The sequence below is a fragment of the Proteiniphilum sp. X52 genome, from assembly GCF_003712195.1.
Taxonomy (GTDB): Bacteria; Bacteroidota; Bacteroidia; order Bacteroidales; family Dysgonomonadaceae; genus Proteiniphilum.
Window position 1 is genome coordinate 460787 of the sequence record NZ_RDSD01000001.1, and the last position, 57671, is coordinate 518457.

Annotated in this window: 50 protein-coding genes, 1 tRNA gene and 8 pseudogenes (1 of these 59 cut by a window edge); 23 read left to right on the forward strand and 36 right to left on the reverse strand. The window is 44.3% G+C overall.

Annotation, left to right across the window (positions count from 1 at the left end):
- The 6 genes from D7D25_RS01685 to D7D25_RS01710 all read left to right on the forward strand — a co-directional run.
- Nucleotides 1-7, forward strand: the 3' end of a protein-coding gene (locus tag D7D25_RS01685) for a gliding motility lipoprotein GldH (RefSeq protein WP_158602508.1). Its footprint begins 485 nt before the window's first position; 7 of the gene's 492 nt are visible here — the last part of the coding sequence; its start codon lies off the left edge, out of view; the stop codon is at nt 5-7.
- A 21-nt stretch (nt 8-28) separates the two neighbouring features.
- The gene (locus D7D25_RS01690; RefSeq protein ID WP_122967219.1) at nt 29-793 is read left to right on the forward strand and encodes a Rossmann-like and DUF2520 domain-containing protein; all 765 of its coding nucleotides are present in this window, start codon (nt 29-31) and stop codon (nt 791-793) included.
- Between the two features lie 228 nt (nt 794-1021).
- The gene (locus tag D7D25_RS01695; RefSeq protein WP_019539551.1) at nt 1022-1252 is read left to right on the forward strand and encodes a ferredoxin family protein; all 231 of its coding nucleotides are present in this window, start codon (nt 1022-1024) and stop codon (nt 1250-1252) included.
- A 37-nt stretch (nt 1253-1289) separates the two neighbouring features.
- A complete protein-coding gene (locus D7D25_RS01700; RefSeq protein ID WP_122967220.1) occupies nt 1290-2372 on the forward strand; it encodes a 3-methyl-2-oxobutanoate dehydrogenase subunit VorB in 1083 nt (360 codons plus the stop codon).
- Nucleotides 2373-2768: 396 nt separating this feature from the next.
- A complete protein-coding gene (locus tag D7D25_RS01705; RefSeq protein ID WP_122967221.1) occupies nt 2769-3530 on the forward strand; it encodes a thiamine pyrophosphate-dependent enzyme in 762 nt (253 codons plus the stop codon).
- A 17-nt stretch (nt 3531-3547) separates the two neighbouring features.
- The gene (locus tag D7D25_RS01710; RefSeq protein WP_122967222.1) at nt 3548-4102 is read left to right on the forward strand and encodes a 2-oxoacid:acceptor oxidoreductase family protein; all 555 of its coding nucleotides are present in this window, start codon (nt 3548-3550) and stop codon (nt 4100-4102) included.
- 584 nt (nt 4103-4686) lie between these two features.
- On the opposite strand, the pseudogene D7D25_RS18385 reads toward D7D25_RS01710, so the two are convergent.
- Nucleotides 4687-5943, reverse strand: a pseudogene (locus tag D7D25_RS18385) (DEAD/DEAH box helicase); the annotation flags it as partial.
- Between the two features lie 133 nt (nt 5944-6076).
- Here D7D25_RS18385 and D7D25_RS01720 point away from each other — a divergent pair.
- Both D7D25_RS01720 and D7D25_RS01725 read left to right on the forward strand, forming a co-directional pair.
- Nucleotides 6077-6161: transfer RNA gene (locus tag D7D25_RS01720), tRNA-Ser, on the forward strand.
- A gap of 274 nt (nt 6162-6435) precedes the next feature.
- Nucleotides 6436-7387: pseudogene (locus D7D25_RS01725) on the forward strand (phage integrase SAM-like domain-containing protein); the annotation flags it as partial.
- Here D7D25_RS01725 and D7D25_RS01730 read toward each other — a convergent pair.
- Together D7D25_RS01730 and D7D25_RS01735 are read right to left on the reverse strand one after the other, a co-directional pair.
- Nucleotides 7302-7622: pseudogene (locus tag D7D25_RS01730) on the reverse strand (integrase core domain-containing protein); the annotation flags it as partial. The pseudogenes D7D25_RS01725 and D7D25_RS01730 overlap by 86 nt on opposite strands.
- Nucleotides 7623-7762: 140 nt before the next feature.
- On the reverse strand, nt 7763-10021 hold the full coding sequence (locus tag D7D25_RS01735) for an excinuclease ABC subunit UvrA (RefSeq protein WP_122967224.1): 2259 nt from the start codon (nt 10019-10021) through the stop codon (nt 7763-7765).
- Nucleotides 10022-10166: 145 nt separating this feature from the next.
- Between D7D25_RS01735 and D7D25_RS01740 the strand changes: the two genes are divergently transcribed.
- The gene (locus tag D7D25_RS01740; protein ID WP_122967225.1) at nt 10167-10520 is read left to right on the forward strand and encodes a helix-turn-helix domain-containing protein; all 354 of its coding nucleotides are present in this window, start codon (nt 10167-10169) and stop codon (nt 10518-10520) included.
- Nucleotides 10521-10560: 40 nt separating this feature from the next.
- Here D7D25_RS01740 and D7D25_RS01745 read toward each other — a convergent pair whose 3' ends face one another.
- Nucleotides 10561-10893 carry a DUF3795 domain-containing protein gene (locus D7D25_RS01745; RefSeq protein WP_122967226.1) on the reverse strand — a complete coding sequence of 111 codons (333 nt, stop codon included), beginning with the start codon at nt 10891-10893 and terminating at the stop codon, nt 10561-10563.
- Between the two features lie 599 nt (nt 10894-11492).
- Here D7D25_RS01745 and D7D25_RS01750 point away from each other — a divergent pair.
- Both D7D25_RS01750 and D7D25_RS18390 read left to right on the forward strand, forming a co-directional pair.
- Nucleotides 11493-12095 (forward strand): annotated as a pseudogene (locus tag D7D25_RS01750) (site-specific integrase); the annotation flags it as partial.
- Between the two features lie 41 nt (nt 12096-12136).
- Complete coding sequence (locus D7D25_RS18390) at nt 12137-12265, forward strand: hypothetical protein (protein WP_255417133.1); 129 nt, start codon at nt 12137-12139, stop codon at nt 12263-12265.
- Between the two features lie 359 nt (nt 12266-12624).
- On the opposite strand, the gene D7D25_RS01755 is transcribed toward D7D25_RS18390, so the two are convergent.
- The 14 genes and pseudogenes from D7D25_RS01755 to D7D25_RS17915 form a co-directional block, all read right to left on the reverse strand.
- Nucleotides 12625-13239 (reverse strand): 3'-5' exonuclease, encoded by a 615-nt coding sequence (locus D7D25_RS01755; protein WP_122967227.1) that lies wholly within the window; start codon nt 13237-13239, stop codon nt 12625-12627.
- Nucleotides 13240-13385: 146 nt separating this feature from the next.
- On the reverse strand, nt 13386-14138 hold the full coding sequence (gene istB, locus D7D25_RS01760; RefSeq protein ID WP_122967228.1) for an IS21-like element helper ATPase IstB: 753 nt from the start codon (nt 14136-14138) through the stop codon (nt 13386-13388).
- Entirely contained in the window at nt 14135-15265 is a 1131-nt protein-coding gene (locus D7D25_RS01765; protein ID WP_158602509.1) for a DDE-type integrase/transposase/recombinase, read from the reverse strand. The genes istB and D7D25_RS01765 overlap by 4 nt, the downstream gene beginning before the upstream one ends.
- Before the next feature lie 840 nt (nt 15266-16105).
- Nucleotides 16106-16690: a TetR/AcrR family transcriptional regulator gene (locus tag D7D25_RS01770; protein WP_122967230.1), complete on the reverse strand. Its 585-nt coding sequence runs from the start codon at nt 16688-16690 to the stop codon at nt 16106-16108.
- Nucleotides 16691-17094: 404 nt separating this feature from the next.
- A pseudogene (locus D7D25_RS18395) lies at nt 17095-17334 on the reverse strand (hypothetical protein); the annotation flags it as partial.
- Between the two features lie 250 nt (nt 17335-17584).
- Nucleotides 17585-17793 (reverse strand): annotated as a pseudogene (locus D7D25_RS18720) (chloramphenicol acetyltransferase); the annotation flags it as partial.
- Nucleotides 17790-18134 carry a hypothetical protein gene (locus D7D25_RS01785; protein ID WP_255417134.1) on the reverse strand — a complete coding sequence of 115 codons (345 nt, stop codon included), beginning with the start codon at nt 18132-18134 and terminating at the stop codon, nt 17790-17792. The gene D7D25_RS01785 and the pseudogene D7D25_RS18720, both read right to left, overlap by 4 nt.
- A 214-nt stretch (nt 18135-18348) precedes the next feature.
- Nucleotides 18349-18536: pseudogene (locus D7D25_RS18405) on the reverse strand (site-specific integrase); the annotation flags it as partial.
- A 55-nt stretch (nt 18537-18591) separates the two neighbouring features.
- Entirely contained in the window at nt 18592-19125 is a 534-nt protein-coding gene (locus D7D25_RS01795; RefSeq protein WP_158602510.1) for a DUF421 domain-containing protein, read from the reverse strand.
- Entirely contained in the window at nt 19122-20642 is a 1521-nt protein-coding gene (locus tag D7D25_RS01800) for an FAD-dependent oxidoreductase (protein ID WP_122967232.1), read from the reverse strand. Before D7D25_RS01800 ends, D7D25_RS01795 begins: the two co-directional genes overlap by 4 nt.
- Before the next feature lie 40 nt (nt 20643-20682).
- Nucleotides 20683-21858 (reverse strand): hypothetical protein, encoded by a 1176-nt coding sequence (locus D7D25_RS01805; protein WP_185140197.1) that lies wholly within the window; start codon nt 21856-21858, stop codon nt 20683-20685.
- Nucleotides 21855-22979, reverse strand: a complete 1125-nt coding sequence (gene glf / locus D7D25_RS01810; RefSeq protein WP_122967233.1) for a UDP-galactopyranose mutase — start codon at nt 22977-22979, stop codon at nt 21855-21857. The genes D7D25_RS01805 and glf overlap by 4 nt, the downstream gene beginning before the upstream one ends.
- On the reverse strand, nt 22976-24127 hold the full coding sequence (locus D7D25_RS01815) for a glycosyltransferase (protein ID WP_122967234.1): 1152 nt from the start codon (nt 24125-24127) through the stop codon (nt 22976-22978). The genes glf and D7D25_RS01815 overlap by 4 nt, the downstream gene beginning before the upstream one ends.
- Nucleotides 24128-24380: 253 nt before the next feature.
- Nucleotides 24381-24554, reverse strand: coding sequence for a hypothetical protein (locus tag D7D25_RS17915; protein WP_158602511.1), 174 nt, complete (start codon nt 24552-24554; stop codon nt 24381-24383).
- Between the two features lie 730 nt (nt 24555-25284).
- Here D7D25_RS17915 and D7D25_RS01820 point away from each other — a divergent pair.
- Entirely contained in the window at nt 25285-25557 is a 273-nt protein-coding gene (locus tag D7D25_RS01820) for a DUF6496 domain-containing protein (protein ID WP_122967364.1), read from the forward strand.
- A 274-nt stretch (nt 25558-25831) separates the two neighbouring features.
- Here D7D25_RS01820 and D7D25_RS01825 read toward each other — a convergent pair whose 3' ends face one another.
- The 13 genes from D7D25_RS01825 to D7D25_RS01885 all read right to left on the reverse strand — a co-directional run bounded on the left by D7D25_RS01825 (nt 25832) and on the right by D7D25_RS01885 (nt 39502).
- Nucleotides 25832-26671 carry a prenyltransferase gene (locus tag D7D25_RS01825; protein WP_122967365.1) on the reverse strand — a complete coding sequence of 280 codons (840 nt, stop codon included), beginning with the start codon at nt 26669-26671 and terminating at the stop codon, nt 25832-25834.
- 141 nt (nt 26672-26812) lie between these two features.
- Nucleotides 26813-27403, reverse strand: a complete 591-nt coding sequence (locus D7D25_RS01830) for a GNAT family N-acetyltransferase (protein WP_122967235.1) — start codon at nt 27401-27403, stop codon at nt 26813-26815.
- A 14-nt stretch (nt 27404-27417) separates the two neighbouring features.
- Nucleotides 27418-28032 carry a DNA alkylation repair protein gene (locus tag D7D25_RS01835; protein ID WP_122967236.1) on the reverse strand — a complete coding sequence of 205 codons (615 nt, stop codon included), beginning with the start codon at nt 28030-28032 and terminating at the stop codon, nt 27418-27420.
- A gap of 19 nt (nt 28033-28051) precedes the next feature.
- The gene (locus D7D25_RS01840) at nt 28052-28690 is read right to left on the reverse strand and encodes a GyrI-like domain-containing protein (protein ID WP_122967237.1); all 639 of its coding nucleotides are present in this window, start codon (nt 28688-28690) and stop codon (nt 28052-28054) included.
- Nucleotides 28691-28711: 21 nt separating this feature from the next.
- Entirely contained in the window at nt 28712-29251 is a 540-nt protein-coding gene (locus D7D25_RS01845; RefSeq protein ID WP_122967238.1) for a ClbS/DfsB family four-helix bundle protein, read from the reverse strand.
- 268 nt (nt 29252-29519) lie between these two features.
- The gene (locus tag D7D25_RS01850) at nt 29520-29804 is read right to left on the reverse strand and encodes a hypothetical protein (protein WP_122967239.1); all 285 of its coding nucleotides are present in this window, start codon (nt 29802-29804) and stop codon (nt 29520-29522) included.
- Nucleotides 29805-29881: 77 nt separating this feature from the next.
- Nucleotides 29882-30451, reverse strand: a complete 570-nt coding sequence (locus D7D25_RS01855; protein ID WP_122967240.1) for a ferritin-like domain-containing protein — start codon at nt 30449-30451, stop codon at nt 29882-29884.
- 69 nt (nt 30452-30520) lie between these two features.
- Nucleotides 30521-31189: an SRPBCC family protein gene (locus tag D7D25_RS01860; RefSeq protein ID WP_158602512.1), complete on the reverse strand. Its 669-nt coding sequence runs from the start codon at nt 31187-31189 to the stop codon at nt 30521-30523.
- A gap of 125 nt (nt 31190-31314) precedes the next feature.
- Nucleotides 31315-33843 (reverse strand): outer membrane beta-barrel family protein, encoded by a 2529-nt coding sequence (locus D7D25_RS01865; protein WP_122967242.1) that lies wholly within the window; start codon nt 33841-33843, stop codon nt 31315-31317.
- A gap of 119 nt (nt 33844-33962) precedes the next feature.
- On the reverse strand, nt 33963-35564 hold the full coding sequence (locus D7D25_RS01870) for an ATP-binding cassette domain-containing protein (RefSeq protein ID WP_122967243.1): 1602 nt from the start codon (nt 35562-35564) through the stop codon (nt 33963-33965).
- Between the two features lie 145 nt (nt 35565-35709).
- Complete coding sequence (locus D7D25_RS01875) at nt 35710-37347, reverse strand: ATP-binding cassette domain-containing protein (protein WP_122967244.1); 1638 nt, start codon at nt 37345-37347, stop codon at nt 35710-35712.
- A gap of 259 nt (nt 37348-37606) precedes the next feature.
- Nucleotides 37607-38812, reverse strand: a complete 1206-nt coding sequence (locus D7D25_RS01880; protein WP_122967245.1) for an FAD-binding oxidoreductase — start codon at nt 38810-38812, stop codon at nt 37607-37609.
- 45 nt (nt 38813-38857) lie between these two features.
- Nucleotides 38858-39502, reverse strand: coding sequence for a response regulator transcription factor (locus tag D7D25_RS01885; RefSeq protein ID WP_122967246.1), 645 nt, complete (start codon nt 39500-39502; stop codon nt 38858-38860).
- A gap of 159 nt (nt 39503-39661) precedes the next feature.
- Between D7D25_RS01885 and arfB the strand changes: the two genes are divergently transcribed.
- The 6 genes from arfB (at nt 39662) to D7D25_RS18410 (ending at nt 48657) form a co-directional block, all read left to right on the forward strand.
- Nucleotides 39662-40075, forward strand: coding sequence for an alternative ribosome rescue aminoacyl-tRNA hydrolase ArfB (arfB, locus tag D7D25_RS01890; RefSeq protein WP_255417135.1), 414 nt, complete (start codon nt 39662-39664; stop codon nt 40073-40075).
- Between the two features lie 349 nt (nt 40076-40424).
- On the forward strand, nt 40425-41720 hold the full coding sequence (locus D7D25_RS01900) for an O-acetylhomoserine aminocarboxypropyltransferase/cysteine synthase family protein (RefSeq protein ID WP_122967249.1): 1296 nt from the start codon (nt 40425-40427) through the stop codon (nt 41718-41720).
- Nucleotides 41721-42051: 331 nt separating this feature from the next.
- Nucleotides 42052-45249 (forward strand): SusC/RagA family TonB-linked outer membrane protein, encoded by a 3198-nt coding sequence (locus D7D25_RS01905; protein ID WP_122967250.1) that lies wholly within the window; start codon nt 42052-42054, stop codon nt 45247-45249.
- A gap of 276 nt (nt 45250-45525) precedes the next feature.
- Entirely contained in the window at nt 45526-47055 is a 1530-nt protein-coding gene (locus D7D25_RS01910; RefSeq protein WP_122967251.1) for a SusD/RagB family nutrient-binding outer membrane lipoprotein, read from the forward strand.
- 145 nt (nt 47056-47200) lie between these two features.
- Nucleotides 47201-48427, forward strand: coding sequence for a TlpA disulfide reductase family protein (locus D7D25_RS01915; RefSeq protein WP_122967366.1), 1227 nt, complete (start codon nt 47201-47203; stop codon nt 48425-48427).
- Between the two features lie 95 nt (nt 48428-48522).
- Nucleotides 48523-48657 (forward strand): hypothetical protein, encoded by a 135-nt coding sequence (locus D7D25_RS18410; protein WP_255417136.1) that lies wholly within the window; start codon nt 48523-48525, stop codon nt 48655-48657.
- 17 nt (nt 48658-48674) lie between these two features.
- Here the strand turns inward: D7D25_RS18410 and D7D25_RS01925 are convergent, their stop codons facing one another.
- Nucleotides 48675-48962 carry an AAA family ATPase gene (locus D7D25_RS01925; protein ID WP_122967252.1) on the reverse strand — a complete coding sequence of 96 codons (288 nt, stop codon included), beginning with the start codon at nt 48960-48962 and terminating at the stop codon, nt 48675-48677.
- A gap of 357 nt (nt 48963-49319) precedes the next feature.
- Between D7D25_RS01925 and D7D25_RS01930 the strand changes: the two genes are divergently transcribed.
- The 4 genes and pseudogenes from D7D25_RS01930 to D7D25_RS01945 all read left to right on the forward strand — a co-directional run bounded on the left by D7D25_RS01930 (nt 49320) and on the right by D7D25_RS01945 (nt 51281).
- The gene (locus D7D25_RS01930) at nt 49320-49517 is read left to right on the forward strand and encodes a CsbD family protein (protein WP_122967367.1); all 198 of its coding nucleotides are present in this window, start codon (nt 49320-49322) and stop codon (nt 49515-49517) included.
- 76 nt (nt 49518-49593) lie between these two features.
- Nucleotides 49594-49788, forward strand: a pseudogene (locus tag D7D25_RS01935) (arsenical-resistance protein); the annotation flags it as partial.
- 110 nt (nt 49789-49898) lie between these two features.
- Complete coding sequence (locus D7D25_RS01940; protein WP_158602513.1) at nt 49899-50957, forward strand: winged helix DNA-binding domain-containing protein; 1059 nt, start codon at nt 49899-49901, stop codon at nt 50955-50957.
- 129 nt (nt 50958-51086) lie between these two features.
- Entirely contained in the window at nt 51087-51281 is a 195-nt protein-coding gene (locus tag D7D25_RS01945; protein WP_122967254.1) for a hypothetical protein, read from the forward strand.
- Nucleotides 51282-51353: 72 nt separating this feature from the next.
- On the opposite strand, the gene D7D25_RS01950 is transcribed toward D7D25_RS01945, so the two are convergent.
- Nucleotides 51354-51977 carry a YiiX/YebB-like N1pC/P60 family cysteine hydrolase gene (locus D7D25_RS01950; protein ID WP_122967255.1) on the reverse strand — a complete coding sequence of 208 codons (624 nt, stop codon included), beginning with the start codon at nt 51975-51977 and terminating at the stop codon, nt 51354-51356.
- Between the two features lie 213 nt (nt 51978-52190).
- Between D7D25_RS01950 and dinB the strand changes: the two genes are divergently transcribed.
- Nucleotides 52191-53276: a DNA polymerase IV gene (gene dinB, locus D7D25_RS01955; RefSeq protein ID WP_122967256.1), complete on the forward strand. Its 1086-nt coding sequence runs from the start codon at nt 52191-52193 to the stop codon at nt 53274-53276.
- 185 nt (nt 53277-53461) lie between these two features.
- Here dinB and D7D25_RS01960 read toward each other — a convergent pair whose 3' ends face one another.
- The 3 genes from D7D25_RS01960 to hisS form a co-directional block, all read right to left on the reverse strand.
- Entirely contained in the window at nt 53462-54004 is a 543-nt protein-coding gene (locus tag D7D25_RS01960) for a 1-acyl-sn-glycerol-3-phosphate acyltransferase (protein ID WP_122967257.1), read from the reverse strand.
- Between the two features lie 125 nt (nt 54005-54129).
- The gene (locus D7D25_RS01965; protein WP_122967258.1) at nt 54130-56049 is read right to left on the reverse strand and encodes an ABC-F family ATP-binding cassette domain-containing protein; all 1920 of its coding nucleotides are present in this window, start codon (nt 56047-56049) and stop codon (nt 54130-54132) included.
- A gap of 139 nt (nt 56050-56188) precedes the next feature.
- A complete protein-coding gene (gene hisS, locus D7D25_RS01970; protein ID WP_122967259.1) occupies nt 56189-57562 on the reverse strand; it encodes a histidine--tRNA ligase in 1374 nt (457 codons plus the stop codon).
- Nucleotides 57563-57671 lie beyond the last annotated feature (109 nt).

Genomic DNA, 57671 nt, shown 5'->3' on the forward strand with positions numbered 1-57671 from the left:
AAGTTGATAATATTTTATCGGAAGTGTCATGAAAGTCGTTTTTATCGGATCGGGAAATGTGGCTACCCATATGGCTTTGGCACTGAAAGAAGCGGGCAATGCGATTGTACAGGTGTATAGCCGTACGTTGGAGAATGCGAAATTGCTTGCCGATAGGGTGGGAGCTGAACCGGTTGACAATCTCAAGGATCTCAATCGCGCTGCCGACTTTTATATCTTTTCTGTAAAAGATGATGTGTTGCCGCGGATCGTAACCCAGATGCCGTCGACCACAGGCATATGGGCACATACGGCAGGTAGCGTTCCCGTTTCGGTGCTTTCCCCGCACACAAAGAGGGGAGCCCTTTACCCGTTACAGACATTCAGCAGGGAGAGAGAGGTGGATTTTCAGGATATCCCGCTCTTTATAGAGGGAGAAAGTGGTGAAACCGCAACGCTGTTGAAAGAACTGGCGGAAATGATATCGGCAAACGTCCGTTTCCTTTCCGGAGATAAGCGGCGTATCCTCCACCTCGCTGCCGTTTTTGCCTGTAATTTTGCCAATCATATGTATACGCTTGCCTCGGAAATAATGAGTGAGGAGGAAATTCCGTTTTATCTGCTCAATCCGTTGATTAACGAAACAGCTGCCAAAGTGATACTCATGGAGCCTAAGGCCGCCCAGACCGGACCAGCCGTGCGGTCCGATGAGAAAGTGATGCAAAAACATCTGGAGTTGTTAAATGATCCCCTGAAGAGAGAAATTTATTCCCTTGTAAGCAGGAGTATCCATATAGTTTCTGGAAATCGATGAGCGAATGCGACTCAGAATGTCAGATGAGATCCATTACCATACGTGCTGGATTGAAATTCGTTTATATTATCCATTCCCCCATAGTGGCCGATATTCAATCTTTTGAAGTTTAAAATAATGAAAACTATTTGGCGTTTGGTGCTTAAGGTGAAAAATTAACATAGAAAAATTGAGTTCTTGAAAAACAACTGTTACTTTTGTGACAGAGAATTAAAACCACATCTAATAATGGGTAAAGTCAAGGGTTATGTGGAGGTGAATACCGATCGTTGCAAGGGGTGTAATCTCTGCGTTGTATCATGTCCTACCGACACGTTGGATTTACAGCCGCGCGAAGTGAACGATCGCGGTTATCACTATGCATATATGAAGAATCCCGACGAATGTATCGGATGCGCGAATTGTGGATTTGTATGTCCGGAAGGATGCATAACGGTCTATCGGAAGAAGGTGGTATGATCGCTTTCCGAAAGAGAATGGTAACAAAACTAATATTATGTCAGAAGAAATTTCTTTGATGAAGGGAAACGAAGCGATAGCCCATGCAGCTATCCGCTATGGGGTGGATGGTTATTTCGGTTATCCCATCACTCCTCAGTCGGAAATAATTGAGACACTCATGGAAGCCGCTCCCTGGAAAACGACAGGGATGGTGGTATTGCAGGCCGAAAGCGAGGTGGCTGCCATCAATATGGTCTATGGAGGTGCTGCCTGCGGTAAATACGCTATGACCAGCTCTTCCAGCCCTGGTGTCAGTCTCAAGCAGGAAGGAATCTCTTATATGGCGGGAGCAGAATTGCCTTGCCTGATTGTGAACGTGCAACGGGGCGGCCCCGGTTTGGGGACGATCCAGCCATCACAGGCCGACTATTTTCAGACGGTAAAAGGGGGTGGGCATGGAGATTACAAGTTGATCACCCTTGCCCCCAACTCCGTGCAGGAGATGGCCGATTTCGTGGCGCTCGGTTTTGACCTGGCTTTCAAGTACCGCAATCCGGCTATGATACTGACCGATGGTATGATCGGGCAAATGATGGAAAAGGTAAGACTTCCCGCGTTCCGGCCTAGACGAACTGATGACGAGGTCAGGGCGCAATGTCCGTGGGCAACCCTCGGAAAAACACCGGACAGGGAACCCAATATCATCACATCCCTTGAACTCGATTCGGCACTGATGGAGAAGAATAACGAGCGATTCCAAGCAAAATACCGTCTCGTGGAAGAGAATGAAGTCCTTTATCAAGAGGTGAAATGCGGCGATGCCGACTACCTGTTGGTCGCTTTCGGATCCGCGGCACGTATCTGTTTAAAGACGATTGAAATGGCGCGGGATGAAGGAATTAGGGTGGGACTTCTCAGACCCATCACTTTGTGGCCCTTCCCCGATAAGATATTGCATCGCTATGCGGATAAGGTGAAGGGAATCCTTACGGTGGAACTCAATGCCGGACAGATGGTGGAGGATGTGCGCCTTGCGGTGAACGGGAAAATACCCGTGGAACACTACGGACGATTGGGAGGAATCGTGCCCACCCCCGATAGTGTGCTTGATGCGTTGAAAGAAAAAGTGGTCAAATAGATAAATCGCAAAAAATGGATCCCAAAATAAGAAATATATTCATGGTGTTGTTCATGCTTGCATTTCTGGCGACAATAATAGTCTATTTCTCTTCTAATCAGGATGTGAGACTCACTTGGTATTTCGGGGGAGCGGCCATACTGTTTTATCTTATATATAGATTCAGTAAAAAGTGAAGAGTGAAGAGTGAAGAGTGAAGAATTAAGAATGAAGAATGAAGAGTGAAGAGTGAAGAATGAAGAATGAAGAGTTAATTGCTATAATTCATTCTTCTTCATTTCTCCAGTTCTCCAGTTCTCCAGTTCTCCACTTCTCAGTTCCCAGTTCCCAGTTCCCAGTTCTCAGTTCCCAGTTCCCAGTTCTAAATTCTCAGTTTCAAGTTCTAAAAAAAACAATATGAATGCAAGCGACATAGTAAGTCCCGAAAATCTGGTTTATATAAAGCCGGAGTTGATGAACGACAATCATATGCATTACTGCCCGGGGTGTTCCCACGGGGTAGTGCATAAAGTGGTGGCAGAGGTGATCAAAGAATTGGGCTTGCAGGAAAAGACCATTGGTATCGCGCCGGTGGGATGTGCTGTTTTTGCCTATAAATACCTCGATATCGACTGGCAGGAGGCGGCCCATGGACGAGCGCCCGCCTTGGCAACGGCCGTCAAACGGTTGTTACCCGACAGAATGGTATTTACTTATCAGGGCGATGGTGACCTCGCCGCTATCGGTACTGCGGAAACCATCCATGCGGCCAATCGTGGAGAGAATATAACCATCATCTTTATTAATAATGGTATCTACGGAATGACAGGAGGACAAATGGCTCCCACCACCCTGGGCAACATGGTGACCTCTACCAGTCCCGACGGACGTGATGTGCAAACTATGGGAGGCCCCCTGAAGATACTCGATATGCTGGCGCTCCTTGATGGCGTTTGTCTTGCTACCCGCGTGAGTGTTCATACTGCTGCAGCTGTGAAAAAAACGAGACGGATGATCAAGCTTGCGTTTGAAAATTCAATGGCAGGGAAAGGAACCTCTATCGTGGAAGTGGTTTCTACCTGTAATGCCGGGTGGAAAATGACCCCGGCTGCGGCGAACGACTGGATGGTGGAAAATATGTTTCCGGTATTTCCTATTGGCGATTTGAAAAACATCTAAAGCAATAACAAGATAGAATGTTACAGGAGATAGTCATTTCAGGTTTTGGAGGGCAGGGTGTGCTCTCTATGGGGAAGATTCTCGCCTATTCGGGAATCATGGAGGATAAAGAAGTATCATGGTTTCCGGCATACGGGCCGGAGCAACGGGGCGGTACCGCCAATGTTACTGTCATTATTTCCGATGAACCCATCAGCTCGCCTGTGGTAAACAAGTATGATATCGCGATTGTACTGAACCAGCCTTCGCTCGAAAAATTTGAGGATAAGGTGAAACCGGGTGGAGCGTTGATCTATGACGGCTACGGTATCCACAAAAAAGTGGAACGAAATGATATTAACGTATTCCGTATAAACGCGATGGACGAGTCCATGAGAATGAACAATACCAAAGTGTTCAATATGATCGTGTTGGGAGGGTTACTCAAAATATCACCCATGGTGGATGTTGAAAATGTGATGGAAGGGCTGAAAAAATCTCTCCCGGAACGGCATCATAAACTTTTGCCCATGAACGAAGAGGCCATCCTTCGTGGGATGGAGATCATCCAACTGGAGCAGAAAGCGGTCTGATCAGTATTATTCCAATCTGGAGCCGTGCTGGTTTTGTCAGCCCGGCTTCATTATTTCTTGCCAAACGGCCACCAACTCCACCTTTTTGATTTCTTTCCATCAGTAGCCTGTTCCGGCTCCACATCAGCTTTTTGGGGTGTCCCCACTCGTTTTGTATCTGAGAATTTCCTCCCAGATGGACTTTTTCTGGAAGTATCTGTGGCCGGAGAATCGGAATTCCGTGGTGGCCTTTGTTTACGGGATCTTTCTGAGTTACTTTGTCCCCGGGACGATCCCTGTTCTCTTTCTCCGGATACCCCCTGTTGTTGCGGAGTTCCTTCCCTTTTAGGTCCATGCTGTTTCTGGCGTGCCCCTTGTTTTTGTGATGCTTGTCCTTGTCTCAGGTTTTTCCCGGCGCGAGGAGCCTCGTTTTGCGGTGGAGTGCCTCCGGGATGTGATACTTCGTTTTCCCGGGTTTGTCTCTCCGGGCGAGACGCTCCCTCCTCTTTCCGGACATTCCGATCCGGACGGGATCTGTTGCTTCTTCCTGATCCCCTGTAATTTTCAGGTTTTTCCGCATTTCCGGGATCTCCTGATTTCTCCGGTTTTCCTCCCGCCAATTTTCCGCCTTTCCTACCCGATTCTTTCCCTTTTCTTCCACCTCCTTTGGATGAACGAGAGGATATGCCACCTCTTCTGTTGTCACGGACAGGGTTATATTCCGGTGTCTCGCCTAATTCCGACGGTACAGGAATGCGGTAGATTCTTTTCCCCAGAAATTCTTCGATCTTGGAGAAACGATATTGCTCATCAGGTGATACAAAGGTGATGGCCATACCCGAATCGCCGGCGCGGGCCGTACGGCCGATGCGGTGTACGTAATCTTCCGCGTCGTAAGGTACATCAAAGTTGATTACCAGGGTGATATCATCAATGTCGATGCCACGGGCAACAATATCAGTGGCCACCAGGATATTCACCCGTTCATTCTTGAACTCATGCATCACATGGTTGCGCTGAGACTGATCCAGATCGGAGTGCATCTCTCCTGCCGACAATCCCATGTGTGTTAATATCTTGGCGATCTCTTTCACTTTCTGTTTAGAACCGGAAAAGAGAATTACCTTATTGGGCGCTTTCTCTTTGAAGAGATACTTGACAATATTGATCTTCTGCGCCTCATGGCAGATGTAGGCCGATTGCAGGATTGTTTCAGGCGGACGCGAAATGGCAATGGTGATGTCTGCCGGATCGCGCAGGATGCTCTTTGCCAGTTGCTGTATCTTGGGCGGCATGGTCGCCGAGAACATGATGGTCTGCCGTTCTTTGGGAAGCAGCTTTTCAATCTTCATGATATCATCATGGAATCCCATGTCCAGCATCCGGTCCGCCTCATCCAGGATAAAGTATTTCACCCCCGAAAAATCGATATTATATAGATTGATATGCGACAGAAGCCTTCCCGGCGTGGCGATTACCACATCAGCGCCGCTCATCAATCCTCTTTTTTGTATATCCCATGCTTCTCCGTCGTTACCACCATACACAGCGACCGAGGAGAAAGGCGTGAAATAGGAAAAACCCTCCATCTGTTGGTCAATCTGCTGGGCCAGTTCTCGTGTCGGAGCCATCACGATGGCATTGATCTTCCCTTCATCGTGCGCGTCGGTCTGCAGGTTATTCAGCAAAGGCAGCAGAAAAGCCGCGGTCTTCCCTGTGCCGGTCTGGGCGCAGGCGATTACATCCTTTTTCTCAAGGATCACGGGAATGGCCCGCTCCTGTATGGGGGTAGTCTCTCTGAAGTTCATTGCCTGCAGGCCTTCCTGCAGGGTGTCGCAAAGGGGTAGTTCGGTAAATAACATGACTCATTGATAGTTTACACAAAGATACAATGAATAATTGATTTTTTCGGAATCAGTGAAAAATAATGTGACACAGCTGTTTTTTCTTTCCAAAAATAGTTATACCTTTGCACTCGCTTTTGAGCAAAACCAAGGAGAGATGGCAGAGTGGTCGATTGCGGCGGTCTTGAAAACCGTTGAAGTGAGAGCTTCCGGGGGTTCGAATCCCTCTCTCTCCGCTGAAACCGGCAGACCACGCCGGACAGTAACTGGACAAAAGCCTACAAGTCAATGATTTGTAGGCTTTTTTGTTTGTATTTTGTCCAGCATAAAAGACACCAAAAAGACCTCAAAAGACACAAATCTGTGCCTAAATCGTTACCGATTCCATACCGGACAAAAACGGTAACGATTTGTCCAAAAATGACCTCTTGCTGTCCAAATTTGTACAGCCTGTATATATCTCACAATTAATACATTAAAAGTAATTTTGTAACAATGAAAAGTGAGATTATGAAAAGTACATTCAAAGTCCTTTTCTACCTGAAAAAAAGGTCGGAAAAGCGTAATGGAGAGGTGTCGATTATGACAAGAATTACCGTTGATGGAAAAATTTGCCAGTTCAGTACGAAACAAAGCATCCTTCCCGAGAACTGGAATGTGAAAGCTGGAAAAGCCACAGGAAAGTCTGCCGGACAAATCAACAAGCTACTGGACGACATCGAAGCTTCCCTCAACCAAATCTACCAGGAGCAACAGCGGCGAGACAACTACGTTACTGCCGAAAAGGTAAAGAATGAGTTCCTGGGCCATTCAGAGAATCATGCGACATTACTGGATTTGTTTGGGAAGCACAACAACGATGTGAAACAACTCATCGGTATATCCAAATCCGCATCTACCCACCAAAAGTATGAAGTAACCCGGAAGCACCTTGAGAATTTTATAAGATACAAGTGCAATCTGTCGGATATTGCACTGCAAGAGATAAACCTAATGTTTATCACCGATTTTGAAGTGTATCTTAAAACGATCTGCAAATGCAATTCCAACACCACAGCCAAATTTATGCAGTTTTTTAAGCGCATCGTTCTGATTGCCCGAAATAACGGAATTATTATTGGAGATCCTTTTGCGAATTACAAAATCCGGCTGCAAAAAGTGGGTAGAGGCTATCTTACGGAAGATGAAATCAAAAAAAATACTAGAACTCAACCTTGTATCCGAAAGGTTGGAACATGTTCGTGATTTATTTATTTTTTCTTGTTTTTGTGGTTTGGCTTACATAGATGTGGCAGGTCTTAGAAAGGAGCATATCCGCAAATCGTTTGACGGCAACCTTTGGATTATGACCAAACGGGTGAAGACAGGCACAGATGTCAATGTTCCGTTATTGGATATTCCCAAAATGATCCTGGACAAGTATAAAAACAAGCTCCCAAATGGGGAAATCCTTCCAATAATCTGTCTAACCATGTCTGCATTGGAGTTTTACCATAGCAATGTTTACCGGTATGAGGTCTTTCATTGTTATAGTATTCCAACCAGACATCCACATCGGTTTGAAGTTCTTCCAGATTGTTATAAATCTTTTTACGGAATGCCGTGGCATAGAACTCATCCTGCATAGTCCTGTGGAACCGTTCGCAAATACCATTGGTTTGGGGACTCTTGGCTTTGGTCTTACTGTGTTCTATGTCTTAAAGTATTGATATAATTGGAGGAACATCACGGATAATATCAGATATTTCTTGTTCTTTCTCCTGAATTACAGAAGTTAGCTCTTCCGATATCTGATATATCCGATCCATCATTATTGTTATGCTTATATTTTGTTTTATCAGCGATGTAAATACATATCCAAGTGCTTGCCTGTTAGCGATATTCTGTCTGTAATTATATCTTTGGGATAACCTTCGAATATAATTTCTCCACCAGCTTTACCTGCACCAAGCCCCATGTCTATAATCCAATCTGCCTGACTGATAATATCCATGTTATGTTCGATGATAATAACCGTGTTTTTATCATCGACTAACTTTTCGAAAAGTTTAAGAAGTCTTGATATATCCGAACCATGAAGTCCTGTTGTCGGTTCATCAAAAACATATATATTCCCTTTATTCCCTAATTCGGTTGCAAGTTTCAGACGTTGGCGTTCTCCGCCTGAAAATGTGTTTAATGATTGCCCTAATGTCAGGTAATCCAATCCAACTTCACAAAGCCTGTCAAGTGGCTGTGTTATTTTCCACTCACTAAAAAAGACATTTGCTTCATTAATGGTCATTGCCATGATATCCGTAATGCTTTTTTCTTTCAGTTTGTATTGCAATACTTCCGGTTTAAATCCACTACCGTTGCAATGCTCGCAACGTACTTCCACTGCATCTAAAAAAGCGAGATCTGTCGAAATAATACCCAAACCTTTACATTCTGGACAAGCTCCATCCGAATTATTACTGAATAGCGATTGCTTAACTCTGTTCTCTTTCGCAAACAACATCCTTATTACATCCAATATGCCTGTGTATGTTGCAATGTTTGACCTTTTACTGCCACGTATGGCACTCTGGTCTATTACAACTATATCTTTATATTGATTGGTCAATGACTTGACAAGCGAACTTTTACCTGAACCTGCGACCCCTGTAATGACTGTTAGTATCTCTTTTGGGATTTGTACCGAGATATTTTTCAAATTGTGAAGAGAACTATTCTTCACAAAAAGATAATCCGATGCTTTTCTGTATTTGTCTTTGAGATAATTCTTACGATTGAGATAATACCCTGTTGGCGTTTCTGCTTTTTTCAAGTCTTCAAAATTACCTTCATAAACAATATTACCCCCATCGTTACCTGCTCCGATTCCCATATCAACAATATGGTCGGCAATGGCTATCACATCCGGATCATGTTCTATAATCAGGACTGTATTACCTTTGTCCCGTAATTCGATTAACAGTTTATTCAATCGTTCTACATCGTTCGGGTGTAATCCGACACTTGGCTCATCGAATATATAAGTGAGATCGGTCAAACTACTTCCTAAATGCCTGACGAGCTTAATTCGTTGCGATTCTCCACCCGACAATGAAGATGTTTCCCTGCTTAAAGTCAAATAACCTAAACCAATAGCCATTAAGTTTTCAAGATTCTCAATAATAGCACTCAATAGTGGTGTTACAGAACTATTGGCTAATGTTCTAATAAATTCAAGAAGATCATCGACCTGCATGTTACAACAATCTGCGATATTCTTTTCTTCTATTTTGCAGGTCAATACCTTTGGATTCAGCCGACTTCCGTTACATTCTGGACAAATACCTTGCTTTACGACTTCTCTGTATCGGGATGCGTTCTTCCCTCCAATTTCTTTCGACTCTTTTTTAAAGAAGCTACGTTCAAAACGTGGTAAAATTCCTTCATATATACCTGTTTTCGGAAATCGGGGATCAGCCTTCGTTAGCTTCAATCCATTTGCATAAACAAGATTATACCATTCTTCTTCTGTATAATCCTTTATCTTCTTATCGTTGTCAAACAGACCTGAATATACATAACGCGTCCAACGCCATCCACCGACTTCAAATGTTGGAAACCTTATTGCTCCTTCATTTAATGACTTTTCCTTATCTATCAATTCATTCAAATCGACGATGCTCGTTTTACCCAAACCCTCGCAACAAGAACACATCCCTTGAGGATTGTTAAATGAGAAAACAGTGGAATGACCGACAAATGGTTTCCCTATACGAGAAAACAATAACCTTAAAAGCGAATATATATCGGTGATTGTTCCAACAGTTGAACGGGCATTTCCTTCTATCTTTTTTTGATTGACAATAATTGCCACAGCTAAGTTTTCTAAACTATCGACATCGGGTTTCCCATATTGCTGTAACCGATGACGAATAAAGCTATCATAAGTTTCATTCAAGAGCCTTTGCGATTCAGCAGCAATCGTATCAAACACCAATGAAGTCTTCCCTGAGCCAGATACTCCGGTAAATACGGTTATCTTCTTTTTGGGTATCCTGACTGAAACATCTTTCAGGTTATTTTCTCGTGCACCCTTGACTATGATTTCATTTTTACTCATATTATGAACTTTATTTTTGTAAAGGTAGCACGTTCTAATCTCTTGAACAATAAGGGATAAATCTTTCACCCCATGATAAATTTATCCCTATTTGACTAATAAATGATTATCTTTGTAATAGAATAAATAACAAAGAAGGAATTTTATGTATGTAAAGAAAAATCCGATGGATTATTCCGATTGTTCAGTACGTATTGCAATCGATATTTTATCCTCAAGTTGGAATGCGTGGCTGATATCGGAAATAGATAAAGGAGTTGCAAGACCATGCGACTTACAACGCAGTATAAGTGTTGCCCCCAAACGTGTATTGACAAAGCAATTAGGGGAATTAGAAAAGATGGGGATATTGAAAAAGAAAATATATCCGGTACTGCCGATGAAGGTAGAATATTATCTGACTGAAGCAGGTAAAGAGTTGATCCCAATCATTGACCAGTTATGGCAATGGGGTGATAAATACAAAGAAGGTTTTCTTAAAAGAACTGAAAGTAAATGATTTATAATCTATTCGATGTTTTTAAATTTCAGATATTATTCTAAGATAGAAGATTTTCTTTTGCACTGGGATTATGCTGAAAGATAGCCCCAACAATTTGGCAATTATTCAATTCTTTACAATCTCCACAGGTATTAAATCCTTTTTCATCTACACATTTACGAATTTCACATAGATTGCTGCAAAATACAGTTTTTGCTCCGTCAAAACGGCATCCCATACAATTAATATGCTCTGCTGTTATTTCCGTATTGTTCAATTCACTCCATTTTTGAGCAGTTTTTTCTCTTAGCTCATTGTCATTTGTGACAGTAGCTATGCGGGCATCGCAACTTTCGCAATCTAATCCGCAACATGCAATTAATTGTTTCATCAATTTTTATTTATTATGCATGAAGATACTCAATCTTTCTGTTTATCCAAAGTCTAACTGCTTTGTTTAGTGCAAGGTGCAAGTATCTATATATAGATAAGCTTGCACCTTGCACTAGCTCTAAAATATTAATAATCAAAACTCTTTTATATAAAGAAAGAATGAGTAACTTTGAACCTGAGTTTTATGGCGACAACAGCAGACTAAGAGAAGTCAGGAGCAACACTTTTTTGAGCGCTCCTAATCGTACCCCATAGACCTTAAAATAGAAATAAAATATTGAACTTCAATAGGGTGGAGGTGCTGGTTCATCGACCTCTCTCCGCTGGGAGGTCTGGACAAAACCAGACAACAAACGGACAAAAACCTACAAGTCAATAACTTGTAGGTTTTTTTGTTTCTACTATGCCCATCATAAAGGACACGAAAAAGCACCAAAAAGACACAGTTTTGTGCCTAAATCGTTACCGATTCCGTTCCGGACAAAATAGGTGACGATTTGTCCGAATTTGACCTCTCGCTGTCCAAATTTGTACAGTCTGTATATATCTCACAATTAATAGATTAAAGGTAATTTTGTAACATTAAAAAGTGAGGTTATGAAGAGTACATTCAAAGTCCTTTTTTACTTGAAAAAAGGCGCAGAAAAGCGAAATGGAGAGATAATTATTATGGCAAGAGTTACCGTTGACGGGAAAGTCTGCCACTTCAGTACGAAACAAAGCATTCATCCCGACAACTGGAACGTAAAAGCCGGAAAAGCCACCGGTAAGTCATCCGTACAAATCAATAAGCTACTGGATGATATCAAGGCATCCCTGAATCAAATCTACCACGAACAGCAACGGCGTGATAACAATGGGCTTATTTAGGGCGACCCTTTTGCAAATTATAAAATCCGCTTACAAAGGGTTGACTGTGGCTATCTTACAGAAGATGAAATCAAAAAAAACCTTGAACTCGACTTGGTTTCCGAAAGACTGGAACACGTCTGGGATTTATTTATCTTTTCCTGCTTTTGCGGTTTGGCATACATCGATGTAGCCGGACTTAAAAAGGAACATATCCGTAAATCATTTGACGGAAATCTATGGATTATGACGAAACGGGTGAAGACCGGAACGAATGTCAATGTTCCGTTGCTGGACATTCCGAAGATGATTTTGGATAAATATAAAGACCGGTTACCTCATGGTAAAATTCCGTCAATTCCGAAGGCAAAACCAATGAAGCGACCAAAAAGGTGGATGAACCTTTGAAAAAAGGCCAGACCCAGCTTACCGAAAAACAGGTAGAGAAGCAGGAAAAAAATGAAGCCAAAGAAAATAAGCAGTCAGGAACTCCAAAGAAATCAAGGAGATACAAAATGTAATAATTCGTATCTTTGCCACAGAAAGTTCCATTATGAATAGATTTTATCCTATCGTAATTGAGATTTTTTTGTGGTTAGCACCCGGTGGGAACGCTGGGTGCTGTTTTAATAATGTATTGACGTATGGAAACTGATAATAAATTTATAGCGTACTTCGATTTTCTGGGGTACAAAAGTTTTATAATGAATAACTCCACAGAAGAGGTCAAAAGACGGCGGGGACATATTTTCAGAGATACTGAAAATGCTATTGGAAAAGGTAAATTGATAGAAGCTCCATATGGCTATATTGCCGATATAAATAGGTCAAAAATAAATAACAATTTACGTTACTTTCAGCCGAAGATAAAATTCTATGTTTATTCCCTATGTTTTTCGGAAATTCCGTTTTTTATAATAGGCGAGATTTCGTCTGTATGAGTTATTACTAATTGGTGCATTGCTCTCGTACATGAAATATATAACATACTTCTATCAATGTCATTTTTGTAGTTTGACTTATTTACAAAAGGGATTATTACACTATCAAATTCAAGCCCTTTCGATAAATACGCATTTGTCAAAATAACGCCATTGGAGAATGTTGTACAGTTTGAATCAAGTAAATAAATATCCACATTTTGTTTTTTAAATTTTTCAGATAAGAAAAATAGCTCTGTATCATTCTTGCAAATTATTGCTAGTGAGCTGTATTTTTTATTATCACAAAAACCTCTTGCTCTTTTAATTATTTCTTCAATTTCATCATTAGAATTATTAAATGATTGGATTACAGGTAACTCTCCATGCCTTTCAATGGCGATGAGGTCTTTATTATAGAATATTTTTTGAGCGAAATTTACGATTTCATAAGTTGAACGATAGCTGTTATTTAAGCAAACTAAATCGGCATAAGGGAAGATTTTAAGCATTCCAGTTATGTCGTTCTTTGTATAAGGGTTTAATGATTGATTGAAGTCGCCCAAAAACGTCATTTTGCAGTTAGTTGTTTTAGAGTGTAATTAGCAAATTTACAATGTACAAAAAATGGCAATGTTGAGTGTACAACTTTTGGCAATATCCAATGTACAGGTTTAACATTACATTAACTATCTCTTTTTTATTGTATTCAACTGTTTTTTTATTCTTTCTCAAGGAAAGTTTTCCGGTTGTCCATACGGTAACCGTTTCCCTCGAACCTGATCACCTCGCAACGATATAGCAGTCGATCCAGGATGGCTGTGGCTAACACTTCATCATCCAGTGTCTCCGCCCACTGGCTGGGTGACTTGTTAGTGGTGATGATGATCGAGCACTGCTCATGCAGGTGATTGATCAGATTGAACAGAGCCACCGCTTCACTCTTTTGCACCGGGAACATCATGATGTCATCTATGGCAATCAGGTGTGCCTTGGTGTATCGCTTGTAGGTGCTCATTGCCGATGAGATGATTTCTTTCCTGTTGAGCACGCCTATCAGGTCAGCCATGGTGGTAAAATAGGCCCTATAACCTTTCTTGATGGCATCATTGACCAGTCCCCCGGCCAGGTATGTTTTGCCCGTACCGCTTGGACCCATCAGCACCAGGTTGTATAGCTGATCGACCCAGAGCAGCTCCCTGAGCTGTGTCATCTGCCTTATGCCGATGCTGCCCGAGGCCTTGTGATCGTACTCGTCAAGCTCGTGTGCACGTGGCAGACGTGCCAGTTTGGTCCTGCGCCGGTAATCATTCAGCTGTCGCTGCTCTAGCTCTTTTATAAGCATGTTCTCCAGGAAGTCCGCGTATCCCGGTGTATCTATACTCGCCTGGTGAAGCATCGGCTGCAAGTTTTTGCTCAGGTATCCCAAACGAAGTATGCCGGCATATTGCTTCATGTTTTCTATCTGCTTCATAGCTCCATGATTTGATCGTACCGGTTTATCTTGCTTCTCTCGGGGATGTATGCATCCGTGTCATACTGACTTGTTTGAACACCGTCATGCAACACGCTTACAACAGGCAAGGGCATCTTCTCCCGGCGTTTTAACTCCCGGTAATGTGATGCGGCTTCTTTCAGGTAAAGGGCGTTGTGGAGCCCATTGTCGAGGCAGTAATCAAGTGCGCTGCCAACGATCTCCTCACCATATTCGCCCATCACCTCCCTTGTCATTTTCAGATTGTCTCTCAGATAACGGGGCTTATACTTGTGTATCTCCTCTATGAACAGGTGCAAAGTGTTGTTGCCCTTCCAGATCGATAGGACTTCCTGCTTGAAGACCTCGAGCCTGGAGTTCCGATCCCGTCGATAAGTTGTGCTGCCGATTACCTTGCCTTTTTCAAGACTGACGGGGTGCTCGGCCAGAAGGATGCCTTGCCGGTTGGAAAGCGAAAGGGTGCCATCCTTGACCTTGAGTAATACCTCCGGTCCCTTCCCGTTATAGGTGCCATATGGGACCCTGTAGAAGTTCCCCTTGTAACTGATTGTGTTATCTTTTCTCACCGTGTAGGTGGGAATCTCATCCCGGGGGATTGCCGGTGAGGGGCGAAAAAAGGAGAGATGCTCCTTTTCAATCAACCACACGTCATGGGGCAGGCGCTTCGTCGTGGCATGTTTGGTGCCGTTCGCCTTGCGCTCCAACCAGCTCAGGACTTCCTCGTTGAGGCGATCCATATCGTGAAAGGTACGCGCGCGAAGAAAGTTGTTTTTCACGTATCCTACCACGTTCTCAACCCGGCCTTTGCTCTGGGGATCGGCCTTGCGGCAGAACTCAACGCTGATACCACGTTCATCCCTGTAGCGACGAAAATCATCAGCCAGGAGATAATCGCCAAGGTTCTCACTTTTCAGAAACACCGAGTCCTGATCATAGAGAAGCTTCCCGGGGATACCCTCTATATACCTGAAGGCCTGCTCGTGAGCCTGGACGGCTGTTTTCCCGGTGAAGGGAGTTGTTTGGAAAAACACATATTTGTAGCGACTGCGTGACAGGACAAGGGCAAAAAAATAAACCCTGCGCCTACTGCCGTCCAAACGTCGCATCTGTGCTGTACCGAAGTCAACCTGCGCCTGGCTGCCATATGCAAACTCTTCCAGGGCTTCCGTCTGGCGGATCTTCTCCGGTACAGGGATCTTCTCCTGACGCCGCACGTGCTGGACAAAGTTGTATACAGTCCTTTTATAATAAGCAATCTGGATTCTTCATTTCGAATAATCGTATTCTGGTCTTTTTGTATGGTTGAAACAATATTCTTCATTTTATCGCTAGAAGATTTACTCAACTCTTCTTGCAGAATATTATCGTAAATGTGTTCGGACGAATCAAACATAAACTCCATCTCTCCATGTTTTATTCGATATTGCCTTTTTAGGCTTATTCTTCCTTGAATTTCTCCCACCGGTGCATTGTATTTTGCTTGCCCTAATCCATAATCATAAAACATATTGCTAATCGGAGTTCTCCAATCATATATGAGATTAATGTTATTTTCAAAATTATGAAATGGACGAATGCCAATGTAGATATTTATAGAATCCGATTTACCGTTTTCCCAAAAATCAATTCTACCAAAATACGGAGAATCAACTAATCTTTGGAGTTCCTTTAGTTTTGTGACTTTGTTTTCACCACTTTCTGCGGTAAGAGCCATAAACTGATGCATTGTTTCCTTTTCTCCTCGATTTTCTCTTATATATTCTTTTTGTTCTATTAATTCAGATGCTTTTAGATGCGCTAATTGTTTAATCTTACTTATTGAATTTTGAATTTGCTTAATTATTTCTTCAAGATATTTAATTTCCTGTTTTTTTGTTTCATTGAATATTTTCATATTTTTATCGTTTTGTTAAATGAATATTCATTCATTAATTAGTCAAAAAAAATTAAGGCTTTAATCCTTTTAATACTTGGTTTAATGCCGTATTTATTACTTCTTGGTTCAAAACAAATGCTTTTGAAGATTCTTTTTGTTCATCAAATTTTAATAACTGATATAAAGGGGCGAAAGCTAAAGACCAGTATATTTCGAATGACACGAAAAATAACTCTTTTCTTTTTATTGACAAGTTAATCCAATTACCCAATAGATTACCATATTGGTCATTTAGGGAGTTGGTTATTGTATTATATATAGGTGAATATCTGACTTTTTCAACAAATTGAACTTCCAGTGGAAACTTTTTATAGTAGTTATATCTATTTTTCCACTGTAGTCTTAAACCTTCATCGAAATGCATATTCGGATTGAAGTTTTCTAAACTGGAGTCTAAGATTCTAAAACCAAGCTCCATAGAAAGCTTATACATAAAATCATCTTTATTCTTATAATATATATATATTGTTCCCGGTGAAATCTTGGCAGCTTTTGCTAATTTATTAATACCAAATCCTTCAAGTCCTTCGGCAACTACCATTTCTATGGCTTTCTGCTTTAATAAAAGCTCTTTTTGTTCGTCTTTCTGTCTCATGCTGCAAAGATAGAAAATATAAATGAATACCCATTCATTTTATGTCATTTTTTACGAATAAGTAAAAAATTAGTGCGAGGTGCAAGCTATATCTATATAGACTTGCACCTCGCACTAATGATAATAAGTTAATTTACAAACGGTTTTGTATCTCAAAAATATGTTGTACCTTTGAACCCAAGATATATGCAGACAAGCAGAGGTCAAAAGTGGACAAACTGGTCTCTGAAATTTGTGCCTATTTCGTTACCGGTAATAAATTTGGAAAAATAAAGCATTGACTTTTAGATACATGGAGACAAGGTTCATCGACTCTCTCTCTCCGCAATAAAGGGTGTAAATCAAGAAGTTATGCGATTTACACCCTTTGTTGCACCCAAATCTTTTTACTGGTTGAAATATAAATAATTTATGTTTTCACAGACTTCCTTTTTCAGGCTCTTCAGAAGCAGGGTGTATTGCTCCTGTGGAAGATGAAGCACCAGTTCAAGAATGGCAGTTTCAAGAACTGTTATATCATTATGGTCCAAATAGAACTGAGCAATGAATTTCTGCTTGTCAAAAGAAAAATCATTGTTTGCAAGCCAGTCTTTGTATATTCTTTTTTCAAGGAATGCTGTTACATGGCAGTTACATGAAATCAATGCAATAACTTCAAGAGAAAAATCAAATACATTGTTTATTAATAGATTATGAAATGATTTATTCTTTAGAAGTTTCTGATGAGCAATATTTCCATATCACAGTTACATGGTGGTTACATGAAATCATGCCCAATAAGGTATGTATTTGACATACCTACGGTTCTTATTCTCAGGGTCGGCTTCTTTGATTAAATTGATTGCCCCCAACAATTGCATAAGGAGCCACATCTTTCGTAACCGTAGAATTAGTGGCAATCATACAAAATTTACCGATAATCAATTTGTCACCAAGAAAATCATAATGGTATTTTACATTTTTCTCGAAATTCAGAGCATCCTCAAAATCCTCGTAATAAGTATAATCACCTACGATTATGGGATGATGTTTTTGAGAAAACATAATCTTTTTTGTCCGTTGAGCGGATATTTTTCGTTTTTATCGGGTCCCGTTCCTGTCATAATTTATTCGTTATTAAAAAATTGTCTAAATTCCAAGCCGAAATGTGTTCAATTCCCTCATTGGTGGGGATTTTATAGTCATCCATACTCACCACGTATTTATCAAAATTATCTTCAATAAGCTTCAACGAACGGTATTCTCTTTCGATGGTTTTTTCCTCAGTCAATTGAAGTGTTACTTGCAGATAAATTCGGCGTTCGCCTTTAATTGCCACAAAATCCACCTGGGTGTCTTTTATCGTTCCCACATACACTTGAAATCCGGCACGTCGCAAACTCAACTCCATGGGGTTATTGTTCCAAAAGTTGTACTTTCGTATGGAGTTAATTATTTCAATCATGGTTGAATAATTTCCGCAAATATAATTATTTTCAAACAGAGATGAAAATATACTTGGTTTTTATTCCAATTATCTTGCTATAACTGATTAAACTTACTCCTTGCACTGGCTATTATATCGCCGGCAATGTCAATGTAGGGCGTCATCGCCTTGTAATCGCCGTGCCCGTCCATTTCCTCACCACATTTGCCGGAATGCCGGGCGAAAGGGCGTTCAAAAAGCCCAATTGTTTGCCGATAGTACTGTTGCGCAAATCTTTTGTATCGCGTAGGAAATCAACACATTCTGTTAATCCTATTTCGTCGAAAAAGTAACATTCGGATTAAATGCCTTAAGATGATTTTTTACGGCTGTAAATTTCTCGTAAGTGGAATCTGTCCGGTTGTTTTGCTGGCCACATTGGCAGGCGAGGTCATAAACGTGATTTTTTTGTCCACCAGATTGGTGGCGAGACTATTCAGATTTTTTCCTTATTTTTTCTGGATCCGTTAGTCTCCTTTTTCTCATATTGAATAAAGGAGATCCTGCCGTCGCTTTCCACAAATGCTTTTTTCACATCGCTGATATTCTCCATTCCGTTTTCCCGCAGTGAATTCATTAATTCATCCTTTGTCAGCAATTCTTTGCGCATGTTTCTCAGGTTCAAATTCCCGTCTTTGATGATCAAGAGAGGCGGATGCTCGAAAATTTTTTGAAAGAAGGTGAAGCGATATGTCAATTGATTGACCCCGTGGTTGCAAAGCAGGAAAACGAGCAACATGACAATGCCGTCGCCGAGGGTGGTGAAATCTCCCAGAGCATGCGATGCGGCTTCTGTAAGCAGCAAGACGAAAACCAAGTCCATCGCCGTGAGCTCGCCGGTGGTACGGCGGGTGAGGATGCGAAGCATGAAGAGGATGAAAAAATAGAGCGCCATGCCACGAACAATGAGTTCCAGCACAGGGTATTCAGGGATAAAGACATCCTGCCAGTTGTCGGGTGAAAATTTCATTCCGGGTTGAGGGGTTTCTTCAGTTTCTTTACGGCCGGGCCGGTGAGCACTTCGCCATTGATTCCGAACCGGGAACCGTGGCAAGGACAATCCCACGATTTTTCTTCGCTGTTCCATTTGACAGTGCAGTGCAGGTGGGTGCAGTCGCTTTGCAATATATGTTCCTTGCCCGTGTCGTCCTTATATACGGCCAATGAGTATCCTTCGTAGTTGACCACTTTACCTTGTCCGTTTTCAAGGGCGGCCAGTGTCCTGATTTTGTCCACCGAAAACCGGTCAAACAGAAGATGTTTTACTACATCTGCGCCCTCTTTCACGAAATTGGTAAACGATGCGAGCGGCTTTGTGCGGGCGGGGTCGAAGAGCTTTTTGTATATACTGTCGCCTGTGGCAACGAGGTCGGACAATGTTTTGGCGGCCAGCGTCCCGAAAATCATTCCATTACCGGTGTAGCCCGTGGCACAGTACACATTGTCGGGACTACCGGGAAGATGCCCGATGTAGGGCAGTCCGTCCGCCGACTCGTAAAATTGCGATGACCATCTGTATGCTACGCGTTCGATGTCGAAATACCGGCCTACGTAATTTACCAATCTTTCAAAGCATTCGTTCGTATTTTCAATGTCGCCTGTTTTATGGTCTTCCCCTCCGGCAATCAGGTACTCCTCGCCATTGATGACGTGCGTGCGGTAGTAATGGTACGCTTCATACAAGTCGTAACCGAGCGCCTGCGGATAATTGTTATCCCTCAGTTTCAAGGCGACAACATAGCTGCGGTAGGGAGCGTTCCTGAAGTGCATGATGTTTTTGCCGGGCGGCAAATGAGTGGCATATATAACGTGGTCACACACGATATTGCCTTGTTGGGTGGATACCACAAGGTGATCCCCTTCTTTTTCCACCCCGGCGACTCGGCAACCTTCCACGAACCTCCCGCCATCCTTCACATATTCACCCATCAAGCTTTTTATATACTTTATGGGATGGAATTGCGCCTGACCCGGTATTTCCACCACTTTTGTGGAGGGTATCCCAAAAGGATTTATCCCGGTTTCATTCATTTCGATGCCTGCCTTCCGGCTTCCTTCCACCAGGTCGTCGAGGATTTTTTCCTGCTCCTCGTCCAATGAAAACAGGTAGGCCGTGCGGGGCGAATAGTCGCAATCGATATTGAATTCAACCACATTGCCGTGTATGATTTCCAGCGCTTCGCCGGCAGCCAGAGCCAGCAGTTTGGCCGCATCCAATCCAAAATCATCGATGACCTCGTCATAAGAAGCATCAAAAAAAGTATTCAGATGGGCGGTTGTGCCACTTGTAGTGCCGTGCCCCATGTTGGCGGCTTCTATTATCATACAGTCAAATCCTTTTTTCTGAAGATTCAACGCGGTGGTGACGCCTGTGATCCCGGCACCGACGATCACCACGTCAAGGTGGGTTCTATTCACGTCATTTTCGTGTCCATATACCTTGATTTCGGATTGCCAGAGGCTTTCCAATGCTCCGTCTCGTTTCATACAATGGTTTGTTTAATGGAAAAATGTTTCTTTGAAGTTGTCAACCGGATAATGGATAACCCTGAGCTGTCATAGCATGGGTAAGACCCTCCCTTTCCGCAAATAACCGGTGTTGCTGGATAACCGCGTTGATGTACCCTGGCTCTGGAATTCTGTTCTTATTCCTGTCCAGATCATACAAGCCGCAGTTGCTGTATCGATTCAAGTCATCCCAATCGGGCCTGTCAAGCACGGGATATATGCAAATCCCCCATATCGGGACCTGCTTCTCCAATGCTGTTAGGCATTCGTTTGTTATTTCCTCCATCCACGGAACGCGCCCTACGCCGAAATGCCCCGTTTCGGCTAAAAAGAGGGGACGTTCGTACCGGTCATAAACCTCTTGCAGGAGCTGGTGCAGGGGCACCCGTTTCTTTTCCGTTTCGGGCCAGGGAAGCGTGTCGGAATAAATGATCCACTGACAATTCCAGTAATAATTAAGCCCCACGATATCGAGAAAGGATTCATCGCCTCCCAGTTCCGGGCACATCTTGCCCGATATCATGTCCATTGCCTGGTACGCGTATTCGTTCACCTCATGCAGATGGCCCGGTGTGGCCGAACCGTCCCCGTGAATTTTGACCAAAGGCTCGGCCCAGATTATCCTGCAGGCCGGGATGGTTCTTTTCAGGGCTTTAACGCCGATGATTGCAGCCTTGCACAGATGATACTTCACGTCCCATCCGCTGTTTGCGGCGTAAGGAGTCGTGCCTCTGTCTTCGCCCGAGAACCACGATAAAAAGCTTATTTCATTGATGGGAATCACCATCAGATTTTGTTTTGCGTGGGCTTTGTAAAACCGGGCGAAGGCTAGGCAGAGTTTTTCGAACCGCTCGCAGAACATTGGGTGTGTGGGGAAAAGATCGTCGGGATAGCCAAAATGGATCAAGTCCCAAATTTGTTGGATGCCGTGTCTTTCCGCTGCCGAAATGCGGCTCGAAATGTTGGAGAAATCATATTCTTCCTTGGTTTTCTCCACCTCGCTCCAGCAAATCCCTTCCCGTACAACGCGGATCCCCATATCGCTCAGTAGTTGGTAATCCTGTTCCACACGGAAGTGGTGTTCGGTTTCTTTCAAAAGATTAATCCGCTCTCCCTTGCGGTTCAACTGATCGGCACATTCAAATCCTCCCATGAAAAAGGTTTTAAACGGATTACGCGTGAATGGGTCGATCATTTATTCTCCTCCTTTTCGAGTTTGTCAAAAAGGTCTAAGGCATTTTTAAACGCCTGATCCATGTTGAAGTATTTATAATTGGCCAGCCGCCCCACAAAATAAATGTCTTTCAACTTATCGGCTTCGCGTTCGTACATTTCATAAATCTCCCGGTTTTTTTTATTGGGTACCGGATAATAGGGCTCCCCTTCGTCCGTAGTGTATTCTTTCACCACCGTGGTCTTTTCGGATTTTTGATTTCCGAAATGTTTGTATTCGATAATGCGGGTGTAACCGACCTCCTTGCCGGGATAGTTAATGACCGAATTTTCCTGGAAATATTCCTGATCGATAGTTTCGGTCACAAAATTGATGGACCGGTATTCCAGTTTTTCCTGCAGGCTGTGTCTAAAGTCGAAAAAACGGTCGATAGGGCCGGTGTAAAACAATTTCTCGCAATCACTGAATTCATCCTTCACATCAAAATAGTCCGTATTCAACAGTACTTCAATACGGGGATGATCGAGCATTTTTTTGAAAAGGTGAGTGTATCCGCCTTTGGGCAGGGCCTGGTATTTATCGGTGAAATAGCGGTCTTCGAAATTGGTTCTCACCGGGATGCGCTCAAGCACGGATGCGTCCAATTCAGCGGGATACTTATCCCATTGCTTTACGGTGTAATATTTGAACATTTTTTCGTACAAGTATTCACCTATCTTGTTCAGCACGGCCTCTTCTCCGTTAGCCGGGGAATCTATTTTCACCCGGTTGGCTTCGAGCCAATCTTTCATTTGCTCTTCCGTTTGTATGTTTTCTCCAAGGAGCGTGTTCACGGTGGTTATATTCACCGGAACGGGCACCGTCTTATCGTCCACCCTGGCCAACACCTTGTGCTCCCACGGATACCATTCGGCAAAACGGTTCACGTATTCCCACACCGTTTCATCGTTTGTGTGAAATAAATGCGCCCCGTACTTTGAGACGAGAATACCGTTCCGGTCGACGTAGTCGAAGCAGTTGCCCCCGATATGGTCGCGTTTTTCTATCAACAACACCCGTTTTCCGATGGAGGCATACCTCTCGGCTATGACGGATCCGGAAATGCCGGCGCCGATTATGACGATATCTGCATGTTCTTTCATACCGAAACAGTTTTCCTCATTATATCCCTCATTTTCTCCACAGTGGTCTCCCACGAAGTGTTTTTGAGTATTTCGGCGTATTCTTCAAGCATCCTCTTGTTATCGATTTTGCTGTTGGAAATGGCCTCACAAAAATCGTCCGAAGTCTCAACCAGATTTACGCATGAGCTGTAATCCCGCACAACATCTCTTATTTTCGTCGAGATGATCGGTTTTTTTGCCGCCATGTATTCCAATGTTTTTGTCGGGCTGATGTATCTGGTGGAATCATTCAGGGCAAAGGGCATCATGGCTATGTCAAAAGCGGCCAGATAAGCCGGAAGGTCTTCATAATCTTTCATGCCTAAATAATATATGTTTTCCAACCACGGCAAATCATTTTCCTCGATTTTCACTACCGGACCTATCATCACGAAAGCCACATGAGGACTTTTGAGAGCGGTCTCCCTTAACAAATCCAGATCAATCCGTTCGTCAATCACCCCAAAATATCCTACTATCGGATTTTTTATATGGGCTAAGTCGTCAGGAAAATACAGGATGTCGCACGCTTTGGAAAAATGCGTTTCGTCGACCGAACTCTTGAAACAATGTGTGTTGGGATGGTCTTTCCTTTTAGCTTCATACAACGACTTTCCGCCTGTAAACACAATCTGTGAGGCTTTCATGAGAGCCTTCTCTTGAGCGATGAGCTCCTTGGCCGCGCCCTTAAAGAGAGAAAGCTCGTCCATGCAGTCATAAACCAACATGTCGAATTGGAATGTTTCCAGCACGGGAATAAAGGCGGCCGAATAAAACCATCCGATGGGAAATCGGGTATTCGGCATGTTTCTTTCAAGCAAGGCCGGAATTTCGTCTATTCTTTTTACTCTGGGCTGCCACACGTCTATATTGGGCGCAACCCTTTTCTTATGGAAAGTATTTTCTAAGCCGGGCTCGAAATGGATGGGCTCTTCAATTACCAGGATTTTGTAATGTCGGGATAATCGGGTTATCACATGTTGGGGGCGCTGGTAGACGAAACTCCAACGCAGGTGACAGAATACAATCACATCATAACCGGTTTCGTTCTTTTTTAAAATGGAGCGAGACGCATTTTTATCCGGATAGGTGATGTTGACACCCTGTTTGTTATTGTTAATTTTCATTTTTTATATAATCTTTTTAAAATATTGCAAAAATGCTATTCGTGTTTCACGGACAAATATCATGCAGTGGTAAACGATATAAGCAGACACCTGCTTAAGGAAAGAAAGGTTTTTAAAACGGGGGGAAGCCGATTCGGAGCAAGGCCATCTTTACACTATTCCTCTCAGCCCAAGAAAATAGTTTGAGGTAAAACCGAAGTATAGTTCTCCGCTATACTTCGGCCATGTTTGTTTGATTTTTTTACATCCGGGATTATCTTCCGCGAGAGTCGGATTTATCCGAATCCTTATTGCCCTTTGATCCTGAACGATCGTCGGAATCCTTTTTCGTGCTTTTGGAGTCGGATGATTTGTCGGCGCCTTTGCCTTGCTGTGAAGTAGAGCCTTGTTTACGGCCGTTGTCTTCGTTTGTTTTCTTTGAGTCCATAATTGTTTTTTTTTATTTTAAAACCCGATTCGTTTCGGGATACATGTATAAAACCGTTTATCTTCCCTTTTTGTTTTTGTCCTTACGCCCTGTTTAACCATTGTTATACATATATAACATTAAGATTTAAATGGGGTATGGAATCTCCCGCAGCATGCGGTCGGGCATCATGGAATGAAACCCCTGGAGATTAAAAAATACAAAATAACCCTAAAAAGAGGCCCCGAAAATTTGCCGGTGTCCTTTTTTATCCATACATTTGTTCCTAATATTCAAGAAGTCCTCTCTTCTCTGAGTCCATAATTGAGAAAATAGTTAGGTCTTCATGGCCCGGGTAACGGTTTTAGGCCGGATCCGGGCTTCTATTTTCCCATTAGGTATAATTAACGATTGTGTGTCCCAGCCCTTCCCTTTTTTAAATCGGTGTGCTTTTTCATTATCAGCAAATCCTCATAATTAAGCCGCATGATCTTTGATTTTCCCCTGCTAGTCATTTCGCTTAGTATTGGGATAACGCATGTGGAGGCTGAAAGTTATCATTGAAACTCATTCTGTTGAACTCCTTAGTCAAATCATGAACCATTAAAAAACGGGGTTTGTTTCCGATGAATCGGTACCCGCATTTTAACAAATGCGCCCCCCGAGAACCGGAACATGAGAGCACCCCAGGAACATTTTTTTTTGAGGAATGTTTATCATTATGTACACGCTTAAAAGAAAGGAGTTTATTATGGCAAAATATTCGAAAAAAGCACAGGACAAGATTGGGGAAGTCATGCGCGAGTTTAAAGAGGGCAAATTAAAGACCTCGGCTGGGAAAAAAGTAACCGACAGGGATCAGGCCATCGCCATCGGAATCTCGGAGGCGAAAGATTCGGGTTACAAAGTGCCCGAAGAAAAGGAAGGAGACTCTTCGAAAAAATCCAAGAAAGAGAACAAGAAAGAGAACAAGAAAGAATCCAAGAAAGAGAACAAGAAAGAATCCAAGAAAGAGAACAAGTAATCGGGGGGAACCGGTTTGGTTTCGGTTTAGCAACCGGTCATCAGGGTTTGCTGTGCAGTAACAACGGGATATCGGGCTGTTTTGGGGGCACACGTCCCGCTCGGGCTTGCGGGCGGTTTTGTTCTCCCCGGGAATGAAATTATTTGAATCCGCATTCTCGGCAATTCCAACTCCGTGTCAATGACAAAAAATCGACAAGTTGTATGTTGTCCTCAAAAATGGGGTGGTCGTTTTCGGCTCACCGGTAAAAGTATGTTTTTCTTTTTAAAGGTAATCAATATCTCTTGTTCAAGTTTTCTAAAATTTCATAATACCTCCTTGTCGCAAGTTCACTTGGAAATCCTTTTCTACAGAAAGAGAGCTTTGCCAACTTTGGCACAACACGCTCTACCACAATTTTTCCATCAACCGTTTTAGATTTGAGGGTTTCAAAGGCTTCAAGGAAACGACGGTCATTTTTGGCATAGTCATAAAAAGACAAGACATATACATATTGAAACAAATTGTAGTTTCTGAATGGGTATTCGACCTGCATAAATAGCGTACCAATTCCATAGTGGCACGGGCCGATTGGCTTGCGAATAATCCAATGCTCCAGCAAAAATTCAACAGCTCTATCCAGTGCAGGCTCATTGTTGAGATATTGACTAAAACGAAATGCGTCAAGTGCATTGAGCGTCGGTTGCGGATTTGAATACTCGGTTTCTTCCCCATGTCCGAAAGAAAATTTATTGCACCTCCAACCGCCATCTTGATACTGGATATCTAGGAAATGCTGAAAAGTTTTTTGAAGCCTTTTGTCCTCGGCATATCCCATGTGGCATAGCACGTTAGCGGCAATCGCTGTTTGGCAAGGATAGATACCTCCGGTCGGGTATATTCTAAATCGCCCATTCTCCTGCCATGCACTGAAAATCAAATCCGCAGCCGCTTTCAAAATAGGCTCTTGTGGTGACATTCCAAGTTCCAAAAGATAAAGCACACTATCAAAAGTGGAAAAGGGAGAGCCTTTAAGCAGTTTATTGTCTGGTGTTGCCCAAAGGTCTGCACCGTTATCATGTCGGTGAGACAGTATCGCTGCAACATCTGATAGATACTGTTTTTCTATTGCCATTTCCAAGTCCTCCTTGTAAAGAAATTTTGTCGTTGTACTGTTATTGTAGGTCATAAATAAGACAACAGACTGTCATATTTTATACGGCTTTTGAGTCTGTTCCAAAAATAACCTGTAATAGTCAAGACTTGTTCTGACAGCTTATTGTCCGATAGTACTTTTTGAGGCATTTACGCTATTTTCGTGTTTTTTGCTCCTCCACTTTTCCAAGGTGAGTTTTGTGAAGTGTTCTATGCGAAATTCATTCATCAATGGAACTAATTTGTTGTACTCTGTATGGCTGTAAGTGAATCCACATTTTTCCTGTGCCCTTTTAGACTTTTTGTTACCGTCAAAGTAACCACACCAAACGGCAGTCTTACGTAAATCCTCGAAGATATACCTAAGCAATTCGTTCACCGCTTCGGGAATTAGGCCTTTTCCCCAGAATGGTTCGCCAATCCAGAACCCGATCTCACACTCACTATCTGTCATCCTTGCACTGTGAATTTCACTTCTTACAGTCATTATTCCAATGCTACCAATGGCTTCACCTGTCTCTTTCAATACAACAGCGTAAGTCTCTGGGGTACTAAGGACAGTCGTGATGATCTTACGACTGTTTTCAATGCTAGTATGTGGTGGCCAACCAGCCATTGGACCAATATTAGGATTTTGCGCATACTTGTAAAGTGATTCGGCATCACTTTCCTGCCACGGTCTTAAAATCAGTCGGTTTGTTTGTAACTTCATATTTCTTGGTTCTTTTACTTTAATAACTTTGCCGCAAGTTTGTAGGTAAAGAGAATTCGGGGATTGGACAAGTCCCATCGCTGAACCTCATCCCGTATCAATTCCGCATGCTTCTTGCTTATATCCCTCAAAGCATTACCCACGGATTTCCTTAGATACTTGCTCTCGTGCGCCTTGTGCTTGCCGATTAACGCAATGGCAATTGACGGATTCTCGTTGAAGAACGGACGGCTTGTCCAAATCCTCAATCCTTCAGTTACGGCACGGATAACATTCGGATTGTCGTCATTCAGCCACTCTTCGATGAGCGGTAAAGACGCTTCATATCCTCCGCATTTACAAACTTCATCAAAAGCCATTGCAAGCATTTCCTGCACACGCCAATTCTTGTCTATACTGACTGTCTCTTTCAGAAAACAAAGTGCATTATTATTCTCTGTTGCCAATCTACCCAATAGCGTTGTCGCCAACATCCGGAATTGATAGGCTTCATGCCTGAACAGTTCGAGGGCAAGTTCAAAACATTGCTCCTTCGGGTATGCGGAAAGGATTTCATCAGCCCCATCAAGGATGTGGTGAAAACCATGCTCTATTTGCCGTATCTTGTTTAATAAGTTATCGATATCCATTTGTTGAGTGTAAAATTCTTCATTCTTCCATTTTTCTTGTCGGATGCCGGATCACAGTCCTCCGTTTTTCGGGAGCGACTTTCCGGGCATCACTGAGGTAGATTTCATGATGCATGCGCTTATCCGTAATGTCGAGGACGTAGCCCCGGCTCTCCATGTATTCGTGCATAAGTGCGACAGTAACCGGCTCGTCGTCATAAGAACCGACATGCATGCATTGGACGCATAATCCTTCATTATAAGTGAGAAATTCAACCTTGGAAAAATCGGTTTTCTTTTTCTTCGTTGCTTCCCGGATTGCCCACTCGAAATCCGCTTTTGTCACAAAGTCCGGAAGACGGATGACCGATATCCACTTGAAGTTTTCCTTTCGGGCATAGTCGATACCTTTTATGCCATCCTGCCACCAGAAGCCTTCGAGTGGCGGCACGACATAATCGAAATACCCTTCGATGCGATGATCGCCTTTTTTGCTCATTTTGATGGTAAACGCGATTCCATACAAAAGCCCGATCGACTGTTTGTATTCTCCCTCCTCTGCATTCGGGTCTCCCTGTCCGCGAACGGCTATGTAATTCATGCTTGGCACGGTAATGATACCGGGCTTGGTGGGGGGCATATAGAATTCCCTGTATTCTTTTTTATAGTCAAAAGCCATTGGTTTATTCCTCCATCTTATCTATTTGTCGCTTGTTTTGATATGCATCCTTATCTTCCTCTTCGCCCAGTCGTAATGGCTTGCCGTTGTCGAGACACAGTAGGCGCCGAGCGTGGAAGTGCCTGTCCAACCGAACGCCCCCTTGGCAAAGAGTTCGTCGTTGGAGAATTGCCCTATCAGCGTCATTACCTCCTTGTGACTCTCTTTTAATTTCGCCTTTGCTTCTGTCAATGGCGTGCTTTGATGCTTCTTCCAAAACTCCGCGTTCATTGCCGGGTAGGTTTTCCAGTTGTACGGTTCTGGCAGGAAGGTCTTGTGCTCGCCGTCAAGATTGGCTTTTATCCACCTCAGTAGCAGTTGATGCCACTCGTACAGATGTACCAGCACATCACGCAGGTTCCTGTCCCTGCTCCAATGCGTTTCTTTCCCGGCCGTTGCCATTTCGTCGGCAAAGGCTGCCTTCTGCCGTTCTTCGCTCATACTGTCGATGAGTTTCCACATCTTGTCGAATTGTCCGTTGGCGGATGCTGTCAAATCCGCTTTTGTCGTTGCCCGTGCCATAGTCTTTATTACTTATGTCTTTTCTTTGTTTTTCTTGATAAGGCAAATATACTGATTTGTTGCAAAAAACGCCGAAGTTTTCGGGCAAAAGCTTTCTTGCCTTCTCGAAAAAGTTCCGGTGCTTTTGAGGGCTTCTTTTTGAGTTTTTTGCCCCATCGTTTTTGATTAATCGAACGCCTCCAGACTTGAAGAAACTCACACGGCAGCAACAACGGGAGTTTGCGGGCAGTCGCCCGCCTTGGTGTGTTGGGTATGGTACCCCGTGCCATTATTGAGGTGTCAAATCGCCGAATGTGCCGACATAAGCATTTTTGTCCACATAATGCACAAAGGCGAAATGCTGTTGCACCTCGTTAATACTTTGGCATTTCTTCAGGAATGGTTGACGGCATTCTTCCCGAAATTGATTTCCCTTGCTATAAATTTTGGGGAATTCCCGGATTCCGTTACCGGGCCTGGTGCGCTCACATCGGGATTTCCGGCTGTTTTGCGGGGACACGTCCCGCACCGGCTTGCGTGCGGTTTTGTTCTCCTGGGGAATGAAGTTATTCAAGAAAAAAAAGATGTTCTTTTCAACATACGGATGGGCCGTATCGAAAGAACATCTTTTCCGGATCGAACCGAATCACTTTATTCTGCTTTTGCCTTTGGGTTTACCGACATCATTGCCACATCGGTTAAAGAGAGGTCGGTTGATTTCTCTTCGTGCAGGGTTTCTTCCAGTATCTTTGCCACCTCGTAGAGTTCGAGGGTCTTTGCCAGTTCCGCCAGACTGCCGTATGTGGCAATTTCGTAATGCTCCACTTTTTGCGAGGCGAGGATAATGGCAACGTCACGCACCATGGTGCCTTCTTCGGTGTCTTCCAGGACGCTTTCGCCTTCCTTGAGAATTCCGTCAATGGCGTCGCATTTCTTCTTGGCGGGTTTTTGTCCCATCAAGCTGAAAATTTCCTCCAGCCTTTTAATTTGTCCTTGAGTTTGAGCGTAATGCGCATTGATACCGCTTTTCAGCTCTTTTGAGGTTGCCGCGGCCTCCATTTTCTTGAGGCCTTTAAGGATTTCGTTTTCGGCGTAGTAAATGTCTTTGAATTCTTCTATCAGGAATTCTGTGAGTTTGCCCGCGTCTTCTTGACTGAATTTTGACTGGTTTTTACTTTTTGTGGTTGAAGTCTCTTTTTTGTTTTCATTTTTTGTTGCCATAATGTTTGTGGTTTAGGGGTATCCGTTGGTTCGGATACTTGATTAAATGTATGTCTGTAGGCGCCGGGGTTAAATCACCGGGAATTCTTCGGCTTCTATTACCCGTTTGAAGTTTTTGATGTCGTCGCGGATAATTTTCTCCAAAGCGGGGGTAAACAGTTTGGCTATTCCGGCTCCTAAATTGCCTGCGGGAGCTTCATAGGAAATGTTCACCTGGATTATCGTCTCCGCGTGGCCCATATCCGCAAATCTGACCAATCCGGTGTTTACCACTTGTGAGTCGGGCATACTTTTCCATTTGATGGACTCATTGGGGACATCGGAGGTGATTTCGCATTTCCATTCTACCTTGCCCAGGCCGCCGGGGATCCTGGCATTCCATACCGAATGAAGGTCACTGAGTTCGCGTACCGATTCCAGGTGTTTCATAAAAAGCGGCAGGTTTTCGAGCTTGCGCCAGTAAGCATACACTTCTTCCCGCGGCTTGCTCACGGTTACGGCAGTTTCTACAAGAACGCGCTTCGGGTGTGAGGTGGTATCCATGCCCAGCGTATGGTAGAGCGGACAATGACCTCTGACCGCCCTGAGCATCAGGGAGCCGCCTGCGAAAGCTTTCAATAGTTTGTTTCTTCCGCGAAACGCTTTTGAAAACAGCCACAGGCCTGCCCCGAAGGATAGAATCCGTTCGGTGACGCCTACGTTTTGCTGCTGATCGAGTTCAAAATTTTTAATATTCATCTTTTTCATTTAAGTACCTGGTTCGTTCCAAGATACATAAATAAAACCATTTCCCCCTTTTTTTGTTCTTGATAAGATCTCCGTTAATCATTATTAATCATAAGTAACATTTTGAGTCGATAGATTTACCTGTTGGTTCCCTCAAACAGGTCATGATTGGGGCCTTCTGCTTTTCGCTGTTGTTTGAAGTTATTGAAAGTGTAGGTTAATGTCATTGTGAACAACGGGGAGCGTGGATAGATTTTAGTAAGCGTTTCCATTCCGATGCCGGAACGTGTGTTGATATACTTTGCCGTTGAGAGAATATCCCTGACGACAAGACTGGCCGTTAATTTTTGTTTTGGAAATTGCTGTCGGGCAGCGATATTCAGATAGAAAAATCCGTCGACCCGTCCTTGGGTGCTCACCATCGGTCCCACATAATAGGCTTCCAGCCGGACGCGCGAATTCTTTGCCACATCAAAGTTATTGTTGAGGGCTAACTGCCAGTTCCAACTTTCCTCGTCATCATCTATCTTAAACTGGTTTTTTATCCTGTAGAAATAATAACTTGTGTTTGCGTCCAGGTTCCAGTACTTATTGAATTGCAGGTTCGCAGCCAACTCCATACCGGAGGAATAGTCGTTGCCGACATTTGCCATTGAGTCGAGTGTGACACTTGAATGATAGGGGACACGGAGGCGTTCTATTTTATCTTTTCGGGCACGGTGGAAGAGCGTGGCGGAAATGGTATTGCCATTCTTAAAATTATAATGATACCCTCCCTCCACAGAATTCGTGTATTCCGGTTTGATAAACGGGTTTCCCATCTGAGCGGTGTTATAGTCCACGTATACCACATACGGCTCCATGTAAAACAGTTCCGGTTGGGTGATCCTGCGTGTATAGGCTGCCCGTATCTGTGAATGGTCATTTAAAGTATAGGAAACATGTACCGACGGGAAGAGGTCGAAACGGTGGCGGCTATGACGAGCCCATTCGAAGTTGTTGCCTAGTTTGCGATAGGTGTATTCTCCCCGTAGGCCTAACCGGTATGCGAAGCGTTCACGTACATCGGATACCAATGCATAGAGTGCATGTATATCCCGGCGAAACAGGTATTTGTTGTACAGGTCGTCACGCCTGATAAAAGCATCCTGTTCTTGGTCAAACATGTCGATGGCATAATCCCCGTCTTCGGTGTAAGAGAACAACTGATAGCCCGATTCAAACTTTCCGGTTTCATTATCGAAAGGGTAAACATAATCCGCATTTACCTGGCCGGTGAACCGGTACTCATACTCCCATGCGCGATGACCATTTACCTGTTTCCCCCGCATATCCCACAGGTCGGTCTGGAAATTTTCCATTGCTCCCCCTTCGTATAATCCATACAAGGAGGCGGTCAATTTATGGCCTTCCCTTCCGGAGAAGTAATGCTCCACACCCAGGTCGCCTCGTAAATGATATTCGTACAGGTTCACGAAGTCCTTGCCATCAAACGATCCGTATGTTTTTTCTCCTGTGGTTGCGGGCTCGTAAATGTCTTCATAATGAAGCTCCCCACCTCTCCAGCGGTCCCTGTAACCTCCTGTAATACCTGCCGACCAGGTGGTGTTCTCCTTGAACCAGTCGAATGACGAAGTGAGGTAATACCATGCCGTGTGTCTTTTCCTTAAGCCGGTGGAATGGTCTGTGGTCAATAATTCGGGAGTGATGATTCTCTTTCGTTGATCGTAATCACTCAGCACAAAACGGCGTGACGCTTCGCCTGATAATTGCCACCGGAAATCTTTTTTGCGGAGTGCCACCAGAAAATCGATATTTCTCGACCAAACGGAACTTCCCATCAGGTTGACCATTCCGCTCCATCCCTGCATATCACTTTTCTTTGTGTTGATATTGATAATACCGACCGCGCCATCCGCGTCGTTTCTGGCCGAGGGAGTCGTTAACACTTCAATATTGTCGATTTGTCCGGCCGAGATTTGTTCCAGGGTGGCAGCACCGTTCAAGGAACCCGGTTTTCCGTCGATATATACTTTAAAGCCGGAACTACCCCGGAAGGTTATTTCACCTTCTGCATCTACACGAATTGAAGGAATCTGCAGCAGAATGTCCGCGGCGGTGCCTCCCGCGGCGGAGAGAAATTCCGCCGCTTCGATCACTTGTTTGTCCAGCTTATATACGACTTGCCGCTTGCGCCCCGTTACCACCACTTCAGATAGGAGTTGCCCGCTCTCTTCTAACAGGAGATCGGGTAATACGATTTTTCTTTTTTCAGTTGAAATTTCAAATCTGTGGGTTTTGAGTGGTTCATACCCGATAAAGCTCACCGCGATGAAATACCCTCCTTTGTCCTTAGGTGTAAGGCTGAAATTTCCTGAGATATCGGTAGCTGTATAATCGACAGGAGTGCTGTCGTTTGCATTATATAAAACAAGACTGGCAAATTCTACGGGCGTATTGTCCGTCTTGCTGATAATCCGGCCTCTTACCTGATAGTTTGATGAAGTTCCGTTGCTTTGCGCAAAGATATGGCTGACTGCCGGCAAGAAGAGTAATATCAGAATAACGAAAAGGGTTGATAAAAATCTATTAAGGAACCATTGCTGTAAATCCGTTGGATGACTGAACGAAAGAAGATTGGATACTACTGCCTGAAAAATTCGCATACGATATTATTCTAAGAAACTGCAAATGTAAGTAAAATTAAACTATCAAAAAATGTGATTGCGTATTTCATCATTCTGCGCCTTTACGCATCTTCCTTTTCAATCGCTATATTAGCCCGCTATGGAATTCTCACCACCTTATCAACCACTCCTTCAAAGTCTTTCAGGTGGGTGGCCATCAGTATGGTGATGTCAGGATACTCTGATTTAATATTACGGAAAATATCGATTGCGTTTTCGGCACTGATACCCGCGGTGGGTTCGTCCACGACCAGCAGTTGCGGCTCCTTGAGGAGCGCCTGTGCCAACAGTAACTTCTTCCGCTGTCCGCCGCTGAGCGTTTCGCCGTTTTCACCCAGCCAGCTTCCCAGGCCATCGGGAAGTGATGACCGCCAGCTGGAGAGATCGACTGTTTTCAACACCTGCTCAATGGCTTCATCCGGATAGCCTTCGAAATTTTCACGTAAGGTGCCGGTAAGCAGGTAGGCCTTTTGAGTGACGTAGACAGCTTCAGGCACGGGTAAATGGGTCAACTCCTTGTCACTGTTCCATGTCAATGAGCCGCCACGCCGGTACTCAGGGTAGAAAAGGCTGTTCAGCAGGGTGGTTTTCCCTTTCCCTGTTTCGCCAAAGAGTGCGATCCATTCTCCCTTTTTAATCTCTAACGACACATCGGCAGTGCGTACGGGCGTATCGGGGATTTTCGCGCTTACACCATCCAGGGTTAGATTTTCCAGGGCAGAACTTACCTGTGCCGTCTCAACGGGTTGTTCACCTTGCTTGATAATCGACTCCACATCGCCGATCTGATGCTTGACCGCACTTTTTTCCGATTTTCCCGAGAAAAGCATCTCCGATAATTCGGCCTGCGCCATGATGCCAAAGAATATCCCGATGGCGGAGGAAGCATCAATACCGTAATTTCCCGAATTCCAGAGCAGGAAAGCGGCTATATAGCTAAATCCGAGTCCGGCAATCAGTTGCAGATAGAATGAGTTGGTTTGCAGTTTATTTTCCAATCGTTCAAGTTGTCCCAATCTTTGCTCGTATTGCCCGATCACCTTCTCCTCCATATTGTATTTCGAGATCTCTATCCGCCCCCGGAAACTTTGGATAAGTTCCCGGTTGTTTTCGTCCCGATATGTTTTCAGTGACTCGTAGAGTTTTCCGTTTTTCTGGAAAAAGAGTTGGGGGACAATGAACAGGAGTATGGCGGCAGAAATCAAAAACTCTAGGGCTATGACCTGTGAGAAGAGGATAAGAAAAACAAAGTAGATGACAAGGGAAACGACCAATGCCGTGAGGGGTAAAAGCCATAAGAGGACGTAATTGAGTATCTGTTCGACACCTTGGGTGCTGTTCTCCAACAATGTCGAGTTGTTGTTGACCTGTTTTTTGAAATAGGGGAATTTGGCCACCGCCCGGAATATCCTTAATTGGATACGCTGCTGTGCGTCGAGGGTGGTTGCATGATTCTCTATCCGATCGAAATACCTTGTCGCGGTGCGTAGCAACGCCAATAGACGGATGATGGCAGAGGGGATCAGATAGGAGAAGGTGGTGCTGGCCGTGATGAATGCCACGCTACAGACGGCCAGAAACCATCCCGAGATGGCCGGGAGGGCTATAAATGCAGCCGTCCATAGGGCGAGCAGCAAGAAACCTCTTGCCCATTTACCCGCGAAGGGCTGCAATATATGTTCTACAACAAACTTGTGCATACGGTTAATTTACTTTTTCGACCATAATTGAATGAGAGATCGGGCGGCTCAGTAGTCCCATTGTCCCATCAGCTTTATCATTCACATTGGCACATTATCCACATCATTCACATTGGCACATTATTCACATTGGCATATTGGCACATTAAACCTGTTCCCCCCAGTTTAAGTTTAATGTGACGTCGGCCACAGCGTCGAACATTTTCTCGTGCGAAGCCACAATCACCAACCGTTCTTCGGCCAATTTAATAATTTGAGGAAGAATGATTTCGATGGTATCGCTATCCAAATTGGACGTGGGTTCGTCCATGATCGCTACCGGCCTGGGATGCAACATCATCCGGGCAAGCGTCACCAGTTGTCTTTCTCCACCCGAAAGTTGTTTTCCGTTATGACTCAATTCGGTTTGCCACCCATCCTCCTTTTTAGCAAGTATCTTGTCCAGGAATTCAGGATACCAAGCCTGTTTGTCCGCCTCTTTCTCAAGGAAGACGTTGTATCGCAGCGTGCCGTCGAAGATGAATGGGAACTGGTTCATATAGGACGAGTGCTGTTTTAACCACAGGTGAGACCACGCATTGTCATTGCCGTTGACTGAAACCATACCCTCCTGGGGGAACAGGCTGCCTGTGCAGATTTTCAGCAGAGTGGATTTTCCTGAACCCGAAATGCCTTTCACCAATACCAATCCTCTCACAGGCAATTGCAGGTTGATATTATTCAGCACTTTGACCGGCGAGTCGGGATAGGTGAAATGTAAACCTTTGATCTCAAAGTTATTGATATTTTCATTCAGGTCGGCCGCCGCGGGGATGACCTCCCGGTTGAGTATCGGCATCAATAGTTCTGCCGAGGCCAAGGCCTTGTTCCGGTCGTGATAGGCACTTACGAATTTCCGCAAATAGAAGAAAAAATAAGGTGTGATGGTCAGCAAAAACAATGCAGTGCCGAAATCATAACCTTTCCCGTAATGGGGACCGGGCATAATCCCGAGCAAGCTCATTCCCAGGTAAATGGCGATAGCGGCAATGGCGATTGTGACGAAAAGTTCGAGCGCTGTGGACGATAGGAATGCAACCCGCATGACACTGGTGGTCGCTTTACTCAGCTCCTTACCCTTTCCCGATAAAAAGCGGTACTGCGCTTTGAAGTTGTCCAGATTGACGATCTCCGCAATGGTTTGGAGACGGTTGTAAAACACCGCCGAATATTTCAGGAAGAGATTGGTATGTTTTCTGTGAAGCGCTTCAGCGCCTATCCCGATGACCGCCATCTGCATGGGGATGACCAGCAACGATAGCAGCAATATGATCCCTACCCATCTTTCAATCCAGAAACAGACGATCAATAACACTGTGCTGACCAAAGCCGTAGCCACAGAGTAGGGGATAAAGAAAGCGTAAAAAGGCTTCAGATCGTCGCTTATCCTTGTAACGTACAAAGCGCTTGAGGTGGAGTCCAGTTGACTGTTGTTAAGTAACAGCGGATATATTTTTTTCTTGATTTTGGAAACGATTATATTGCCGGCATTGTAGTTGCACTGCGAAGCAAAATGGGCGAAAACATACCTGCCGGTGAGAAACAGTGACGCATACAGCAGTCTATGGGGTTGCACAATCCCCTTGTCGAGCCACGCTGCGGCGAAATCCGACAAATACCAGCAAAAACCAACGAAAGAGGCCGCGCTAATCACGGTAAATACCGAGGCAGCCAAATAGGCTCCTTTTGCTTCTGCTATCCTCTTGCCCAGCCATCGTGAAGCGCTTTCCTGATGTGAACTCATTAATTATCTGTGATCTTAATTCCCCTTTTTCTGAATTGAATGGGTTTTATTATCAGCAAAGATAATTATTTCAGGCAAATAAAAGCCACAAAACAAATAAGACTGTGGGAGATTGCAGCCGGTTGCACCGGATTGGCACGTATAGCCCGGAACTTTCGTGTTGAGAATGTTAATCTCGTGATGAAAGGAATTTGCGGCCAGTGCGTCCGGTAAGCAATTCCGGTTAATAATAATTCAAACTGGCTTTTTTCATGACCTGCTAGCGTCCAAAGGCAAAATAGGGCGATAACAAATGCTTTTTCCCTTTAAGCCAGTTGGAGACCATCTGCATTCCAGTTACGGAGAAGGTGATACCGTTGCCGCCAAAACCACAGACAAAATAAGCGTTTTTGAAATCGGCGTGTTCGCCGATGTAGGGTAAGCCGTCTTTGGTCTCGCCGAAAGTGCCTGCCCAGGCGAAATCGGAATAAAATGCTTTGCCGGGAAACAATTTTTTGAACGCATTGACCAGCTTCTCCTCTTTCTTGCCGATCAGTGCATCACGTTTGGGGGGATTCCGGAATTCTTCGTCTTCACCTCCAATCAAGAAACGGCCATCATCCGAAGTACGCATGTATAAATAAGGATCGGCTGTATTCCAGATGAGTATATCTTTATATTGACGGTAGAGTTTTTCGTCCACCTCCGAAATAATGGCATAGGTGCTGAGCAGATCCACGAACTTCTCCCTGATCATGTTGGCGGCTTCGTAACCCACGCAATAGATGACCTTTTTCGCTTTGATAACCGCTCCAGTAGCAGTAGTACAGAGATTGAACCCTCTTTTGTGCTCCACACCGGTCAGTTCGGTTTTATCATAAACCTGTAGTCCTTTCTTGTGATTGTATTGCAAAAGCTCGTGTGCCAGGCAGAAAGCATCTATGCTCCCCCCCTGTTTAGAAAGAATGCCTCCGTATGTTCCGTGTATGCCATATTTTTTCAGGATTTCCTCTGCCTCGAGCCATTTTCCCTCAAATCCGGCCTTATTTCTTGTTTCAAGTTCCTTCTTGAGCCAATCCACATCTTTTTTACAGGCGGCAAAATAGAGTGAGTCTTTTTTCTCGAAACCGGCTTTTGATTGTATCCTCGAAGCAATTTCCCCCAATTGGTCTATTGCCTGGTAACAAGCATCGTAACTTGCCACGGCTCCTTTCTCGCCGACCAATTCAATCAATTTATACAAAGGGGTGTCGATCTCGAATTGGAGCATCGATGTGGTGGCGGACGAGCTTCCATTGCATACCTCGCGCCTGTCTATCAGTATCGTTTTATATCCTTCTCCCACACATTGGTGTGCTATCAAACTGCCTGTAATGCCGCCGCCAACCACCAGCACGTCGCATTCTTCATTGCGGTGAAGTGAGGGATAAGATGCCGGTAATCCGTTCTTTACCAACCAGAATGGTTCATTGGATTTTAGATCCATATTCTTTGGTGTGAAAGTGGTAATATATCATAAGCGTGATTCCTCCTAAATATAATATTCCATCAGATCGAGCAGGCCGGCTTGCAGGGCATATTTTGTGGCTTCATGCGCATTGTTTACGGCCAGCTTCCTGAAAATATTCCGGCGGTGGGTATTTACGGTATGGAAACTGAGGTGTTTCTCAAAAGCTATTTCTTTGGTGGTTTTCCCCAGGGCTATTTCCCGCAGAATACTTTTTTCGGAGGGGGTCAGGGTATCCGACTCTTTTTTCCGGAGGTTACCGTCCTTTAGTACCGACTCAGCAATATCGCATAGATAGGTTTCACCGTAGGTGGCACAGGTAATGGCATCACGGATATTTTGTAGCGGATTGTGCTTCATCACTACGCTGATACTGGGATCGATCAACAATATCTGATGTAAAAAACGCTCCTCCAACTCGTCAGAAAACAAAATCCATGACGATGCTTTTGCTCCCATCTTCATGTTTAAAAGTTGATTGACGGAAACAAAATCAAATAGCGTGTAATCCAGTATCACAACCGATTCGGGATAGCTGCGCAATCGTGCCTGCAACTCGCTGCGGCTACGAGCCGTTTCCACACGGTTTTTCATATCCTGTGATCTCAGTACGGATATAACTCCTTCCCGTGTAATATCTTGATTGTCCGCGATGATATAAGTACGCATTTTATTGTGTGAATGAACTGGCTACGAAGTTAAACAAAAGTTTCAAAAGATCCTTTATGGAAGCCCTGTTTTTGTGTAAAAAGGTTATATTTGCAGTATATATGAAGCGCCTCGTCTTGGCTTTTATTATGTTTGTGATTCGGTTTTCAAACCCTGGCAATGATGGATATCGATATAGAGAAGTTGGTGGGAGAATGTGTTTTTACTGCTGTGAGGAGTAGTGGCAGTGGGGGACAGAACGTGAATAAAGTGGCCTCGAAGGTGGTGCTTTCGTTCGATGTGAATGCTTCCGACACCCTTACTGATATCCAGAAACGGTTGATCCTGGTGAAATTATCCAACCGCGTCAATAAAAACGGAGTATTGCAGGTCAGTAGCGACTCAGAGCGTACCCAGTGGCTGAACAAAAAAGCGGCAATAGGGAAATTCCGGATTCTGATCCGTCAGGCCCTGAAAACGGAAACGAAACGGATCGCGACCAAACCGACATTTCAGTCCATACAAAAACGGTTGGATGATAAAAAGCGGCAATCCGGGAAAAAACGCCTCCGCTCCGGAGATTTTGACAGGTAGATTTTTCCGGTTCTTCCGGATATGCCACTCTATTTACCCATCGTTAGAACGAAAAATATTTCCCTACGATATCCTTTTTTCAATATACTATATTTGTGGTATTGTCATACTTTATCCCTTGCCCTATCTTTGCATCGTTAAAACAAGGCTAAAAGTAAGAAAATAATGAGAACGCCAGACATTCATTTTGTTTCTCTTCCATGTGCCAACAACCTCCATAAGGCTTCTCTTCCGTTAAGCCGAATGTGCTGTTGACAGCACAACTACCATTCCACATACCCTTTTTGCAATCGCAAAACTTCAATATTTTTCTATTTACACATTGTATTTTATTTAAAACATTACCCATATGAGCAACTATAAATTTGAAACCCTGCAGGTACACGCGGGACAAGAAGTGGATAAAACCACGCACTCACGTGCTTTGCCAATATATCAGACATCATCCTATGTGTTTGAAGATGCGAAGGAGGGAGCCGATCTTTTCGGACTTCGCAAATTCGGGAATATCTATACCCGTTTGCAAAACCCGACGACCGACGTTTTTGAAAAACGGGTGGCCGCTTTGGAGGGTGGTGTGACCGGATTGGCCACCTCTTCCGGACAATCGGCGCAATTCATCGCACTGAATAATATCTTACAGGTGGGAGATAATTTTGTTTCGACTCCTTTCCTTTACGGTGGGACGTATAATCAATTCAAATCGCAGTTCAAGCGATTGGGTATTGAAGTTCGTTTTACTCCCAATGAAAATCCTGAAGAGTTTGAAAAACTGATCGACAATAATACCAAAGCCATTTATCTGGAGTCGATCGGTAATCCGGAACTGAATATTCCCGATTTCGATGCCATTGCCCAAGTCGCCCGTCGACACGATATTCCACTGATCGTGGACAACACCTTCGGTGCGGGCGGTTATCTTTTCCGACCGATTGAACATGGTGCGGCAGTAGTGGTAGAGTCGGCTACCAAATGGATTGGCGGCCACGGCACCTCCCTTGGAGGTGTGATTGTGGATAGCGGCAAATTCAACTGGGGGAATGGTAAATTCCCTTCCTTCACCGAACCGTCTGAAAGTTATCATGGACTGGTTTTCTGGGATGTGTTTGGTACGAATGGCCCGTTTGGAAATATTGCTTTCAATATCCGCGCGCGGGTAGAAGGATTGCGCGATTGGGGAAATACCATCAGCCCGTTCAATTCTTTCCTCCTTGTGCAAGGATTGGAAACCCTGTCGCTCCGCTTGGAACGCCATGTGGAGAATACGCAGGCGCTGGCCGAATGGCTCGAGCAGCATCCGAAGGTAGAATATGTGAACTATCCGGGATTGAAGAGCAGCAAATATTATGCATTGGCGCAGAAATATTTCCCCAAAGGGGCGGGAGCCGTGCTTACATTCAAATTGAAAGGTGCGCCCGAGGATGCTGATAAACTGATCGACAGTGTAGAGTTGTTGAGCCATCTGGCCAACGTGGGAGATGCTAAGTCGCTTATCATTCATCCGGCAGCCACCACGCACGAACAATTATCGCCTGAAGCCCAAAGGGCAAGCGGTGTGGAACCCGGATTGCTTCGTGTTTCCGTGGGTATTGAAAATATCGATGATATCAAAGCCGACCTGCAGCAGGCACTTGACAAAATCTAAGAATAAACCCTTTCAATAACAACCGGATGTACCTGTTCAACGCTAAGCGTACGCATATCACGATGATGAATTGTCGCAAATTACCCGACAGTCGGCATCTCTTATGTAGATAGGTATATAAAAAGAAACGGCTGATCAGTAAAATGTGTCAGCCGTTTTTTATAGGTGACAAATTGTAGTCAACAGTTGGAAGAGAAACTCCACAAACTATTAAAACAGAGAATTTAAAGATAGTAAGAAGCTGTTTTGAATTTTTTCATCCATTGTTTTTTAGCCATTTTTTGATGGATATTCAAAACAGTTTCTTAGCTAACATAAACATTGAAAAAAGATGAAGGTTATCAAAGCAAGTCTAGTTCTATTTCTCAGCCCCTTTGTGCTTAGTCTTTCGGCACAGAATGGAGGCACGGTTACCGTTACCGGCAATGTGACTGATCCGCAAGGAATTCCGCTTGTCGGTGTTACCATTGTGGATAAGGGTAATCCTACGGTAGGAACGGTATCTGATATTGGGGGCGATTACAGTATAGACATTGAAAGTGGAGCAGTCCTTGAATTTTCCTGCATAGGCTTTACAAGTCAGGAGGTTCAGGTGTCAAAATCGGAAAGAGTAGATATCGTCCTGCAGGAAAGCACTACGACATTGAACGAAGTGGTGATTACTTCCCTGAATATCCCACGAGAAAGGAAAGCGCTTGGTTACGCGGTGCAGAATGTTTCATCCGATGCGTTTCAGACGCGTCCGACGAATCCGTTGACAGCCCTTTCCGGTAAGATAGCAGGGTTGCAGGTTATCTCGGGTGGAAGCAACCTTGGTGGTTCTTCGCGAATAACCTTACGCGGTATTAATTCCATCACCGGAAACAACCAACCGTTGTATGTTATCGATGGTGTTCCGTTGGATAACAGCGATCTGAACAGCTCCTCTACCATCCACGGCAGTGCGGGGAAAGATGTCGGCAGTACTATTCAGGATATTAATCCGGATGATATTGCCTCTGTAAACGTGCTGAAAGGTCCGTCTGCGGCAGCTCTCTACGGTTCCCGTGCCGCCAATGGGGTGATTCTGATCACCACTAAAAAAGGAGAGAGCAGTGCGGGTAAGATTGCTGTTGAACTCAATACCGGACTGGAATTTGAAAATGTGGTACGATTGCCGGAACGCCAGAAATTATACGGTGGCGGGTATAATATGAGTTTTGCCACGGCAACCATCGACGGCCAGACCTACAATATAGTGGATTATGCTGCCGACGAGAGCTGGGGGCCTCAATTAGACGGTACCCCTGTCTTGCACTGGTACAATCTCGATCCCGAATATCCGGATCAATACCTGAGACCGGAGCCATGGGTATATCCCGAGAACGATGTGAATTATTTTTTCAGAACCGGGATTGCCAATACAAACAATATTTCGCTTTCCAGATCGAGAGAAAATTCCGCTTTCCGGGTATCGTTTACCAATAAAAACGTAACGGGAACTATTCCGAATGCTTCACTCGACAAGAACTCGGTCAGTCTTTCCGGGAACGCGGACGGAGAGTATGTTTCGTTCTTTGCAAGCGCCAATTACCTGAAGACAATCTCCAAAGGCCGTCCGTGGACAGGCGCATCCAACCGGAATATCATCCTGGAAGCGTACCAATGGGGAGCGGTGCAGGTGGATTACAAGAAACTGAGTGAATACAAACGCCCGGACGGAACGCCCCGCGCATGGAACCGTACCGGTTATAGAAACAGGGTTGAAGATGAAAAGACAAAATATATCGACAATCCCTACTGGTCTGCCTATGAGAGTTATCTTGAGGAAGACAGGGACAGATTGTACGGGAATTTCGGAATACAAGTCTCCCCCGTATCATGGTTCTCGGTGACCGGCCGTATTTATGCCGATGTTTTTCAGTACACCTTTCAGGACAGGATCGCCTATAATTCCCGCTCGCAATCCATGTACCAGGAATATAGCCAAAAGTATGGCGAGTTTAATTACGAATTATTGGGCACCCTCAATCGTTCATGGGGCGTTCATTCACTGGTTGCCAATTTAGGGACAAACTTCCTGCAAAGGAACCGCCGAATCAGCAATATATCTACTTCAGGCGGATTGATTGTGCCTAATTACTACAGTCTGAACAATGCTACCTCTACAGTCATCAGCCCAGAAACAGGATTATACAAGAAAGAACTCTCTTCTGTTTTCGCAAGCATCTCTTATGGATGGAGAAGTACTGTTTATCTCGACGGTACATTCCGTAACGACTGGTCTTCGACTTTGCCGGTAGGGCATAACTCCTATTTTTATCCTTCGGTGACTTCATCGGTTATCTTGAGTGAACTACCCGGTTTGAGAGAACAAAGATGGCTGTCATTCGCAAAATACCGTTTAGGATGGGCACAAGTGGGTAACGATACCGATCCCTATCGGCTTTATAAAGTATATCAGGCCATCACACCCATTCACGGGAATATTGCTTATAGGTTACCGGACCAGTTAAACAACCTGAACCTCAAGCCCGAAATTACCTCTTCACTTGAAACCGGGGTAGAACTCCAACTGTTCAAAAACCTGTTGAGTATCGACTTCACTTATTACAACAATACAAGCCGCAATCAGATTATTTCGCTTCCTACCTCCGACGCGTTCGGTTACTCTTCAAAGTTGATTAACGCCGGCGAGATCAATAACAAAGGTGTTGAGGTGATTCTTGGAGTGAATCCGGTCAGCACGCGTGATCTGGATTGGAATTTCTCGGTCAATTATTCGAAAAACAGCAACAGGATCATCGAATTGTCCGATGCCGTAAGCCGTCTCGATTTAAGTACTTCACTGGTCAGTCTGGTTGCCCAGGAGGGTGAAAGTTACGGACAATTGTATGGGTATGATTTCGTGTATGCTCCTGATGGACAAAAGGTGATCGGCGAGGATGGACTTTATATGCGTACACAACAACTGGTGCCACTTGGCAGCGTTTTACCTGATTTCCTGTGGAGTTTCCAAAACGGATTGCGGTATAAGAACTTGCGGTTCAATTTTCTGATAGACTCCCGTGTGGGAGGTAAATTCTTCTCGCAAACGTATAAGGTGGCGATGTATTCGGGAATTCTACCGGAAACGGCAGCCAATGGAATCCGTGAAACGGGGATTGTCGCTGAAGGTGTGACTGCTGATGTAACATTCAATCCTGACGGAACTTATTCGGTAACCAATACAGCCCCGAATACACAAAATGTGACAGCGCAGGCATGGGCAAGAAACCATTACAACGGACCGACAGCATTCGATATTTTCGATGGCACATTCATTAAACTCAGGGAATGGTCGTTAGGATATGATTTCAGATTACCCGAAAATGCGTCGGTCAAAAGTATCGGAGCTTCGCTTTATGCGCGGAACCTGTTTTACTTGTACAGGAAAAGTAAAATTATCGATCCTGAACTCACGAACAGCAGTGGAAACGTGCAGGGAATTGAAGGCGGTAATATGCCGACCCCTCTTACTTACGGAATTAATCTGAGTATTAAGTTTTAAATAGATTCAAGATATTTAGCAAATCAATAATTCCATATACCGAAATAAAAAAATAAAATAATCATATGAAACGAGCATGATAATCATTCTCACTAAAGTTAGACTTTTTCTGCGCTCGGCAGAGTAAATAAATTCACTCTGCTCTCGCTTAACGAAAAAGTTCACCCAAGATCATGATTAAAGCGATGTTGCCTCCGGTTTTGATATCAATGGAAGTCGGCGATTTCGCTTCGCTCAATTCCATATGACACCATTGAAAATAAATATTTTAGTCATATGAAACCATTATATATACTTTTTATCCTGTCGGCAATCGGGTTTACATCCTGCATCGATGACGACCTGAATATCGACCCTAACCGGCCCTCGTCGGTTCCCACCACCTCGTTGATCTCAACGGCGCAAAAGCATCTGACTGATAATGTGAGAAGCGAACAGGCGTCGTTACGAAGCTCGGCATTGTTTGTCCAACAGATCAGCCAGATTACCTATACCAGCCAATCGCGTTATGATATTCCTTTCGGCTATTCGGCAGATATTTGGAGCGGATTGTACGGTGTGCTGAACAATCTGCAGGAAATTATCCGCCTGAACACCGATCCTGTCACCAAAGATATGGTCACGGCGGACGGAGCGGGCAGGAATGCTAACCAGATAGCGATCAGTCGTGTCCTGAAATCGTATGCATACTATGCGCTCACCGATATCTTCGGCGATGTACCCTATAATTCTTACGGCAGCGATGATCCCGATTTTCAGGCATTGCAACAGAATCCCGATAATATTACGCCCATGTATGCTTCGCAGGAAAAGATCTATACGGATATCCTCAACGAACTCAAACAAGCGGGCGATACTTTGTTGAAATATTCGGAAGAGAGAACGTTCGGTGTATCGGATATTATCTATGATGGCGACAATGCGAAATGGGCAAAGTTTGCCCATTCATTGCGGTTGCGGTTTGCCACCCGCCTAAAGACAAAAAACAACTCCCTTTATCAATCCCATTTTGCCGATGCGTTAGAGAAAGGCGTGTTCACAAGCAATGCGGACAATGCTGTTTACAAGTATGCCGCGGCTGCACCCAACCAGGCACCTTATTATCGAGCTACTGTCACTGCAAACAGGAGGGATTTTGCCCTGTCGAAACCATTTATAGATTTGCTGAAAGGAGAAAACAACCAGCTCCCGGTTACCGATCCGCGCTTAAGTAAGTATGCGTCAGTAAATAACCTTGGTGTGTATGAAGGATTGGCTTACGGGTTGACTGAAGCGCAGGCAGGCAGTTTTGCGGCAGGTGATGTCAGCCTTCCCGGAAGCATCTACAGCGCCGCCGATTATGGGGAGGTGCTATTAGAATATGCAGAAGTGGAGTTTTTAATTTCCGAATACAATAACTGGAGTCAGGCCAACTACGTGAACGGAGTAAGGGCATCTCTCGAGAAATGGGGTGTTGCCTCTGCTGATATAAATGCATATGTGTCGCGACTGCCGTCGGCCAGCGAACGAAATGTGCTTAATCAGAAATATATTTCACTATTCACCCAATTTCTTGAGGCTTGGAGCGATTACCGCAGGACCGGTTATCCCGATTTCCTGATAAAAAAGGATGATGTGATCTTTTCGGGAGTGATTGAAGGTCAGCCGGTCACTTATATATTCTCACCTTTGTTCGGTGATGGAGGCGTTCCGTCCAGATTATATTATCCAATCAAAGAGCAGACCGTCAACCTGCAAAGCTATCAGGATGCCATAGCAGCCCAGGGGAATGACGTAATTGAAACCAGGTTGTGGGTTTTCAAATGATCGTTGAGGAAATTTTTAAAACGGACATTCGTAAAACTGAATACAGTTTCTTAGCTTTGTAAAATATAATGAAAGCCGAGCGAAAAACCAAACTCGTTTGAGTTCTTCCGAGGTGCCATATTTTCTAAATAAAAAAGAAAAAATCATGCTAAAAATTCAATGGACGGTTTATTTATTGGCAGCGCTTTTGATAATGTCCTGCCAAAGGCAAAATATCTTGCAAAACGGAATCTGGAAAGGGGAACTTTCCGTGGCAGAAAACAAGAAGGCTCCTTTTCTCTTTGAAGTCAGTGGTGCCGGTACAGATACAGCTTCGGTAACATTACTGAACGGCGTGGAGCGGGTGAAATTAGATAGCGTCCGCTTTCAATCCGACACGATTATCATCCCTATTATGGCTTACGATGCTTATATAGAAGGAATTATCTCCGGTGACGCAATCGAAGGAAAATTTATTAAAAACTATATCGAGAACGATCCCGGAGTTCCATTCCATGCCACATTCGGAGTGAAAGAACGTTTTAGTCCGGCTGAAATAACACCTGATACCCGTATCGATGGGAAATGGGATGTGCTTTTCATCACTGAAAAAGGCGATACGACCCGTAATGTGGGAGTTTTTAAATCGGAAAACAATGTTGTAACCGGCTCTATCCTTACTAACTCGGGAGATTTGCGTTTTCTGGAAGGAGTCTATACCGGGTCGGGTGTTGATCTTTCTGCTTTCGGCGGTCTAAGCCCATACCTTATTGAGATCCAATTTTCAAACGATTCGGCTTTTAACGGGAAATTTTATACCACCCGTGGCGTGACGGAAATCATTGGCGCGAGAAATGATTACGCCGAATTGGCAGATCCTTATTCATTGGCCAAATTAAAGCCGGGATACACCTCCCTTGGTTTCAACCTGCCGAATCTGGAGGGTGAGAACATATCATTGAGTGATGAACGCTATCGCGGTAAAGTCGTGGTCGTATCCATTCTCGGAAGTTGGTGTCCCAACTGTCTGGATGAAATGGAGTTTCTGGCGCCCTGGTATGATGAGAACAAAGACAGAGGTGTTGAGATGATAGGAATCGCTTTTGAGCGCAAGAACGATTTCGACTATGCGAAGACCGCTTTGACCCGGTTGAAGAACCGATACGGTACAAATTACGAAATCCTGTTTGGCGGGGAAGTCGGACGAGAAAGCGTAGTCAATGCGCTTCCCGAAGTGGAAGATTTTTCAAGTTATCCCACCACGCTGTTTATCGACAAGAAAGGAGAAGTGCGTAAAATACATACGGGTTTCAACGGCCCGGCAACAGGGCTTTTCTATGAAGAGTTTAAGAACGATTTCAATTCTTTGATAGATAGCCTTTTGTCGGAATGATGCAATGGCCTTTGTTTCGCTATATTTGTATCTGCAAAAAATATAGTATAATTTAATTTTAATGATATGTGTTTTTTAGATATTGCAAAGAGCAGATGCACCACCAAAAAATAGGGTACAAAACACTGTTTGCTGTCGCTATCGGTTACAGGGATAAAGAAGATGCCAACCAACCCTCGATAACCCCTAAATTCCGTCTGGATATGGAGAATGTGATCCAGACTATTTAGTATGGGCTAGTGAGCGATTAACTCCCACGACACTTGCACCCAGTAATTTGTTGGGCTTCATCTATTACAACCAGTTTGTTGTTTTTTCCAATCAGTTGTAATAGTTGTGTGCTGGTGGTTGCCGTTTCAAAAGCCTGTAAAATATCAGCCTCATCTACGTTCAACCAGATGGATGGTATGTCAATTTGAGAAATGACCTCTTTCAATAATGTCGTTTTTCCCACCTGACGAGCACCTAAAAGAAGTATGATTTTCCCTTTAAAGCAACTGTTCTGAATAGTTTGCTGTAAATCCCGAAGTTTCATAATTGACCCATTTAAACCTCAAAAGTAGCAAAAAAACATTCTATTCTAAAATATAGGCGTAATTTTTCGATTATAATCTAAATATTAGGCGTAATCTTTCGATTATGATCTAAATTCCCGGTCTGGTTTGCCTTTAACTGAAAAAGGTTGACAGATATTAGGAGGTTTAACATATGCAATTTGTCAGACCTGTTACTCTCTCGACAGGAAGCACCTACCCATTTTGGTTTATGAGAAGAGAAGAGTTAAATAAAATGCAACTTGGTTAAGGAGCTTGAAGAGGCGAACATTCATAAAGTCGGGCTTGTTTTACGTACAGAGCTTTCAATGAAGAAACTCTTTAAAAGACTATTAATTATGGATGATTTAAGGTTTAAAGGAAAATGGAGCGAGTTGAAAGGTCTCGCCAAACAAGAATGGGCCGATCTGACGGACGACGATCTTCTCTATGAAGAAGGCAAAGAAGATGAACTGTATGGAAAAATCCAACAAAAGACCGGCAAAGCCAAAGATGAAATACGCAACTGGTTTAATCAGCAATTGGACAAACTATAAGTCAGATACTTTACTGTGATAAGGGTAGTTGTCACCAGACAATTTCCCTTATTCTTTTATAAGACAAATTTTTACCATTGCTGCCCCTGCAGGAATGATTGGGGCAAGCAATTTTTTTGAACTGGCTGTGGCTGTTGCCATTTCATTTTTCGGATTACAGTCAGGCGCAGCGCTGGCAACGGTTGTCGGAGTATTAGTAGAAGTTCCTGTAATGCTTATGCTTGTCAGAATAGCTAACAATATGCGAGAGTGGTTTAAAGTAACATATTAGTGATTTTATTTACCCATAAAAATAACAAATTAATCACAGCAAATGATATCGCTTCACAGTTAGCCATGTCCGATTTAAATTGTAAATTTGCAGAACTCATTAATCGGCATATGAATACATCAGAATTACTCAATATCCGTCTATACAACCAATTGCTTTTAACTCATGATATAGAAGAACCCTGCGATATCGTATCATGGATGGGAGTTATGCAGTCCCAGGCGCTTGATATGGCTAAATGGGCGATTGGTACACGCTTGGAAAACAGGAATGTAAAGGATATTGATGAAGCATTGAACACAGGGAAGATTATCCGTACCCATATTTTACGCCCTACCTGGCATTTTGTGTCGGCAGAAGATATTCACTGGATGTTCGACCTTTCCAATCCGCGGTTGAAACCCATTTATCGTTCCTATGCGAAAACATTCGGCGCAGACGAGTCGCTGATATATCGTGTTGTTCCTGTACTGGAAAGGGTACTGATGGGAGGGAAGCACCTGACTAAACAGGAAATCGGGGATGCCTTGCTCGAACAGGATATAATACTGGATGATGGACACCTGCAACTGACCATATCTTATGCCGAGATGGAAGGAATCCTGATTAACGGGCGGTTAAAAGGAAATAAGCAGACTTTCACTCTGTTTGAAGAGTGGGTTCCCCGCCGGAAAACTCTGAGCAAAGAAGAGGCCCTGGAATGTTTGGCACGGAGATTTTTTACAAGCCACGGCCCTGCTACCATCCATGATTTCGTCTGGTGGTCGGGATTGACTATGACAGAATGTCGACAGGCTATCGAAATGATCCGGACGGACTTTATTTGCGAGACGATAAACAGGCGTGATTTCTGGATGAGAAACGATATCAAAATTCCTCCTGCGGATGAGAACTATGCTTTGTTGCTTCCTCCGTTCGATGAATTTGTGGTGAGCTATAAAAACCGTTCCGAAATAATTGAAGACACACATTATGGCAAAGTGATGACGAAAAACGGCCTGTTTTCCCCAACAATTATACTGAATGGGGAGATTATCGGTTCATGGAAGAAGATTACTCAAAAAGGCTCTCCCCGAATAGAACTCTCTTTTTTCGAAAAAACACCTAAAAGAAAACAAGACCTCTTCAAATCTGAAATAAAACGATTGGAGCACTTCTATTTCATCTGATAGCAGGAATAAAAAATTATCAAATAATCTTATGTCTCTTTTATTATTTTATTGAATTTTGACTAAATTTTCAGTGATTATATAATTTGAATATTTACGGATAACATATTAGTTATTAATTATATAAATATGAATGTCATATGTGAGAAAACGCGAAAAACAGGTTCTTCAAGCGATGCTGTCTATGCATTGGGGCTGATAGGTGCAGCCATCTATTTTATCTCCACCGCCACGACGTTTTGGATGGGAGTGCTGGGGTTCCTGAAAGCGATTGTATGGCCGGCGTTCCTGGTGTATGAAGCTTTCAGATATCTGTTGGCCTGATCCGGAAGATTGATTTTTCCCGGCTCAAAGATAAAATAAGGGCATAGAGTACCGGTAATTTATCAATTTGTCTTAAAAATGAAACGGGCCTAAGAATTCCAGTTTGTCGCTTGCTGCCAATCCGTTGGGATTACATCCTGGTTCTCCCTCCGGAATTACCATCCCAAGACTGTCGTAATGGGCTACCCAGGTGTCATCGAATTCCCCTGTCTCCGGATCGATAAAAGTCATGGGGTTCAGTTCAAAGATAGAATCATTCTCAAACATCCTATAGATAAATTCCGAACAATAATGGCTTGTGTCGTTCCATATATAGGAGAAATTGTAGGGTTTTCCTAACATCTCTTCAGCCAGTATCCATCCTTTTTCGATACTACCTCTGTATTCATCCTTTAATCTGTAACGGTAAACGGCTGACCCCCGCTCATCCATAAAATCTTGTAGTAATATCTTACGGGTTCCATCTTTTGGAGAAGCGTCCAGTACCCAGATGGTATCAGAACTGATATGGATAATAGCGACATGTTCGTAATTTGTTTTCATTTCCGTTTGAGTGACCCGGCTAATGGCGGAGGAGAGTCCGTGATCTTCTGCCACTACAAATAAAAGATCCCCATCCCTGATCTCATTCTTGTTGGAACAGGAGTATGCCAGTGCCAATAGGCAGCAAAAAAGTATGATATTCCTTCTTTTCATTCCGATTAAACGTGAAAAAACTCATTATCTTATCCAAAGATAATCTTTTCCTTGTGAATATCAATCCTTGAATGGTGGAAACATTCTATTAAAAATGGAGTGATAAAGAGAGATTGAGTTTGATGTTGATACTCTTCAGATAGATTTATGACACCTGAATAATTTTTCCTCTTTCTTTTTGATTTTTAATAAATTGAAACTATATTTGCTACTATGAACCGAAAGATAATCCATATCGACATGGACGCTTTCTACGCATCCATTGAACAGCGCGATAATCCTGAACTTCGGGGTAAACCTGTAGCGGTGGGATATGGTGAGAAACGGGGTGTGGTCGCGGCGGCGAGTTATGAGGCGCGTAAATATGGGGTTTATTCGGCGATGCCTTCGGTGACGGCGCTCCGCAAATGTCCTCATATTATTTTTGTCATGCCTCGGTTCGATGTCTACCGAAGCGTCTCCAACCAGATCATGCAGATCTTCCTTGAATATACCGATAAGGTGGAACCTCTCTCACTTGATGAGGCATTTCTTGACGTGACGGTGAACCATCGGGGATTGCGTTCCGCGACCATGATCGCAAGGGAGATCAAACAAAAGATATTTAACCGCACACGCCTTACTGCCTCCGCAGGTGTTTCCTACAATAAATTCCTGGCAAAGATCGCTTCGGATTATAATAAACCGGACGGGCTGTTCGTCATTGAACCGGATAAGGCGGAAGATTTTATAGAGAAATTGCCTATAGATAAGTTTTTCGGGGTGGGGAGAGTGACGGCGGCACGAATGGTGGAACTGGATATCAAGACGGGATACGACCTGAAGCAGTGGAGCGAAGTCGATCTGGTCCGTGAATTCGGGAAGGCGGGGATTGCCTATTATCATTTTGCCAGAGGCGTGGATAACCGGGAGGTGGAGTCGGAGAGAGTCCGTAAGTCGCTGGGCGCCGAAGAGACTTTCCTGGAAGACCTGAATGAAATTGTGGATATGTTGGCAGCACTCGATGAGATTGCCCGGGAAGTGTCCCGTAGGGCTGAAAAACGGAAATTTCTTGCCAGGACACTCACGCTGAAGATCAAATATGCCGATTTCACCATCATAACCCGGAGCAGAACCGTGAGCTATTATATCAAGACCTACCGGGAGTTATTCGAATTGGGTAAAGAACTGTTATTACAGGTCGATGATCTGGAAGAGAAAAAGATCCGCCTGATGGGACTTACCCTGAAAAATGCCGATGTGGACTCCGTTCAGCCTTTGATCGACGGATTTCAATTGTCGCTTGATTTTAAAGAGTGATTAAGAATTAAGAATTACCAATTACCAATTACCAATTACCAATTACCGAGTGCAATTACCATTGGTTTTTAGATCAGCGTTTATTTCCGGCGCCATAGCGTCCATCTTAAATGGGGAGTTGAGCTTCTGATAAAGGTGGGTTGGGTTTCTGATAAACAGGCGGGATTTTGGATTGCCTTGAAATCCTATAGTAAAAAGTTTTCAGGCTTCTTTCCCTGAATACCTTTGTAACGTGATTTTATCTCCTCGATATCCTTCTCATAATCTCCGGAAGGATGGAGGAGGCCGAGAGACAAGGCTTCCTTTCTTCTGTAATCCAGGCCGACCAACAATATCGGCACACCCGCTTTATACGCAATATAGTAAAATCCTTTTTTCCACTCTTTCACCGGCTTGCGTGTCCCCTCCGGGGTGATGGCCAGTTGCATCCGGTCGCGTCGGTTGAACTCCGATGCCAGGGTGTCGGTGAGTGAGGAATTCTTTTCCCTGGTTACCGGTATACCTCCTAATCTCTTAAAAAACAGGTTGAAAGGAAAGACGAACCACTCTGCCTTGATGAGGAAGTTGGCGGTCCTGCCGATAGAGGAGTAAGCCACCTTTGCTATCAGGAAATCCCAGTTGCTGGTATGAGGCGCCACGGCGATCACGCATTTGGAGAGAACGGGAAATTCGCCCCTGACTCGCCAGCCGAGGATTCGATTGAAAATAAATTTACTGATCCGTTTCATTCTCTCTGTTTCTTTTAGAAACTGTTTAAATTTTATTATTAAACTGTTTTGAATCTATTTTGGAATAGATTTTTTATTGTTTCTTGCGGATTTAGCGGGCTCAATCAAAAGGGAAAAGTGAAAAATCAGAGTTCGTTGTGCAACTGCTCCCAATGGTGCATTGTCTGGTCTAACCGGGCTTTGGTGTCCAGGTATCTCTGCAGCAAATCCATATCCGCCGCGCCTTCCGGCGTGGAGAGTGTGGTTTCCATCTCCGAGATCTTCTTTTCAAGCGTTTCTATCTTCTTTTCCGCCTCTTCAATCTGCTTCTCCAACTTGCGCTGTTTCCGATTCAGCTCTTTTTGTTCCTGATAAGAGAGTTTGCTCTCCGACGGTTGCTCCTGTTTTTTCTCCATTTTAGCAGCCATAGTTGTGGAAAGCTCCAACTGCTGCAGGGTTTCCAACTTTTTTTTGTCCAGGAAATCATAGATGCCACCCAGGTGTTCCGTCACTTTTCCTCCGCCGAACTCATATACTTTGCTCACCAGTCCGTTCAGGAAGTCGCGGTCGTGCGATACGATGATAGCCGTGCCGTCGAATTCGCTGATCGCTTTTTTCAGTACCTCTTTCGAGGCGATGTCGAGGTGGTTGGTCGGCTCATCCAGAATAAGCAGGTTGACCGGCTCCAGTAGAAGCCGGATCATCGCCAGACGGCTTCGTTCGCCACCCGACAACACCTTCACTTTTTTGTCGGACGCTTCGCCACCAAACATAAAGGCCCCGAGGATATCCCGTATTTTGGTGCGGACATCTCCCACCGCCACATAATCGATGGTGTCGAATACCGTCATCTCCTCATCCAGCAGTTGCGCCTGGTTCTGGGCAAAATAACCGATCTTCACATTGTGTCCCAGTTCCAGTTTTCCACCGTGATCGATCTCGTTCATGATGCATTTCACAAGAGTGGATTTCCCCTCGCCGTTCTTTCCTACGAACGCCACCTTCTCACCCCGCTCGATGGTGAGCGTGACATCTTTGAAAACAAGAAGGTCACCATAGCTTTTCGATACCTCTTCCATGACAACGGGGTAAGAGCCTGAGCGTGGGGCGGGCGGGAATTTCAGGTTGAGGTGCGAATTATCCACTTCATCCACCTCGATCCGTTCTATTTTCTCCAATTGTTTGATGCGCGACTGCACCTGGTTCGATTTGGTGGCCTTGTAACGGAACCGCTCGATAAATTCTTCGGTATCCCTGATCTGCTTCTGCTGATTTTCATAAGCCCTCTGCTGTTGCTCCCGCCGTTCCCGGCGCAACTCCACATATTGCGAGTAATTCACTTTATAGTCGTGGGCGCTGCCCAGCACGATCTCTATGGTGCGGTTGGTCACCGCATCCAGGAAGGCCCGGTCGTGCGACACCAGCATGACGGCGTTGGAGTGGGTGGTGAGGAAATTCTCCAACCACTGGATCGACTCTATGTCGAGGTGGTTGGTCGGCTCGTCGAGCAGCAGCACATCCGGCGCCCGCAACAAGATCTTCGCCAGTTCGACGCGCATGCGCCAACCACCGCTGAATTCACGGGTGGGGCGGTCGAAATCGCTCCGCAGAAACCCAAGCCCCATCAGCGTCTTTTCCACTTCGGCCTCGAAATTGTGGATCCCCGACATTTGTAAAAGCTCCTGCAAGTCGGTCGCCCGTTCAATCACCGTTTGGTAGGCTTCTGTCTCGTAATCGGTGCGTTCGGCCATTTCGGTGTGCAGTTGCTCTAACTCTTTCTCCATCTTTTGCAGGTGGGAGAAAGCCAGGGAAGCCTCTTCACGAACGCTACGGCTGTCGCTCAGCTTCATCTGCTGCGGCAGGTAGCCGATGGAGACACCTTTGGGCAAGGAGACCACGCCGCCCGAAGGTTGCTGCAGTCCCGCCATAATTTTCAGCAGTGTCGATTTCCCCGCACCGTTCTTGCCGGCAAGGGCCACCCGTTCGTTCCTGTTCAGGACGAATGATATACGGTCAAGTAGGGTGAAACCGCCGAACTCAACGGTAAGATTTTCTATACTGAGCATTTAGTAGTTCACTTAAGTTAGACTATTTCAATTACATTAGACTATTTCTACGCTCGGCAAAACAAATAAATTTGCTTTACTCTCACTTAATGAAATAGTTCTACGTTCAACAAAGGCAAAACTTGGCTTGCCTTTGTGCTCACTTATCGGAATAGTTCTTTGTGTCGCTGATGATCTCCTGAAGGGTTACCGGCTTCTGTTCTCCGGTTTCCATATTCTTCAGCATGATCTTTCCCTCTTTCATTTCGTTTTCGCCCACAATGGCCACGAAAGGGATATGGTTGCTGTCGGCATACGACATCTGTTTCTTGATCTTGGCCGCATCGGGATAAAGTTCGCAACGGATGCCGGCATTTCTCAACTGTTGCATTAGCGGAAGAAGATAAGCGGCCTCCTTCTCGCCGAAATTGACAAACAGCAAATCGGTAGTGTGGGTGAAACTGTCGGGGAAAAGGTTGAGTTGGTTCAGTACGTCGTAAATACGGTCGGCGCCGAAGGAGATTCCCACGCCGGAGACGCCCGGTAGCCCGAAGATACCGGTCAGGTTGTCGTACCTCCCACCGCCGGTGATGCTTCCGATTTCCACGTCGAGCGCTTTCACTTCGATGATGGCGCCTGTATAGTAGTTGAGTCCCCGCGCCAGGGTCAGGTCGAGTGTCAACTCATTTTTCAGTGAAAGCAAATCCGTCTTATTGAAAATATATTCTACCTCCTCCACGCCTTCCAATCCGCCAGGAGAGGCTGCCAGCACCTCTTTCAGCTTTCCGAGTTTTTCCCGGGTGGTGCCACTCAGCAACAGGATTGGTTGTAACTTTCCTATCGCCTCTTGTGTGATCCCCTTCGACGCCAGTTCTTCGTTCACCTTCTCCGTGCCGATCTTGTCAAGTTTGTCGATGGCGACGGTGATATCGGTGATCTTATCGGCTTCACCAATGATCTCGGCGATACCGGAAAGGATCTTCCGGTTGTTCAACTTCACCGAAACACGGATGCCGAATTGGGAAAAGACTTCGTCGATGATCTGGATCAACTCCACCTCGTTGAGCAGGGAGTCAGATCCTACGATATCGGCATCACACTGGAAAAACTCGCGGTAACGTCCTTTTTGGGGACGGTCGGCACGCCATACCGGTTGTATCTGGTAGCGCTTGAAGGGAAAGGTGATATCGTTGCGGTGCATTACCACGTAGCGGGCAAAGGGAACGGTAAGGTCATACCGAAGCCCTTTCTCCGAAATCTTATTGGCTGTCTTCGCGGAATTGCCTTCGGTAATATCTTCCGCACTCATATCTCCTAAGAAGTGGCCGGAGTTGAGAATCTTGAACAGCAGTTTATCGCCTTCTTCGCCATACTTCCCCATCAGGGTGGAGAGGTTCTCCATTGCCGGCGTTTCAATCTGGCGAAAGCCGTAAAGACGATACACCTCTTTGATGGTGTCGAAAATATAGTTGCGTTTCGCCGTCTCTTCGGGCGAAAAATCCCTAGTCCCCTTGGGTATGGAAGGTTTTTGCATTGTTATCTCGATCTTTGTTTAGGGCTACAAAGATAATTATTTTTGACATACAGGAACAATACTAAAAAACGGGGGAAAATTTTTCATTTCTTCACTTCTCCATTTCTTC

Excerpts from the sequence above, each read along its gene's own strand:
- D7D25_RS01870 (WP_122967243.1), bottom strand. The coding sequence starts at position 35,564 with ATGCACAAGTTTGTTGTAGAACATATATTGCAGCCCTTCGCGGGTAAA.
- arfB (WP_255417135.1), top strand. The coding sequence starts at position 39,662 with ATGATGGATATCGATATAGAGAAGTTGGTGGGAGAATGTGTTTTTACT.
- D7D25_RS01960 (WP_122967257.1), bottom strand. The coding sequence starts at position 54,004 with ATGAAACGGATCAGTAAATTTATTTTCAATCGAATCCTCGGCTGGCGA.
- D7D25_RS01745 (WP_122967226.1), bottom strand. The coding sequence starts at position 10,893 with ATGAAACAATTAATTGCATGTTGCGGATTAGATTGCGAAAGTTGCGAT.
- D7D25_RS01785 (WP_255417134.1), bottom strand. The coding sequence starts at position 18,134 with ATGATTGAAATAATTAACTCCATACGAAAGTACAACTTTTGGAACAAT.
- D7D25_RS01805 (WP_185140197.1), bottom strand. The coding sequence starts at position 21,858 with ATGATCGACCCATTCACGCGTAATCCGTTTAAAACCTTTTTCATGGGA.
- D7D25_RS18410 (WP_255417136.1), top strand. The coding sequence starts at position 48,523 with ATGCACCACCAAAAAATAGGGTACAAAACACTGTTTGCTGTCGCTATC.
- D7D25_RS01695 (WP_019539551.1), top strand. The coding sequence starts at position 1,022 with ATGGGTAAAGTCAAGGGTTATGTGGAGGTGAATACCGATCGTTGCAAG.
- D7D25_RS01855 (WP_122967240.1), bottom strand. The coding sequence starts at position 30,451 with ATGGCAACAAAAAATGAAAACAAAAAAGAGACTTCAACCACAAAAAGT.
- glf (WP_122967233.1), bottom strand. The coding sequence starts at position 22,979 with ATGAAAGAACATGCAGATATCGTCATAATCGGCGCCGGCATTTCCGGA.
- D7D25_RS01800 (WP_122967232.1), bottom strand. The coding sequence starts at position 20,642 with ATGAAACGAGACGGAGCATTGGAAAGCCTCTGGCAATCCGAAATCAAG.
- D7D25_RS01825 (WP_122967365.1), bottom strand. The coding sequence starts at position 26,671 with ATGGCAATAGAAAAACAGTATCTATCAGATGTTGCAGCGATACTGTCT.
- D7D25_RS01860 (WP_158602512.1), bottom strand. The coding sequence starts at position 31,189 with ATGAATATTAAAAATTTTGAACTCGATCAGCAGCAAAACGTAGGCGTC.
- D7D25_RS01880 (WP_122967245.1), bottom strand. The coding sequence starts at position 38,812 with ATGGATCTAAAATCCAATGAACCATTCTGGTTGGTAAAGAACGGATTA.
- D7D25_RS01690 (WP_122967219.1), top strand. The coding sequence starts at position 29 with ATGAAAGTCGTTTTTATCGGATCGGGAAATGTGGCTACCCATATGGCT.
- D7D25_RS01940 (WP_158602513.1), top strand. The coding sequence starts at position 49,899 with ATGAATACATCAGAATTACTCAATATCCGTCTATACAACCAATTGCTT.
- D7D25_RS01910 (WP_122967251.1), top strand. The coding sequence starts at position 45,526 with ATGAAACCATTATATATACTTTTTATCCTGTCGGCAATCGGGTTTACA.
- D7D25_RS01830 (WP_122967235.1), bottom strand. The coding sequence starts at position 27,403 with ATGAAGTTACAAACAAACCGACTGATTTTAAGACCGTGGCAGGAAAGT.
- dinB (WP_122967256.1), top strand. The coding sequence starts at position 52,191 with ATGAACCGAAAGATAATCCATATCGACATGGACGCTTTCTACGCATCC.
- D7D25_RS01840 (WP_122967237.1), bottom strand. The coding sequence starts at position 28,690 with ATGGCTTTTGACTATAAAAAAGAATACAGGGAATTCTATATGCCCCCC.
- D7D25_RS01930 (WP_122967367.1), top strand. The coding sequence starts at position 49,320 with ATGGATGATTTAAGGTTTAAAGGAAAATGGAGCGAGTTGAAAGGTCTC.
- D7D25_RS01925 (WP_122967252.1), bottom strand. The coding sequence starts at position 48,962 with ATGAAACTTCGGGATTTACAGCAAACTATTCAGAACAGTTGCTTTAAA.
- D7D25_RS01705 (WP_122967221.1), top strand. The coding sequence starts at position 2,769 with ATGAATGCAAGCGACATAGTAAGTCCCGAAAATCTGGTTTATATAAAG.
- D7D25_RS01755 (WP_122967227.1), bottom strand. The coding sequence starts at position 13,239 with ATGACGTTTTTGGGCGACTTCAATCAATCATTAAACCCTTATACAAAG.
- D7D25_RS01945 (WP_122967254.1), top strand. The coding sequence starts at position 51,087 with ATGAATGTCATATGTGAGAAAACGCGAAAAACAGGTTCTTCAAGCGAT.
- D7D25_RS01765 (WP_158602509.1), bottom strand. The coding sequence starts at position 15,265 with ATGCGACGTTTGGACGGCAGTAGGCGCAGGGTTTATTTTTTTGCCCTT.
- D7D25_RS01900 (WP_122967249.1), top strand. The coding sequence starts at position 40,425 with ATGAGCAACTATAAATTTGAAACCCTGCAGGTACACGCGGGACAAGAA.
- D7D25_RS01875 (WP_122967244.1), bottom strand. The coding sequence starts at position 37,347 with ATGAGTTCACATCAGGAAAGCGCTTCACGATGGCTGGGCAAGAGGATA.
- D7D25_RS01770 (WP_122967230.1), bottom strand. The coding sequence starts at position 16,690 with ATGAGACAGAAAGACGAACAAAAAGAGCTTTTATTAAAGCAGAAAGCC.
- D7D25_RS01735 (WP_122967224.1), bottom strand. The coding sequence starts at position 10,021 with ATGAGTAAAAATGAAATCATAGTCAAGGGTGCACGAGAAAATAACCTG.
- D7D25_RS01950 (WP_122967255.1), bottom strand. The coding sequence starts at position 51,977 with ATGAAAAGAAGGAATATCATACTTTTTTGCTGCCTATTGGCACTGGCA.
- D7D25_RS17915 (WP_158602511.1), bottom strand. The coding sequence starts at position 24,554 with ATGGACTCAAAGAAAACAAACGAAGACAACGGCCGTAAACAAGGCTCT.
- D7D25_RS01845 (WP_122967238.1), bottom strand. The coding sequence starts at position 29,251 with ATGGCACGGGCAACGACAAAAGCGGATTTGACAGCATCCGCCAACGGA.
- D7D25_RS01865 (WP_122967242.1), bottom strand. The coding sequence starts at position 33,843 with ATGCGAATTTTTCAGGCAGTAGTATCCAATCTTCTTTCGTTCAGTCAT.
- hisS (WP_122967259.1), bottom strand. The coding sequence starts at position 57,562 with ATGCAAAAACCTTCCATACCCAAGGGGACTAGGGATTTTTCGCCCGAA.
- D7D25_RS01740 (WP_122967225.1), top strand. The coding sequence starts at position 10,167 with ATGTATGTAAAGAAAAATCCGATGGATTATTCCGATTGTTCAGTACGT.
- D7D25_RS01815 (WP_122967234.1), bottom strand. The coding sequence starts at position 24,127 with ATGAAAATTAACAATAACAAACAGGGTGTCAACATCACCTATCCGGAT.
- D7D25_RS01820 (WP_122967364.1), top strand. The coding sequence starts at position 25,285 with ATGGCAAAATATTCGAAAAAAGCACAGGACAAGATTGGGGAAGTCATG.
- D7D25_RS01965 (WP_122967258.1), bottom strand. The coding sequence starts at position 56,049 with ATGCTCAGTATAGAAAATCTTACCGTTGAGTTCGGCGGTTTCACCCTA.
- D7D25_RS01700 (WP_122967220.1), top strand. The coding sequence starts at position 1,290 with ATGTCAGAAGAAATTTCTTTGATGAAGGGAAACGAAGCGATAGCCCAT.
- D7D25_RS01795 (WP_158602510.1), bottom strand. The coding sequence starts at position 19,125 with ATGAAATTTTCACCCGACAACTGGCAGGATGTCTTTATCCCTGAATAC.
- D7D25_RS01885 (WP_122967246.1), bottom strand. The coding sequence starts at position 39,502 with ATGCGTACTTATATCATCGCGGACAATCAAGATATTACACGGGAAGGA.
- D7D25_RS01835 (WP_122967236.1), bottom strand. The coding sequence starts at position 28,032 with ATGGATATCGATAACTTATTAAACAAGATACGGCAAATAGAGCATGGT.
- istB (WP_122967228.1), bottom strand. The coding sequence starts at position 14,138 with ATGAAGCAGATAGAAAACATGAAGCAATATGCCGGCATACTTCGTTTG.
- D7D25_RS01710 (WP_122967222.1), top strand. The coding sequence starts at position 3,548 with ATGTTACAGGAGATAGTCATTTCAGGTTTTGGAGGGCAGGGTGTGCTC.
- D7D25_RS01915 (WP_122967366.1), top strand. The coding sequence starts at position 47,201 with ATGCTAAAAATTCAATGGACGGTTTATTTATTGGCAGCGCTTTTGATA.
- D7D25_RS01905 (WP_122967250.1), top strand. The coding sequence starts at position 42,052 with ATGAAGGTTATCAAAGCAAGTCTAGTTCTATTTCTCAGCCCCTTTGTG.